Below are 54789 nucleotides of genomic sequence, written 5' to 3' on the forward strand. Positions count from 1 at the left end.
AACCAGTATTATCAACGGCTCAGAAGTGTCTAGATTATCCGTGGCGATTCAGTTCATGATTCCCTCCAGTCGACAAAAAGTAAGATAGTGAAGTAACAATAAAATGCTACGAGATTCGTAGCTTTATGGCTAGATCCTTAGCTACGAATTTCGTAGTTTTGCGATCTGCCTTGGATCTCCAATGAAAGCTTATGTAACAGGCGCTTATTGGAAACTGAGATTTTCTCGCTACGTTTCTCGTAGTATCGGAAAGCCGTAAAAGCTACGACTATCGTAGCCATGAACGAATCCACTACTTATCAGAAGATTTTTTGCGAGCGGCTCAAGTTTGCGCGTCTGGCAAAGGGCTTATCACAGAAGAAGCTCGGCATTTTGGCCGGGATAGATGAATTCGTCGCCAGCGCGCGAATCAATCGCTATGAGCAGGGCGTTCATCAAGCAAGTATCGACGTCGTTCATCAACTAGCGAAAGCCCTGGACGTGCCGCCTGCCTATTTCTATACCGACGATGAGGATCTGGCGCTGCTGCTGTTTAAGTGGAACCGAATCGGTTCTGATGGCAGAAAGGCTTTAGTGGAGTCGGTTAGATCGCTGGATTAAGTATTTGATTGTTTTTCGATCCCGTCAGGTTGGCGACACCAAAGCACATCAAAACAGCTTCCCCACCACCTTAATAAAGAAAAACACATCGCTGAAACTGCTTATCCCTCTGAACAAACGGCCAAACGAAACATCCGCTTTAAAGCGGGCTTTCACGCCTGACTTATCCTGCACGCGGTTACGATACAGCCCCAAAAAATGTCGGGCCTCAACCAGCGCGTGCCGATACAAAAACACCCTTATTTTGTTGTTCTGCTCCAGTTCCGCCAGCCGAACGATCTCCGCAATCACCTCAACGTAGCTCACCGCCCGGACGTCGTAGTAATCCGGCCGGTGCGTGATAGAGGCGGTGTTGCTGACATAGATATAATCCTTAACGTCCACTATGCAGAACCGGCCGTTGCTCGCCGCGAGGTGAACCGTCCACAGAATGTCTTTATGGCTTTTGCCGGCCTGGAAACGCAGCAAATGCTGTCTGATGTAGGATGACCTGACCATCTGCAGCCACAGGTAATGCGGCCATTCGCGATGGAGAACGCAGTGTCTGATCCACTCATGCCCCGACAGCGTTTCCCCACAGGGCTGCTTCCGGTGAATCGCCTTTCGACGATGCTCAGCGCCAGAATGCCAGCCGTTAAAGATCGCCACGTCGGCCTGCGCTGCGGTTGCTGCCTGCCATCGCTTTTCAATGAACCCGTCGGCGATATCATCATCGGCATCAAGGAAAATCACCCATTCACCCTGATGAATGGCTAAAGCCGCATTGCGGGCAGCGTAGACGCCCTGATTAGGCTGCCCGATGAGGAGCAGCCGCTCATCCTGGATTTGGCGAATAACGCCCGCGGTATCATCGGTGGAACCGTCATCGACAACGATAAGTTCAACAGAGACGCGGGTTTCGCAGAGGAGTTTATTGACCAGGCTACCAATGGTCGCAGCGGCGTTGAAGGCAGGGATAATGACGCTAACGTCGATGTGATTCTTCATATCGGGCTACGATTTCCCTTCATGGTTATCTGTGCGGCGTCCGCTGGGGATAATGCGTTTTTCCCTGATTTCCCGGTCATTCTCAAATAAGCACTCGTCGCAGAATTCTTTATCGAGGGCGAACCACCGCTCAAGGACGCTTCTTTTTTTATTGCATCGTGCACATCTCTTCATCTTTCTGCGCCTTTATGACCTCGAGATTTGGATTATCTGGAAAATGGACGCAGCAAGCCCCGGCTGGATAACCAACCGTAATCAAAGGCTTTTTTTTGCGAGCGTTGAAGGATAAGGATAACCAGCCAGGGCATACGAAAGATAATTGATTTTATAGATCGTTTTATCGAAATCGATCGACTATACCGATCAAAATTGGCGTGATGACGTAACAGGCCGTCGAGGGCTTGCCTCACCCGAAGGAGGGGCGGCGTTTGGCGGAATGGCATGGCCTGGAATATACGTCTGGAGATGAGGCGGGAATATTGCTCAGAGGGATAAGCACCGCACGTTGTCTTACCACCAACGGGCTTTATGGTTTCTATTGCCTAAAATCAGAAATTTCTTTGAAGATATCTTTCCTTTATTTGGTTGCGTAGGTGTACGATTAATGATCAATACCTATGTAAACTAAAGGGTTACTGATGGCGCTACAGGGAAAGTTAATTTTAAACGGTGCTGATTACGTACCGCTTACCTTTGCTGGGATAGGTGTGTTCATGGCGTTCTCTGGCAATGGAGTTTATAAGAACAAGGGCGCGTGTGGGATGATAATCAATGACGGCCCACTCCCACCTGGGAAGTATTACATCGTAGACAGGCCAGCCGGAAGCAAGTTAAACCAGGTCCGAGCTTGGGGCATTGACTTAGTTAAAAGCACCTTCATATATCATGTCGATCATTCAGAATGGTTCGCCCTGTTCCGGGCTGACGGGATGATTGACGACACCACATTCTACAAGGGTATTTCCAGAGGTAGTTTTAGACTCCATCCAGGACAAGTCTCAGACGGTTGCATAACCCTTGCCCACCAATCAGACTTCAACAGACTGCGCGACGCTCTATTAAGGACGAAGAAAGAGAAAGTACCGGGCAAAAATTTAGACTCATACGGCACGATTGAGGTAATAGCGAATGGCTCGAACACTTGCCCGTAGGTTAGCAAAGGTTGTCTACTTCCTGTTGATTCTGCTGGTCATTGGGCGTTCCTTGGGCGATCCGTATTTATGGGTTAATCATGACTTTGGCTATTGGGTTGTACACCTATTTTATGGTGACAACGACGCAGGAGTCGAGAATATAGAAGATGTGTTTTTCTATATCGCCTTCCTTACCGAGATCGCGGCAGCAACAGCAATTTATCTCATCACTATGAAGTTGATACGAAAAATAAGGAGCAAGTAAAATGCCAATCCCCCCGTATATGTGGCTTAAAGACGATGGCGGAGCAGACATAAAGGGATCTGTTGACGTTCAGGATCGTGACGGCAGCATTGAGATCATCGGACTGAGCCACGGAATGAACCTACCTGTAGACAATGCCAACGGTAAAATTACTGGTACACGTCAACATTCATCAATGATGATTGAAAAGGAAGTTGATAGTTCTACCCCGTATCTTTATAAGGCTGCTGCAACTGGTCAGACACTGAAGAGTGCAGAGATCCGTTTCTACCACATCAACGACGCAGGCCAGGAGGTCGCTTATTACTCTGTGCTAATGGAGAACGTGAAGATCACAGGTGTTAACTGTGGTGTTCCTAACTGCAAACTTGCTGCCAATGACAAAATGAACCATATGGAATCAGTAGCGATGCAGTACGAGAAAATCACCTGGAAGATTCACGACGGGAATATTCAGTACACAGATGCATGGAACGAGCGACCAACCGCATAACAAGGCCTGTTAGGGGGAACGTTACGGTTCATCTTGATTCCGATTCCGGCATTTGAAGCCGGGGAATTAAGACCGGATAACGCGAGAGGGGGCGTAGTGTCCTTTTTTACTTTTCGTTATCCCTCCTCATCGCATCCCGTACAATTTCCTCGCAAGCATGAGCGGGGGAATTTGATGCACAAAGGGGTATACAACAACGGAAAACATCGGGGCGGCTCGGATATTTGGCGATCTCCGTTGCCACTATTCAGGTGGCCGAATTCAGTAAACTCCTTCACTTTGCCGCAGGTTACCGGGTCGCCTTCTTTCGCGATCGGTTTACCGAAAGCAACACCCAGAGCGGAGCCGACAACTATTCTGCCTCCGCATGTTGTCCTGTCTCCCTGACAAAGCACTATTCCTTTCGCCATAAATCCCTCTACTTGTTACAAAAACAACCGCATCGGTCATTTTACAAGCAATAACCTTATGCGCAACAAGCATCAGACTTAAGCGAAATTTACTTTTTATTCTAAAAAAGAATATGGCAAGGTCGGCCGACCGCCGGATATTAAAAAAGTATTAATACTATGAATGTATATAACCACTAACAATATTCACGACAGCCCGGATACTCCCTGAACCGTGCTGAAGCTAAATCTTTTCTAATAATAAGAAACCAAAACGCAAAATATTATTTACAAATTCACTTCATTCTTTAAATCATATTCCACCAGCTGCCAGTTCACTGGCTTACCGGCATGGTACGGCATATTCTCTCCTTTTTTCACATTCACGATTAAGGTTACGGCGGGGTTCGCCACCTGCCAGTAGCCGCTCTGGGGGCAGAGATGGCCGCTGACGCGTTCTGTACCTAACGGCTTACGGCTCATTTCGCTTTGTGAGGTTTGTAATAAGGTTGTGGTAAACATGTAATTGCTGCTATCGATTTTCATACGCTTAGTTTCCAATTCGCACATGCTTAGATATTCAGCGACACATAATTACGGTGACTTAACACTGGGAATAATTATTTACATGGTGAATGAATTATATTGCATTCATAGAATAATTTAGCCAGAATAGCCGCCCTTACTGGCTAAAGAATATACAATATGCTGTCTCGTCTGCTCAACTGTCTGATTATCCTCACGGTATTATTCGGGGCCAGCGCCTATGCGGTTAACTGCCAGCGCGCGGCCACTCCGTTAGAAAACACCATCTGTAATAATGACAATCTGCACTGGCTCGACAGTACATTGACCATTATCTATCGCTCGATGCTGGTAAAGGACGATTCGGCAAAGGTGCACCAACAGTATGAAACCTGGGAGAAATCTCTCGATAGATGCACCTCGGATGCCTGCATCGAACGCGCTTATTACGAAGGCATCAGCCTGCTGTCGGACGTCGCGCCGGATTTTAAATGGGAAGGCAACTGGTGGAACATGAGCGCGCCGAACATGAGCGGCGGCACGCTCCAGCTCAGCCGCAGCGCGGAGTGGTCGGTCAACACCGATATCCGCGTGTGGGCGGGCCTCAACCACGACGAATATACCGCCGAGGCGCGCAAGGTGTACGGCATGGCGCTGGTCGATAAAATCGGCGACACCAGTAACTGCAAGCTGCTGCTCATCCCTCGCCGCAGCGGTGCGCTACAAATCTTCAGCAATGCCGACTGGGGTTGCCGTCTGTCGATGCCGGGCGGCGGATTTATCGACGGCCGATATCTGCGTGCGGAAAGCGACCCACGCCCGAAAGCCACGCTGCTGACGCTGGGTATTCTGCGCGATGAGAAGATGGATAAGCGCTTCCGCGAGCTGGTTGGCAAGGAGTATCAGGCCTTTGTGGATACCGCCAACGTCTATATTTATCAGGACGATCTCGACAACATCGGTGCCAGCGTCATCGGGATGTGGGTGCGTGGCGCGGCTAACAGCAAGAATGCGATCGTGATGTACACCGATACGGCCATCTGGGCCGCGCGTATTGATACGGACAAAAACGGCAAACCGCAGCTGCACTACTACAGCACCGGGGGCAATGACGTGCGCAGCATGCCGCGTACGCTGATCAGCTGGCGGCTACGCTTCTTCGATCGTTAAGATTTTTGCTTGGAATTGCCGGGTGTCGCTCTGCTTACCCGGCTTACGGGCTGATGGATTTTTTGTCGGGTGGTATTCTGCTTACCCGATTTACAAGTAGATATGTGTTGTAGGCCGGGTAAGGCGAAGCCGCCACCCGGCATAACCCGGCGAACATGCGCTGCCGGGCATTATCCCTTCTTAAGCTAACGTTCCCACCACGTTCAAATCCGCATCATCCGGCACTTCATTGTAAGAGAGCACGTGCAGGCCGCGCGCAAACAGGCGACCATAGCGGGAAATCACCGGGCGCAGCTGCGGGGCGACCAGCAGCAGCGGCGGCAGGTTTTTCGCCTTCATCTGCTCGTAAATCATCGGCATGGTCTGCTGCAGCTGAGTCAGAATGTTCGGGTCCACCGGGAAGCTGTCCAGTGCCACTTTGCTCGCCTGCTGCGACTGGTTCAGCGCGCTCAGCAGCATATTCTCCAGCGCGTTATCCATCGTATAAACCGACAACTGCTTCCGGTCGCCGTTGATGTTGTGCATGATTGCCCGGCGCAGCGCGTAGCGCACGTCTGAGGTCAGCAGCATCGGATCTTTGGTGACGGTCGCGCTCTCCAGCAGCGTGGAGGCAATTGTCACAATATCCTTCAACGATACCTGCTCAAGCAGCAGCTGACGATAAATACGCAGCAGCTGACTGAAGTTCAGGGCCGCGCCCAGGTCTTCGGCAAGCTTAGGCGACTGCTGCGCCAGACGTGCATGCAGATGCGTGATGTCGTCATAGTTGAACAGGTCCGGCAGGTTCTCGCGCGCCACTTTATTGACGTGGGTTGCCACCACGCTGGCGCAATCTACCACCTGGTAACCAAGGTTCAGCGCTTTTGCTTTCTGATCCGGGTCAATCCACACGATCGCCATCCCGTAGGCCGGATCGGTATCCAGAATGCCGTCGATCTCGCCGTACAGCTCCGTGCCCGGAATTGCCATCAGCTTGTCGGCCTGCACTTCGCCAAGCGAGGCGCGAATGCCGTTGATGTGGATAGCGTACTGCGCGGGCTTCAGGCGGAAGTTCTCGCGGATGCGGATCTCCGGCAGCAATACGCCGCAGTGTTCCGATATTACCTGACGCACGCCGCGCACACGCTGGGAAAGCGGGCTGCCTTTGGCCTCATCCACCAGGCCTACCAGCTTGTAGCCGAGGTTCAGGCCAATCGGCTCCACCAGCGGAATGTTATCCCAGGTGATGGTCGGCGTGCTGTCCACCGCCAGCACCTCCTGGATCGCCTCCATGTCCGTCTCTTCCTGCGGCGGCTGCACCACTTTGCTCTGTCGCCAGGCGGCAAACAGCAGCAGGCCGGTAAAGCTCAGGAACGCGATGTGCGGCATGCCCGGCACCACGGCGAGGATAAACATCACGAAGGCGGCGGTGTAGAGCACCTTAGGCTTCGACAGCAGCTGCGTTTTGATCTCATCGCTGACGTCGTTGCCTTCGCTGACGCGGGTGACGATGATTGCCGCGGCGGTTGCCAGCAGCAGGGAAGGGATCTGTGCGACCAGGCCGTCACCGATGGTCAGCAGAACGTACTGGCGGAACGCATGGCTGGCATCGAGATCGTATTTAAAGATCCCGATGCAGATCCCGCCGATGACGTTGATGATAAGCACCATGATCCCGGCGACGGCATCACCACGAACGAACTTCGAGGCCCCGTCCATCGCACCGTAGAAGTCGGCCTCTTTGCCCACTTCCATACGCCGCGTGCGTGCCTGCTGCTGGTTGATGAGCCCGGCGTTCATGTCGGCGTCAATCGCCATCTGTTTACCCGGTAGGGCGTCGAGGGTAAAGCGGGCGGAGACTTCAGAAATACGCTCTGCCCCTTTGGTGACCACCACGAAGTTGATGATCATCAGGATGATAAACACCACGAAGCCGACGACGAAATCGCCGCCGATCACCACCTGGCCAAACGCTTCAATGACCTTACCGGCAGCCCCTTCACCTTCATGACCATGCAGCAATACCACACGGGTAGAGGCGACGTTCAGGGTCAGACGCATCAGGGTGGTGATGAGCAGCAGCGTCGGGAAGATGGCAAAGTCCAGCGGACGCTGCATGTTCACCGCCACCAGCAGCACGATGACCGCCAGAACAATGTTGAAGGTGAAAAGAATATCCAGCATCAGCGGCGACAACGGCAGGATAACCATCGCCAGCACGCACAAAAGCAGGATCGGTACGCCGATCTGCCCCTTGCGCAGCACGCCGAGTGCGTTGTGCAATTTACTGTTCGCCATGGGCGTTTAATACCTCTTGCGGAATGTTGATGTGCCTGTTCAGGCGGGGTTTTTGTTCGAGGGTGCCGCTGCGCCACGATTTAAGCTGCATTACGTAGGTCAGCACGTGGGCGATGGAGCGAAACAGCGGCGCCGGAATCTGTTGATTAACGCGGGTGGTGTAATACACGGCGCGAGCCAGAGGCGGAAACTCCACGACCTCAACCTTATGCTTCTGCGCCACTTCCCTGATCCACAGCGCGACATCGTCGACGCCTTTTGCCACGATGTACGGCGCTTCGGCGCGTTTAGGGTCGTATTTGAGCGCCACCGCGTAGTGGGTCGGGTTGGTGATAATCACGTCCGCTTCCGGCACGGTGCGGGTGATCTGCCCCATCGCCATCATGCGCTGGAGCTGGCGAATACGGCCTTTGATCTGCGGGTTACCGTCGTTGTTCTTGTGCTCTTCCTTCACTTCCTGCTTGGTCATGCGCATTTTTTTGGTGAACATGAATTTGCTGAGCGGCACGTCAAGCAGGGCGAAAATCACGATAACGGCAACGAAATAGCCGACAACGTGACGGAAAATAGCAAATCCCTGATTAATGGCCTGGACGAGATAAAGCCGTTGCAGGTGCAGCAGCCCGTTCATCGCATCGTGCACCATTACCCACAAAACGGCGAGGATAATCCCGCACTTGAGCAGCATCTTGCCAACGTCAACGTAGTGGCTGGAGGAGAAGATACGTTTGACGCCCGCAATCGGGCTCAGCTTCTTAAAATCGGGCTTGAGCTTATTGGGGGTAAAAATCCAGCCGCCGGGCACCAGGCTTGCAACAATGCAGGCCAGCGGGATCGGGATAAGCGTGGCGGCCATGCGCAAAATCACCCACGCGTTGAGCAGCAAAAAGCGGTTCAGCACGGTCGGGTCATCGAGCTGGCCTGCCATCACGCCCACGGCAGTAAAGGCTTCGCCAATAAGCTGGCGGTAGTAGGGCAGAAAGCCGCCGATAGTGAAGAACGAAGCGACCAGGCCCACCGCCATAGTGAGATCTTTGGAGCGGGGAATATCGCCCTTATCCCGCGCTTTGCGCAGTTTCCCCGCTGTGGGTTTTTCGCTTTTATCGCCGCTGCTTGCCGACATCAGTGCACCCTTACGGCGTCAAACTTCGCCAGAATCTCGTTGGTGAGATTGAGATAGTGATCGGGAATGCTGGTCATCAGCATTGAAATACAGAGCAGGCCAAACAGCATGCTGATTGGAAAGCCGAGCGAGAACAGGTTCAGCGTCGGCGACACGCGGTTCAGCAGACCAAAGCCGCCCTGCACAATCAGCATCACGAAGGTGGTTGGCAGAGCGATAAGCGTTGCCGAAGACATGATCCAGCCCAGGCTCTGCACAATCAGCAGCAGCGTCGGCTGGTTCAGCGCCTGGCCGATGGGCCAGTACGTGAAGCCCTTAAACAGGATGGTCACCAGCAGCAGATGCCCGTCCATAATGAAAAACAGTAGCGCGCAGAAGATGTAGATAATCTGCGAAATCACCGTGGTGGAGCTGCCGTTCACCGGGTCGTTCATCATCGCCATGCCGAGGCCCATGTTCATTGACAAAATATGCCCGGCGGTCTGTAGCGTGACGAACACCAGCTGTAGCGCCATGCCGAACAGAAAGCCCCACAGCAGCTGTTCGCCAATCAGCAGTATTGAGCGCATGGAGAGCAGCCCTTCCAGTACCGGCAAATTCGGCAGCATTGGCGTAATAATGACCGAGAGCGCCAGCGCGGTAGCGATTTTGATGCGGCGGGAAAACGCGCGGTTGTCCAGCACGGGCGCAAACTGCAAAAAGGCCATAATGCGGAAGAAGGGCAGAATCAGCGCCATCAGCGGCGTCAGCAGCGCCTGAATATCCAGTCCCATCGTGATTAACCGACCAGCGCCGCCGCCTGATGGAAGATCTGCACCGTGAAGTCCACCAGTTGGGTTAGCATCCATTTCCCGGCGAAAATCAGCACGCCGAGCGTCACCACCAGACGCGGCAGGAAGCTCAGCGTCTGTTCGTTAATCTGCGTGGTGGCCTGGAAAATACTCACGCACAGGCCGACTATCAGGCTTGGGATAATGGCGACGGCGGAGATCAGCAGCACCAGGTGAATCCCGGTGGCCATGATATCCCCGGCGGTATCCATGTTCATCATGGCTAAAGCCCCTGCACGCTGGCGGTGAGGGTGCCGACAATCAGCGTCCAGCCGTCGCACAGCACGAACAGCATCAGCTTAAACGGCAGCGAGACGATAAGCGGGGAGAGCATCATCATCCCCATTGCCATCAGCACGCTGGCGACAATCAGGTCGATCACGAGGAACGGGATGTAGATCATAAAGCCAATCTGGAAGGCGGTTTTCAGCTCGCTCAGCAGATACGCAGGCGTGACCACCGTCAGGTCCTGCTCGCGCGCGTCGCCCTGTACGCCCGCGATGTTCATCATCTGCTCCATCGCTTTATTGTTGGTCTGCGCCAGCATGTACTTTTTCAGCGGCGTTTCGGCCTTCGCCAGCGCCTGCTTGAGGGTGATTTCATCGTTCTGGAAGGGCACCACCGCATCGCTGTAAATCGTCGTCCATACCGGGCGCATCACCAGCAGCGTCAGCGCCAGCGCGATGCCGGTGAGAATTTTGTTCGGTGGGCTCTGCTGCAGGCCCAGGGCCTGGCGTAAAATCGCCAGCACGATGATAAAGCGGGTAAAGCAGGTCATCATCAGCACCATGATCGGCAGCAGGCCGAGCAGGGTCATCAGGATCAGGATTTCAATTTTAACGTTGTAATCCTGCCCGCTGGCGGTTGCCGCGGTGCTGAACAGCGTCACGTCGCCGTTTGCCGCCAGCAGGGATGGCGAAAACGTCAGGCCGAGAAGGGCAAGCGCCAGCAGCACTCGCCGTGAAAGCAGGCGTTTCATCGCGTGAGTTCGCCCAGCTCTTTCGCATTGAATTCGATAATGCGCAGGCCGTACTTGTCGTTGAGTACCACCACTTCCGCCTTGCCGAACAGAATGCCGTTGACCTTGATGTCCAGCGGTTCACCGGCCATTTTGTCCAGCTCCACCACCGAATCGCTGTTCACCGACATCAGGTCGGCAAGCGAAATATCAACCGACGCCACTTCCAGCGTCAGGGTGACGGGAATACGGCTGAACAGCGCCATTTTGCGCAGATCGGTCATGGCCGTTTCGCGAATTTCCGGCTGCAAATCCATGCGGATATTGCCTTCCACCGTCTCTTCCTGGGGCATATCGCCGAGGTTTAAATCGTCCAGATCGAAGTTCTGGCCCAGTTCGTATTGCACATCACTCATAGGTCTTCTCGGTGGTTTTGTCGTGGATATCGCACAGGAACAGTCTGCCGCGATCTTCAGCGATAGCGGCCTCAAAAATCTGTTCTTTGCCGATAAAAACGGGTAAAGGGTCGTTGATGGTTACCGGGATAATATCGCCGGGCTTAATGTCAGTGAGCTGGGCCACCGTCAGGTTAAGGTTCACCATACGTCCGTTCAGCTTCAGCGGCAGACTGTCGAACAGACGTTCAATCTGCGCTGGGCTTAACGAGGTGCTTTTGCCCGCGCCGTCTTTGCCGTGGTTTGGTGTGCGCAGGGTGGCGAGCATCTGATCGACATGATGATGATCGAGCAGGATAGTGAACGTGCCGAAGTCGTAGCCTTCGAGGGTAAAGGTCACGCACCACGCCCACCGGCTGATGACCGCAGAATAGTCATTCTTAATCTCGAGGTTTTCGCCAAATGTCTCTTTATTAATAATCAGCCAGGTCAGCTCCTGGCCGAGCTTATTCTTCAGGCGCTCTTCTGTTTTCGTGACCGGCTGCTTGTCATTGAGTTCTATCTGACTACTGTCTTTGCTCAGGCCATAATAATCATGAAGAATATTGAGCAGTAAAATCCGATCGATAACAAAAGCAATGTTGCCGTAGCGGGTGGAGAAGATCAGCGGATTTTTATAATTCTGATCGATGGCAAAGGTCATGGATTTCAGCGCAGCATTGACCCGCAGTTTTTTCAGGAAATAAATGCTCAGGCGCGCGTCAAGAATGTCAAAGCTGTCATTCATAAGCTTTGGCAGTCGATGCCAGGGGCGGCCAAGTTGGCTGGTCTCGAGTTTAACGAGTTCCGGCAACGTGTCGCGCTGATGGATTCTGATTCGCTGTGGAGCAGGATTCATGATTATTCCGGGTTACCAAATAGTGCCGACTACTCACCGCCCAAATCAGGTTGGGGGGTGAAGAAAAAATTTTTCTGGATGCATTTGAGTTTTCGAATTTTTCGTCGCTTTGGTTTAAAGCGCGCTCACTTCTCTTTATCAGGGGAAGAACTCAGCTAACATTGTCAGGATGAGGATTAGACAGTTTCCCTTCTTTTATTGCAAGGCTTGTTGAGTTATTAATTCATTATTTTATGGCTTTTGTCTCAATTAATAACTCATGCAACATATTGTATTTTAATGGTTAATGTATTAATACCCATTAAAAACAAGACAATTCTTATATCTTCCGTATACTGCGCTCATGGTTACCGGAAGGCCCCCTCAATTTTCTTATTTAATATAAATATGAAATACAGATATGGCGCATTTGAAAACGTCATATATGTTGTCTGATGGCTATGATGTCCAGGTAATGTCACCCGTGAAAGCGCCCATGCTTTTATTGTTGTTCTTTTTGTTGGTACCCCACTATGAGCATTATTATTGATCGTGAAGTCGGTAACGATAACGGATTTGTCGCCGTCGCGCCTGCCAGCGTAAATATTTTGTCATTAGCGCGTCGGGTCGCCAGATATAATGTCTCGGTGCTTATCACCGGTGAGACAGGAACAGGAAAAGAGTGCGTTGCAAAATACATTCATGAGAATGCCTGTGGCGATAATTCTCCTTATGTAGGAGTGAACTGTGCGGCTATTCCGGAAAGCATGCTGGAAGCCATTTTATTCGGTTATGAAAAAGGCGCATTCACCGGTGCGGTAGCCAGCGTAGCCGGAAAATTTGAACAGGCAAACGGCGGGACATTATTGCTTGATGAAATCGGAGATATGCCGCTGGCGCTGCAGGCGAAATTATTACGCGTTTTGCAGGAGCAGGAAGTTGAACGTCTGGGCAGCCATAAGCGCATCCCGCTGGATATTCGCTTGATTGCTTCTACTAATAAAGATTTGCAGGTTGAAATTGCCGAAGGGCGCTTTCGCCAGGATCTGTTTTACCGCATCTCTGTCGTGCCAATTCACATCACCCCGCTGCGCGAACGCCGTCAGGACATTCTGCCACTGACCCAGCGCTTTATGGCCAAATACCGGGCATTTCACAAGGGTAACATTCAGCTCAGCGACGACGCTCGCCGGGCGCTGCTCTCCTGGGAGTGGCCTGGCAACGTGCGTGAGCTGGAAAACGTTATTCAGCGTGGGATGATCCTGTGCAACGGCGAAGAGATCAGCGCGGCTGACTTTGGGCTGAGCGAATGCGTATCCGAGCCCACAGCGCAGCAACCTGGCATCATGCCGGCCTACCGCGAGCAGGAAAATGTTGCAAGCCAGGCCATCCAGGACGTGAAGCTTCATGGGCGGCTGGCGCAGTATCAGTACATCATCGATTTGCTCAAACGCCACAAGGGCAACAAATCTAAAACGGCAGCGTTTCTCGGCATTACGCCGCGGGCGCTGCGCTACCGTCTCGCCTCAATGCGTGATGAAGGCATCGATCTCGAATGTTTTTCATGATGCCCGGGAAGGAATAATCCATGGATAAAATTAGCGCCGCAGGCGCCCAGGCAACCCAGCAGGCGCTGCTCGCCAGAATGCAGCAGACCGCGGCGGCGGCCTCCTTCGACGCTGGTCAGGCTATCGCCCCGGCCAACGGTACTTTTGCCACGCTGTCACCCGTCTCTTTTTCACAGGTGCTCAACGGCACCATTGATAACGTGGACGCGCTACAGCACAGCGCAGGCGCTCGTCAGAAAGCGATTGATATGGGTCAGAGCGACGATTTAGCCGGTGCAATGATCGAAAGTCAGAAAGCCAGCGTGGCCTTCTCGGCCATGATGCAGGTGCGTAACAAGCTCACCTCTGCGCTGGACGAAGTGATGAACATCCCGCTCTAAGGTTCCCGTCGTGTTAAATAACATCAAACAACGCCTTCCAGCCCTCACGCTGCCCGCCGGTCTGCGCAAAATGCCTGTGCTCGCCGCAATCGGCGGCGTGGTGCTGGCGGTGGCTATTGTCCTCTCCCTATGGAACCACAACCAGGGCTACGTCGCGCTGTACGGCGCTCAGGAGCAGATCCCTGTCGCTCAGGTGGTGGAAGTGCTGGGTGCGGAAAATATTCCCTATCGTATCGATCCGAACAACGGCCAGATTCTGGTCACCGACGGCAAGCTCTCCCAGGCCCGTATGGCGCTGGCGGCGAAAGGCATCAGCGCCATCTCCCCGGACGGTTATGAGCTGATGGACAAAGAAGAGATGCTTGGCAGCAGCCAGTTCATCCAGAACGTGCGCTACAAGCGCAGCCTGGAAGGGGAGCTGGCGAAAAGCATTATGGCCCTGGATCCGGTCGAAAACGCCCGTGTTCATCTGGGTTTGAGCGAGTCCAGCTCCTTTGTGATGACCAACAAGCCCAACAGCAGCGCCTCGGTGATGGTGCAGCTGCGCTATGGCCGCAAGCTCGACGAGCAGCAGGTGGCCTCGATTGTGCAGCTGGTAGCAGGCAGCGTGCCGGGTATGACCGCCAGCAGCGTTCGCGTGGTCGATCAGGCCGGGAATTTACTTTCTGACGAACTGATAGGTGCGGATGGCAGCTTTGCCGGGAAGCGCGCGGGCAACGACGTGGTCCAGCGTATCCGGGAAGAAACCCGCAAGAACATCGCCGACCTGCTGACACCGCTGGTGGGTGCAGGTAACTTCCGCGTGAGCGTGGCGCCGAGCGTCGATCTCAGCAGCGTGGAAGAGACGCAGGAGCGCCTTGGCAAAGATCCACGCATCAGCGATGAACAGCTGAGCCAGGAAAACTCAACCAACGAAATGGCCTTTGGCATTCCGGGGTCCCTGAGCAACCGTCCGGTCAATCAGCCACCGGCACCCGCAAATGCGGCGAATGCAACGGCGGCACAGGCGAATCAAACCGCTGCGACTACCAGCGATCCGCGTTCGCTCTCAAGCCGCAGCAGCGAGCAGCGCAAATATGCCTTCGATCGCGACATTCGCCATATCCGCCATCCGGGCTACAAGCTCGAGAAGATGAGCGTGGCGGTGGCGCTGAACCAACAGGCCCCGATGCTTGAAAAAATCACGCCGGAGCAGCTGGCGTCCATCACGCGACTGGTGGAGAGCGCGGCGGGTATTGAAAAAGATCGCGGCGATGCGCTGACCCTCGACGTACTGGCCTTTACTTCGCCGAAAACCGACGGCATGCCGGAGCTACAGTGGTGGCAGGATCCGTCGATGCAGTACTGGGGGCAGAACGGCGGCATTGGTCTGCTGGCGCTGCTGACCCTGCTGTTTGGCGTACGTCCGCTGGTGCAGCGTATTGGGCGCCGCGGCGAGCGCGTGATTGAGAGCGATGCCGGGGACGTTGAACCGGTACTGCTGGAACAGGAGCCGACGGAGGAAGTATCGCTGGAAACAAACCTGGCGAAGGCGTCCCTCATCAACGACGACAACTTACCGCCGCTGGCTTCCGGTCTGGAAACCAAGGTGGAATATCTCCAGGTGCTCGCGCAGAACGAAACCGAGCGCGTGGCCGAAGTGCTGAAACAATGGATCAACAGTAATGAGCGAAGCAATAGCAAACCGGAGCAGTAAGCCTGCCGGTTCAGGCACCAGCCGCCTGGAGCAGGCGGCCATTCTGCTGCTGAGCGTCGGCGAAGACGCAGCCGCCAGCGTCATGCAGAAACTGAACCGCGAAGAGGTGTTACTGCTGAGTGAAACCATGGCGCGCCTGCACGGTGTAAAGGTCAATCAGGCCCGCCAGGCGATGAACAACTTTTTCTCGGACTACCGGGAGCAGAGCGGCATCAACGGTGCTTCCCGTAGCTGGCTGCGTAACATCCTGGAGAAAGCGCTGGGCGGCGAAATTGCCCGCAGCGTGATCAACGGCATTTACGGCGACGAGATCCGCTATCGCATGGCGCGCCTGCAGTGGGTGGATATCCCCCAACTGGCGGCGCTGATCGAGCAGGAACACTTACAGCTCCAGGCGGTATTTCTGGCCTTCCTGCCACCGGACGTCGCCGCCAACGTGCTGAGCGTGCTGCCGGCAGAGCGCCAGGATGAAATCGTCTACCGCATCGCCCGGCTGGACGACATCAACCGCGATGTGATCGATGAGCTGGATCGGCTTATCGATCGCGGCGTGGCGGTGCTCTCCGAGCATGGCTCGAAGGTGCCGGGCATCAAGCACGCGGCCAACATCGTCAACCGTATTCCGAGCAACCAGCAGCAGTTGCTGGATCAGCTGCGCGATCGCGATGAGCGCGTGGTTGAGGAGCTGAAGGATGAGATGTACGAGTTCTACATCCTCAGCCGCCAGACGCCGCAGACCCTGCAGCGCCTGATGGAAGAGATCCCGATCGAAGAGTGGGCGGTGGCGCTCAAGGGTACCGAGCCGGTGCTGCGCCAGGCGATTTTCAACGTCATGCCGAAACGCCAGGTCACGCTGCTGCAAAGCACCACCGCGCGTCTCGGGCCGGTGCCGGTCAGCCGCATTGAGCAGGTGCGCAAAGACATCATGCAGACCGTACGCCAGCTGGCCGAAGAGGCCGAAATTCAGGTGCAGCTGTTCGCTGAACAGACGGTGGAATAACCATGTTTAAGAAACGCAGTCTGCCGCTGGATGCGCTGACGCCGCGCCGCCAGGCGGTGGTAAAACCCCGCCTGCATAAGTTCCCGCCGCTGCGCAAGCGCTGGCAACCCGGCGATGCGCAGCCGCTGGATGAATCGCTGCACACCCTCGATTCGGCGCAGATGCAGCAGCAGCTGAAAGAAGGCTTCCAGGAAGGGCTCAATCGCGGGTTCGCCCAGGGCATGGAAGAAGGCAAAGAGGATGGCTATCAGGAAGGCGCGCGTCTGGGCTTTGAGGACGGCATGCGCAAAGGCATGAGCGAAGGTAAACAGCTCGCCCGCCAGCAGTTCCTTGAGGCCGCCGAACCCTTCGACCGCATCACCGACGAACTACGTCAGTATCTCGACGGCTACGAACAGCGCCGCCGTGAAGAGCTGCTTCAGCTGGTGGAGAAAGTGACCCGCCAGGTGATCCGCTGCGAATTAACGCTTCATCCCACCCAGCTGCTGACGCTGGTGGAAGAGGCGTTGAGCAGCCTGCCACAGCCGCCGGAACAGGTTCGCGTACAGCTTAACGCCGAAGAGTTCCGCCGCATAAGCGAAGCTGAACCGGAGAAAGCGCAGCAGTGGGGGCTAATGGCCGACCCGGCGCTGGCCCCGGGCGAGTGTCGTGTGATAACCGAGTCCACTGAAATGGACATCGGCTGCCAGCACCGTCTCGACCAGTGCGTCAGCGTACTGAAAGAGACGCTGCTGCCGGAAGGACAGCATGAGCTCGCTTGATTTCGAACAGGCGCTGCGCTCAATCGAACAGATTGATCTGGCCCGCGTGGCCGGGCGGCTGGTGCGCGTTAACGGTATCCTGCTCGAATGCGTCGGCTGTCGTCTGGCGGTCGGGCAAATGTGCCAGGTGGAAAGCGCCGATGGCTCGCTGATGGACGCCCAGGTGGTCGGGTTCGATCGCGAAATGACCATGCTGATGCCCTTCAAGCACCCGTCCGGGCTGATTGCCGGGGCGCGCGTCTTCCCTGCCGTGAAAAACGAAAGCGTGATGATTGGCGACCGCTGGCTGGGGCGCGTGGTAAACGGGCTTGGCGAGCCGATTGACGATAAAGGCCGTCTCGGCGGTGACACGCCTTTGGCTACCCAACTGCCGCAGGTGCATCCGCTGCGCCGCCAGCCCGTTGAGGCCCCTCTCGACGTCGGCGTGCGTGCCATTAATGGCCTGCTGACCATCGGCAAGGGCCAGCGCGTCGGACTGATGGCGGGCAGCGGCGTCGGCAAAAGCGTGCTGCTCGGCATGATCACTCGTTATACCCAGGCCGAAGTGGTTGTAGTGGGCCTGATTGGCGAGCGCGGTCGTGAAGTCAAAGAATTTATTGATAACTCGCTGGGCGCGGAAGGGCAGGCGAAATCGGTGATTGTTGCGGCCCCGGCGGACGAGTCACCGCTGATGCGTATCAAGGCGACGGAGCTGTGCCACAGCATCGCCAGCTACTACCGCGACAAGGGCAAAGACGTTCTGCTGCTGGTGGATTCTCTCACCCGTTATGCGATGGCCCAGCGTGAAATTGCGCTCTCTTTGGGCGAGCCTCCGGCAACTAAGGGCTATCCACCGTCGGCGTTCAGCATGATCCCCCGCCTGGTGGAAAGCGCGGGCAATAGCGAAAGCCAGGGATCGATGACCGCCATTTATACCGTGCTGGCCGAAGGGGACGATCAGCAGGATCCGATCGTCGACTGCGCCCGTGCGGTGCTCGACGGCCATATCGTGCTCTCCCGCCATCTGGCAGAGGCCGGGCACTATCCGGCCATTGATATCGGGCAGTCCATCAGCCGCTGCATGAGCCAGGTGACTGCCCGCGAGCATCAGCTCGCCGCCCGAACCCTGAAGCAGCTTTACGCCGAATACCAGAGCATTAAGCCGCTGATCCCTCTTGGTGGCTACGTGGCCGGTGCCGATCCGCTGGCCGATAAAGCGGTACGGCTGGCACCCGCCATTACTCAGTTTTTACAACAGGAAGTGCAGGATGCCGCACTGCTCGGCGGAACCGTCGCCGATCTGCAAGCCCTGGCACAGGCAGGATAATCGCCATGAGCAAACTGATCTCCACCCTCGAACAGCTGCACCGGATGCGCACCCGCGCGGTTGACGATCTGAGCCTGAAGCTGGCCTCGCAAAAGCAGCTGTGTCAGCGCTTTGAGAAGAATATCGCTGCGCTGAGCAACCTTGCTAACGGCATGGAGATGCCTACGGACACCAGCGCTGCGCTGATGTTTAACCAGGCGAGCTACAAGCGAAACATTCAGCGGGTCATTGACTGGCAGAAGCAGGAGCAGGCGCTGGCCGATATTGAGGCCCGGACGATTCAGGGGCATTTGTTGACCGAAGCGAAGCGGGAAAAAAGTCTCGGTATGGTGCTCGACGACAAGCGCGCCGAACGCCAGCGCGACCGCGATCGTCGCGAGCAAAAAATGACCGATGCCGTTTCCGCCCAGTGCTGGCTGCGCCAGCAGATTTTACGCGCACGATAATCACCATGAGCACACCAAAAAATACCTTTCAGTCACGCCAGCAGGGGCTGATGTCATCCCTGATGCAGCGCCAGCAGGCTTCCCGCACGCTGCCGACGCCGTTTATCAGCGTGGTTTGTCCGACCTGGAACCGCCGCGAGTTTTTACCCTATCTGCTCTACATCTGGCAGTACCAGGACTACCCGGCAGACAAGCGCGAGCTGATTATTCTCGACGACTCGGCGCAGAGTAACGCCGATCTGGTGGCAATGCTGGTGGGTGAGGCGGGCAATGTGCGCTACGTTCACAGTGAGGAACGGCTGGCGCTGGGGAAAAAGCGTAATTTGCTCAATGAGATGGCGAAGGGCGAATATATCCTTAGTTTTGACGACGATGACTACTACCCGCCGGACAAGATTTCGTATCAGGTCAGCCAGATGCAGCTGCACAACGCGCGCTTCTCCGGCTGCGATCAGATTTACGTCTGGTACAGTCACTTGGACAAAATCTACCTCACTCATCCCTTTGGGGCGAACCATGCGCTGAACGGCACCTTCGGGCTGCATCGTAACCTGCTCAATAAGCATCGCTACGAAGACGAGGCGACGCTGGGCGAGGAAGGCGCCTTTCTCAAGCAGTTCTCGACGCCGGTACTTCAGGTCGATCCGAAAAAAGCGATCCTCTGCATTTCGCACAGCAGCAACACCTACGACAAAGACTTCATTATGGGCAGCTCCATTCCGGTGGATTTGCGGCTGGAAGATTTCGTTACCGACGACAACCTGCTGGCGCACTATCGCCGCTTAAGCCACGCGCCGCTGAACACGCAGGTGGCCTGGCAGGCGTTCGACAAAATCGCGCTGATTGCCGCTGATGAAGCGACGCTTGCCGAACGCGCTCAGGCGCTCCTGGCGTTTGGCGTTGCCGCGAATCAGCTGATGCCGGTGCTGTCGGTAAAAGGCGATACGCCGGAGCAGACGGAGCTACTGACCCACTGCGAGGTACTGGATGAAGCCAAAGCACAGGGCTTCGCCAATGTGCTGCTGCTCGATGCCGACGTGCAGTTTGTCAAAAAAGAGAACACCGTCAATCAGGTGAACAGGCTGCTCAATGGCCTGGGGCAGATTGACTGGCAGGTGTTACTGCTCGGTGCACGCCATGAACAGTTTGCGCTGACGCAGTCGCTGAAAGGCGTGGCGCGCATCTTTAACGCAGGCTGCGGCTGCGCCTATGCCGTGAACGCCAACTATTACGACACCCTGATGGACGCCTACCGCCAGGGCCTGGAACAGAACGTTTCCCTTGATCGGGTGTGGACGGTGCTGATGCCCCTTGGCCATTTATGGCTGGGCTTCAGCCCGAGCTTTGCTTTCCTGCAACACGCCCGGGATCCCCAGAGCGGAAAATCCCTCGATTGTACCCACTGGTTTTTCCGCAAACCCCTTTTACCCACGGATGCGTAAACGCCCGGAGAGAAACTTATGGAAATGATTGACCATTACCAACCCGACTACGTCGTCCGTTTTAACGCCGACGCCTGTACCTGCCCGGCCTGCCAGAAGGCACCGGAAGGCTGGCCGCACGTCAGCATCGCGCTGAAAAACCAGCAGCGCGAAAGCCTGTATATGGCCTGCGAATCCGCAGCCAAAGCCATCCTCCTCGATCCGGAAGCTTTTACGCTGCACGTTTCGCGTGCGGAGCCTCAGGGCGAACAGGTCCTGTCACCGTGGAATGAAATGCTCAACCAGCAGTGCATCAACCTGGCGGTGCACCCTGCGATGCGCCTGGAAGTGAGCCTTTACGCCATCGGCGTACTGCTCAGCAAAGCACAGCAGTACCACGACAAGGGCGAAACCGATCCGGCGCTGCTGCAGTCCATGGGCGAACAGCTGGCGATGCTTGCGGAGCAGGGCGCACTGGAGCAGCAGTTTAGCGAGCTGCCACCTATCCAGCCTAACTGTCTGAAGGCGCTCAAGGATATGGGGCAGATGCGCCTTAACCTGAATTTGCCAATGGTCGAGAAAATGGGCGTGATGCTGAAGCTCAGCGAGCTGGCGATTATGCCTGCATCGCGTCTGGAAGAGCGCCTGAATGAGCTGACGCTTGCTGAACAGCAGGTTACGCTGTTTATGGAGCAGCCACAGATCATGCGTAATTACCTGATCTATAAGCTCTACCACGACGTGTTCCCGGGCGTGGCGTGCGGCAACTATGGCGAAGCGTATCTGGCGCTTGCCACCGCTTTCTTCCGCATCCGCATGCTGTGTGCCGTGGGCGTGAATAACGAAGGCGTTCTGTCGACGGAAACTGCGCTGGTGCTGATAAGCGCGCTTAGCGCCTGGGAAATGCAGCATCCGGTGACGGCGGAGCAGGACACCACGTCCGATTACAGCCTGCTGTGCGGGCTGTCGCTGCTGTAAATTCACTCCATCTAAAAATACCGCCTTCAGGCGGTATTTTTATTGTCATTCCTAAACCACCTCTTGGGGAGGTGGTGATTGTTCCCGTTGGGCAATAGCCCGAAGAAAATCTATGCGGAAATGTTTCTCCTTACGCCTGGATGCTTCAGAGAGGCTGTGATGTTTTTGCCTGGTAATACGGACAGGAACAATTTAAGGAAGGGTGAATAAATGTTTTTGCCCCCTTTCAGGAGGCCGTGTCAAAGCTACCTGCTGTGCAGGTGGATTCTTTTCTCAGATTTATACGGACTTTTTGCATGATAGCTTTTCTTGTCGAAGGTATTTATTACGCCAATTTTTTTTCGCGTATTGTTAATGCGCTTTCTGAAAAAGAAAAAAAAGAGATTGTTTTTTATTCACGGGATCTGGATACCAGCCGCTTTCTGAAGGCCAGGCAACCTCAGTGCAGGAACGTTGTGCTGCCAGTCATGACTGGGGTTCCCAATCGTACCACCTTCAGCGCCTCGAAGCCGATGCTGGCTGACAGACTGGATCGGGCGATCACATCATGTTTTGAATATGTGATTGGTGGCAATAGCTACGATGCCTGCTGGCAGGTTATGGTCTCCTATTTTCTTTTTTTCAGCAGGGAGTTGGCGGCCGGCGGTGACGATAAAATGATCATGTGCAGTGGGTGTGGAATTGGGGCAAAGGCCGCCAGCCTTATTTGCGATATCAGCCAGATCCCGACGCAGTTCGTGGAGCTTTCAAATCTGCCGAATAAAATTTTTGTTGACCCGGCAGGAACGAATGCCCACTCACGGCTTGCCCATGACCCCTCGATTCTGGATGCTTATCCTGCCGTCGATGATGAAGTACACCAGGCCTGGATGACGGTTTACCAGGCTGAAAAAGCCCTTCCTCCTCCGCAGGCAAAAGGGAATATATTAGGGGCGAAAATCGAAGAACTATCGCAGGATCAGGTGCTAAAAGAAGAGCTGCCTTATCTGTTTTTACCATTACAGGTTTCTAATGATGCCCAACTGTGGCTGCATTCCGATTATAGAAACGCTGATGCGATTCAGTATGCGGTGGAGATGGCTGCGCAGTGCAATCTGCTGGCAGTCGTTAAAATCCACCCCGCCGAAGTATCAGTAGACGAACTGAATAAAATTCTACAGTTAAAGAAAATTTACGGGTTTAGAATAACGATGGAACCCACCACGGCGCTACTACAACGGGCTCAGGCGGTGGTAACGATTAACTCAACCGTTGGTCTGGAAGCGATGCTTTATGGCAAGCCTTTGTCGGTGCTTGGACGCAGCTACTATAAGCAATTTGATGCAGAACGACTGAAAAAGTATATCCACAGCTATTTATTCAGTGGCGTGGAATTTTTTGGCGATGGTCAAATTGACAGGAAAACGGCACTGGCTTTTTTGCTACACAATTAACGAGCACAGGCCTGTCAAAAACAGGCCCAGTGTCTGCCTTACGCCTGCTGGTACAGCCAGTTTTCCGGCTCGCCGATGTTCAGCAGATTGACCAGAATGTCCTGCTGCATGTGCATTAACGCGCCGTTGGCGTCGTTGCTGGCCTGGCAGGTGGCGGCCTGCTGCTGGAGATCGCGCCAGAGGGCACCGACCTTCGGCTTATGTTCGCCGGGCAGGCGGGCGATCAGCGACTGCATGCCCAAACTGCTGGCCTGGATGCCGAGCTCATCAAGCAGCTGATAGCGCTGCTGGCTGTTGTGGGTGAGCTGATGGTACAGCGCCATGATCTGCGCGTTGACCGCGTCCAGGGCGGCTGCATCGCGGGCGATGATATGCTGGCGCTGCTCGGCGAGCAGCGCGTTCAGCGCCTGATAGCGCTGGCGATCGACCGCCAGTCCCTGAATGACGGATTTCACCCGCAGGGCTTCGTTACTCATGTCTTACCTCTGAAAATACTTCTGCATCGCATCGGTCAGCGAATCGAGATTAATGGCGATTTTGCCGCTGCTGATGGCGTCTTTCATTTCGGCAACGCGAGCCATGTCGACGTCAGGCAGAGCAGCCAGCTGTGACTGCGCATCGCCCAGAACCGGATCGACGGCAGCGCTGCGTGTGATAGTCTGGCCTTCCTGCGCCACGGTGCGGGTCTGCTCCGTGCTGGAGGCTTTATTGATCGCGGCATTAAGGTTGTACTGTGTGGCGGTCACTTTCATCGCTTTCTCTCTTTTTCATTCTGGATGCGGATGCGGGTGAAGACTTCCTTGCGGAAAAAGGGTTTCCTTATCCCGTCATCAAGTCAAAGCGACCGCACAGGCAGCAGACTTAAACCGGTTCGCGTATTTTTATTGGCCTGATGCATACACCATCCGCACCACGCCGCTGTCGGTCACAATGGCGCTGACAATTCGCTCGCTGCTCTCATTTTTCACCTTAATCATTTCCCCTTTGCGCCCCTTTTTCATCGCCTCACCGACGGTCTGGGCCTGCACGCCGCCCTGCTCGGCAATCATCATCACCCGCTGACCGCGCTCTACCAGCACCGGTGAGTCAAGCTGATTCATGGCTATAGGCTGCAGTTCACGCACGCGGCGCTTCACGGTTAAGCCCATCACTTCATCAGGCTGGGTGACGTAGTTGCCGCGGGTATTGCTGATGTTGAGCTTTTTGATGGAGATGTCGTCGGGAGCGATCACATGCCCACGCTCCAGTCCCTGGCGGGCGACCACGATCGGCAGATAAATGTCCGGCTTGACGGTAACCGCCATATCCCAGCCCTGGCCCTCATCACAGCGCACGTCAAGGCGAATGCGGGAGAGCTCTACTCTGTCACCGCCCGGAAAGGAGACGGAAAGACTTTTGCCGCAGGTAGGCAACTGCGCGGCTTCGGCCGGAATAAACAGGTTCATTTTTGCCTGATAGTCAGGCCAGTGGCGGCGTTTGGCCTCATTGCGAATCACATCGGAGGCATAGAGCTGTACGGCGACGTAGATCTGCTTACGGGCATTTTGGGCCTGTACAGGGGCAGCAAAAGCGCCGAGCGACAGCAGGAGGAAGGCGAAACCGGAAAGGCGGAAAAACCCCTTCATCCCGTTGCGGAGTAAATCAACAAAAATACTATAAATCATGATATTAGAAACCTGGCACGATAATTGCTATGAGTAAGTGTTGGCATAGCATATTGACCGCCAGTTTCTGGCATCAGAGGAAACATATTGTGAGTATCACTTTTGACAAGGCATTGGGCGTACATCCGCAGGCTGTAGCACTTCGACTTTCCCGAGCAGAGCTGCTTTCAGCCAACCTGGCTAACGTCGATACCCCCAATTTCCAGGCTAAAGATATTGATTTTGCCGCTGAGATGCAACGCTCACAGTCGAGTTTTTCAACATCATCAGCGCCGCAAATGATGTATCGCGTGCCTTATCAGCCCTCTTCAGACGGCAACACCGTTGCCCTGAACGTGGAGCAGGCTGAATTCTCCAAAAACACGCAGGACTACCAGATGAGCCTCGCGTTTTTGAACATGAAGTTCACTGGCCTCAAGCAGGCCATTGAAGGTAAGTAAACCCATTCAGGTAACAACGGAATATGGCTTTTACCGATATTTATCGCGTTTCCGGGTCGGCGATGACCGCACAAACCGTGCGTCTGAACACCATCGCCAGCAACCTGGCCAATGCCGAAACCGCCGCGGCCAGCGAGGACGGCGTCTACAAAGCACGTCGTCCGGTATTTGCGGCGGTGTATGGCAATGACGAGCTGATGAACAACCGCGCGATGACCGGTGCCCGCGTGCAGGTGATGGACGTGGTGGAGAGCGGCAATGCGGTGCAGCGTTATGAGCCGCATAACCCGATGGCGAACACCGACGGCTATGTCTATTACCCGGACGTCAACGTGGTGGAAGAGATGGCCGACATGATGTCCGCGTCGCGCAGTTTCGAGACCAACGTGGATGTTCTTAACAGTGTGAAAAGTATGCAGCAGAGCCTGCTGCGTCTTGGAGAAGTGTAAGCATGAATGTTGATGGAACAACTGGCAGCAGCCAGCAAGACCCTTCATCCGGTAACAACATTGCCCCTAATGGTTCAGCTGCCGGGATGAACAACCTGTTTATGCAGCTGTTGGTGGCGCAGATCCAGAACCAGGATCCGCTCAATCCGACCGACGGTACCGAGTACGTGAGCCAGCTGGCGCAGCTGACTCAGGTGCAGTCGATGGAAACCATGTCGCAGCTGATGGCCAACAGCTCGGTGCTGATGGACAACCTGCAAACCCTGACCACCGGTAACCTGGTGGGGCAGCACGTGATGGTACAGACCGACAGTATCAACAGCGACGGCGAAACCGCGATTGAAGGTCGTCTGACCCTGGAGCACCCGGCGAGTACGGTGACGGTGATCGTCAAAGATTCCAGCGGAACCGAGCACAAAATTGAGCTGGCGAACCAGGACGCCGGGCAGGTGGACTTCACCATTGATCCGAAAGAGATGGGGCTTGCGGAAGGTAAATACACCCTGAGCGTGGTGACGGACACCGGTGAGGACGCGGTTCCCGTTGAGATTGGTGGCACCGTAACCAACGTGCGCATCCCGCTCGACGGCAGCCCGACGCAGCTCAACATCGCCGGTATTGGCGAAGTGGCTTACAACAACATCACTCAGTTTGGCGATTCGGCACAGAAGCGTAGCTGAGCCGGACACGGATTCGTTAACAGGACTTTTTTATGAGCTTTAGTATTGCAACCTCCGGCCTTAACGCCATCACCGAACAGCTGAATGCTATCTCGAACAACATCGCCAACTCCGGCACCGTAGGCTATAAGTCGGGCCGTGCAGAATTTGCTTCCCTTTATGCGGGCACTCAGGCGCTGGGCGTCGGCGTGACCGGCGTAACCGAAAGCATCACCAAAGGCGGTACGATTTCCTCATCGGCTAATGGCCTCGATCTGGCGATCAATGGCAACGGATTCTTTGTCGTGCGCGGTGGCGACGGCACCACCGCCTATACCCGCGCGGGCTATTTCGGCACCGACGCCAGCGGCAACCTGATTAACAACCTTGGCATGTACATGCAGGGTTATCCGGTCGATGCGAACGGCAAGCTGCAGGTGGGCTCAGTAAGCAACCTGACCATCAGCAGTGGCTCCATTCCGGCGAAGGCGACCGATTCCCTCGACTTCACCGCCAACCTCAACGCCAATGCAGAAGTCCCGGCTACCACGCCGTTCGACCCGAAAGACAGCACCAGCTTTAACGACACCTACACTACTCAGGTGTATGACTCGCTCGGTCGCGAACACACGGTGAACCAGTACTTCGTTAAAACCGGCGATAACAGCTGGGAAGTGCACTACTACATGGACGACACCGAAATCCCGAACAGCAGCCAGGCGATTGAGTTCACCGAACAGGGCGTGCTGAAAAGCCCGACCGGCATCACGACCCTGAGTGCCGCAGTTCCGGGTGCGGAAGATCTCTCCATCGATCTGAGCTACACAGGCACCACCCAGTACGGCTCTGACTTCTCCGTCAGCAAGAACAAAAGCAGCGGCTATGCCTCCGGTGAGCGTACCGGTCAGGCAATTGACGAAGACGGCAGCGTTTACGCCACCTTCTCTAACGGCGAGCGCCTGCTGCAGGGTCAACTGATCCTCGCCAACTTCGCCAACCCGAACGGCCTGGCCTCGCAGGACGGTACTACCTGGGCGCAGACCGCTAACTCTGGTGCGCCGCTGACGGGGGCGCCGGGTTCTGGTCTGCTGGGCTCCATCAAAGCCGGGGCGCTGGAACAGTCCAACGTGGACTTGACCTCCGAACTGGTGGGACTGATGAGCGCACAGCGTAACTATCAGGCCAACACTAAGGTCATCAGTACCAACGACAACATGATGAACGCACTCTTCCAGGCGGTGTAATGGATCGTTTGATTTTTACTGCCGTCAGTGGCGCATCACGCAGTCTGTCGCAGCAGCAGATCCACTCGAACAACCTGGCGAACGTCAATACTCAGGGCTTTCGCAGCGATCTGGATAACGCCATTTCGCAGCAGGTGAGCGGTGAAGGCTACGACTCGCGCTATCTGGTCGAACCGGTGCCCGGCGGTGTCGATATGACGCCGGGCGCGGTGCGGGAAACCGGGCGTAACCTGGACGTCGCCATCAAGGGCAACGGCCTGATCGCGCTGGCCAGTGGCAACCGTGAAGTTTATACCCGCAACGGGCAGATTGACGTCAGCCCCGATGGTGATCTGTCTATCGGCGGATTGCCGGTGGAAGGGGATAACGGCCCGATCGTGCTGCCGCCGTTCTCATCGGTGAGCATTGGCAATGACGGGATCATCACTATCGTACCGGAGGACGGCGATATTGCCGCACCGGTAGATGTGGATCGCATCAAGCTGGTGAACATCCCGACTGCGCAGCTCAGCAAAAACGCCGACGGGCTGCTGGTGACCAACGCCACGGTTAACCCGCGCGACGAAGACGTGACGCTGGCCTCGGGCCACCTCGAAATGGCGAACGTCTCGGCCATCAACGAAATGGTGTCGAGCATTGCGCTCAATCGCCAGTTCGAAGCGCAAATCAAAATGATGAAGGCGGCGGAAGATCTGGCAAATGCCGGCAACCGCCTGATTCGCGGCACCTGACTTAGAGAGAGCACAGTATGAATCCAGCATTATGGATCAGTAAAACCGGTCTGGCGGCGCAGGACGCCAAAATGACCGCGATCTCCAACAACCTGGCCAACGTCAACACCACCGGCTTTAAGCGCGATCGGGCGATGTTTGCCGATCTGTTCTATCAGAATCAGCGTACGCCGGGTGGCCAGCTCGATCAGAACAACGTCGCGCCAACCGGTATCCAGTACGGCACCGGGGTGAAGATTGTCGGCACGCAGAAAGAGTTTTCCGTCGGCAATATTCAGAACACCGGGCAGAACCTTGATGTCGCTATCACCGGTCAGGGCTTCTTCCAGGTTGAGACGCCGGACGGCGATATCGCCTACACCCGCGCCGGCAACTTCCAGAAGAACCCGGACGGCGTGCTGACCAACGCCCAGGGCCTGCCGCTGGTGCCGCAGATTGAGCTGCCCGCCAACACCAAGGATCTGCAGATTGCGAAAGACGGCACGATCACCGCGACCGTTGCCGGGGAAACCGATCCGGTGGAGCTCGGCCAGCTGACGCTGGTGAACTTTGTCAATCCGGCCGGGCTGGAAGCGATGGGCGGCAATCTCTATCGCGAAACCGCCGCCAGCGGCGAAGCGGTGGAAGGCGTGCCGGGAGAAGAAGCGTTCGGTCAGCTTGAGCAGGGCTCACTGGAAGGATCAAACGTCCAGGTGGTGGAAGAGATGGTGGACATGATCACCGTCCAGCGTGCGTACGAGATGAACGCCAAAATGGTTTCCGCCGCCGACGACATGTTGAAGTTTGTCACGCAGTCGATGTAGCGACGAGTGAAATAAAGTGAAAGAGAGATGAAAAAGCAGGTAGTTATCAGCTTACTGGCGCTGTGTCTGGCAGGGTGTGAAAGCCCGGCCTTGCTGGTGAAAAAGGACGATGCGGCCTACGCGCCGCCGGACGATATCGTTATGCCGCCTACTCAGGTGAGCGGCGGTGGCTTATACAACCCCGGCTACAACTGGTCGCTGATGCAGGACCGCCGGGCGTATCGCGTCGGCGATATCCTGACCGTAAAGCTCGACGAGTCCACCCAGGCCAGCAAGCAGGCGCGAACCAACTTCGGCAAGAAGAACGACGTCTCCATCGGCGTGCCTGAAGCCTTCGGCCATTCGGTCGATAAGCTCTCCGGCTCGATAGACGGCAACCGTAACTTCAACGGCAACGCCACTTCACAGCAGCAAAACAGCCTGCGTGGTTCCATTACCGTCGCGGTATTCAAAGTATTGCCGAATGGCGTGCTGGCGATCCGCGGGGAGAAATGGCTCACCCTCAATCAGGGTGATGAATATATGCGGGTGACGGGGCTGGTGCGTGCCGAAGACGTTGAGCGCGATAACTCCATCTCTTCGCAGCGCATCGCCAACGCCCGTATCTCCTACGCGGGACGCGGCGCGCTGAGCGATGCCAACTCCGCAGGCTGGCTGACCCGCTTCTTTAACCATCCGCTGTTCCCGATTTAATGGAGGCCATGATGCGTAAATTAATACTCCTGATGCTGCTCGTTTGCAGCGCCGGGGCCGGGGCTCAGCGCCTCGGCGACGTGGTGGACATCCAGGGCGTTCGCGGCAACCAGCTGGTGGGCTACAGCCTGGTGGTGGGGCTGGACGGTACAGGGGATAAAAACCAGGTCAAATTCACCAGCCAGTCGGTAACCAACATGCTGCGCCAGTTCGGCGTGCAGCTGCCGACCAAAATCGACCCGAAGGTGAAGAACGTGGCGGCGGTAGCCATCAGCGCAACGTTGCCGCCAGGCTACGCGCGTGGGCAGTCTATTGACGTCACCGTCTCGTCCATTGGTGACGCCAAAAGCCTGCGCGGCGGCACGTTACTGATGACGCAGCTGCGCGGGGCCGACGGCGAAGTCTATGCCCTGGCGCAGGGCAACGTGGTGGTCGGCGGCGTGAAGGCCGAAGGCAACAGCGGATCGAGCATTACGATCAACACGCCAACTGTCGGACGCGTGCCGAATGGCGGCTCCGTCGAGCGCGAGGTGGTCACCGACTTCCAGCAGGAGCCGATGGTGATGCTGAACCTCAAACGCCCGAGCTTCAAAACCGCCAACAGCGTGGCGGTGGCGCTGAACAATGCGTTCGGTAGCGGCACGGCAACGGCCCAGAGTGCGACCAACGTGGCGGTGCGAGCGCCGATGAGCGCGGGGGAACGTGTTGCGTTTATGTCGACGCTGGAAGATGTGCAGATTAACGCAGGCAAGCAGCCGCCACGTGTGGTGTTCAACGCCCGTACCGGTACCGTGGTGATCGGCGATGGCGTCGTGGTGCGTGCGGCTGCGGTATCCCACGGCAACCTGACCGTGACCATTCGTGAATCCTCGAACGTCAGCCAGCCAGGCGCCTTCAGCCAGGGCCGCACGGTGGTCACGCCTGACAGCGACGTGGATGTTAACCGCGGCAGTGGGCAAATGGTCACTATCCCGGCGGGTACCAGCCTGCGCAGCATTGTGAACACTATCAACAGCCTTGGCGCTGCACCTGATGACACCATGGCGATTTTGCAGGCGCTGCATGAAGCCGGTGCGCTGGATGCCGAACTGGTCGTGATTTAAGGACTGACAATGATTGATGCCATTAACCGCCAGACCCAGGTGCTGCCCGGCGACATAACCGGGCAGGTGAAGCCACAGAACCTTGAACAGGCCTCCGAGCAGTTTGAGGCCCTGTTTCTGCGTTCGATGCTCAAAGAGATGCGTAAGGCATCGGATGTTATCGGGGAAGACAACCCGTTTAACAGCAAGCAGCAGCGCATGATGCGTGATTTTTACGATGACAAACTCGCGGGCCAGCTGGCATCCCAGCGCAGCACCGGCATTGCGCAGATGATTGTCAGCCAGCTTTCGCCCCAGGCCGCTGCGCCGCTTAAGAATGAGGACGGGATGGCCGCTTTACATCAGCATCCCCGAGATCTGAAAACCCCCGTGGTGCCGGTACTGCGCCAGGGGCAGGAGAAGTAAGCCATGAGCATGATCAATATCGCCTGGAGCGGCGTGCAGGCCGCGCAGCTCGGCATGAATGTAACGTCAATGAACGTCGCCAACTATCTGACGCCAGGTTATAGCCGCCAGGGCATTGTCCAGAGCGCCATCGGCCCAATGGGTGAAGCGGGCATGACCGCTGGCAACGGCGTGCAGGTCGACTCGATTCGCCGCATTTCCGATCAGTATTTGACAGCCCAGGTCTGGCAGAGCAACACCAAAGCAAACTACTTTGCGATGGGCAACCAGTACGTCAGCGCCCTGGAAAAGGTGATCGGTACCGATTCAACCAGTCTCGGCAACGGTCTCGACGATTTTGTCGGGGCGCTGAGTGCGCTGACCCAAAAGCCGGATGACCGTGCCCTGCGCCAGCAGCTGCTGAACCAGGCAGGATCGCTTGCCCAGCGCTTTAACAGCATGAACGACTTCATTAGCAGCCAGAAGACGTCGGTTGGTACCCAGCGTAACGCCATTGTCGATCAGGTGAATACCCTGAGCGCGGGTATCGCCGACTACAACAAAAAAATTACTGAAATGGAGGCCACCGGCGGCAACACCAGCGTACTGCGCGATCAGCGCGACGAACTGGTGAAGCAGATGAGCACCATGGTGGACGTGAAGGTTTCGGAAGACAGCGCGGGCAACTTCACCGTGGCGATGACCAACGGCCAGCCGCTGGTGAGCGGTAAAACCGCCGGGCAGCTGACCGCCGCGCAGGACGGTAACGGTAACACCACGCTGACGCTCAAGTTCTCCAACAGCGAATATTCGATTAACCCGTCAACGGGCGGCCAGCTTGGCGCGCTGTATGACTATGAAACCACCACCCTGAAGCAGATGAAGGATGCGGTGCAGGGCATGGCCGAATCCGTCGCCACGCTGTTCAACGACCAGCTGGGCCAGGGCTACGATCTGAACGGTGAAAAGGGTAAACCTCTGTTCGTCTTCGATCCGAGCAATCCGGCAGGAATGCTGACCGTGACCGATCTCTCGCCGGAAGAGATTGCGCTCTCAAGCGATCCTGACGAAGTGGGCAACGGCGACAACCTGAAAGCCCTGATCGACCTGAAAAATCAGCCAACGGATATTCCGGGCCTTGGCAACATGAGCCTCAACGATGGCGCGGCGGCTATTGTCTCGACTATTGGTATCGCCAGCCGTAAAAGCCAGACCGAAACCGACGCTGCTACTGCCGTGTACGAGCAGGCGCAGAACCAGCGCGACAACCTGAGCGCCGTCAACCAGGACGAAGAGGCGATCAACCTGCAAGTTTATATGCAGGCGTATCAGTCAAACATGAAAGTGATTGCCGCCGGCAACCAGATCTTCAGCGATCTGCTGAGCATGATGTAAGGCCACGGAGAAACGAATAATGCGTATCAGCAGCCTTTATAATTCCAACGCGATGATCTCCCAACTGGGCGTGAACGGGACCCGCATTGGTAAACTGATGGAACAGCTTTCCACCTTAAAACGGGTGAACGTGCCGTCGGACGACCCGGTGGCCGCCAGCCGCCTGGTGCAGCTCAACCGCGAGCAGTCGGCGATTAAGCAATATCAGAGCAACATCTCCAGCCTGAGCGGATCGCTGGCCATTCAGGAAAGCCAGGTGACGGCGCTTGACGATCAGCTTGATGCGCTGAGCAGCAAGCTGCTGTCAGCCAACAACAGCACCCACAGCCAGGAGGATATGAAGGGCTACGGGGCGGAAATTTCCTCGATGATCGATTCGATGGTCGAGATCCTTAACGCCAAAAATGACAGCGGCGGCTATCTTTTCTCCGGTACCAAAACCGACACCCGTCCGGTGACGCAGGATGCGAACGGTAACTACGTCTTCAACGGCAACGATAAAACCCGTGAAACCGACGTGGCGAGCGGCGTGAGCATCAGCGAAACCACTCAGGTGGCCGGATCGTTTTCCACATCGGGTAACGACCTGGAGGTGCTGAATAAGCTGAAGGCGCTGAGCGAGAAAATGCAGGATCCGAACGCAAACTTCGCCGATTATCAGAGTGAGATCAGCGATGCGATCGGGATGGTGCAAAAGAGCAGCGACGGCGTAGCGTCGCTCTATACCGATCTCGGCGGCCGCCAGAACCGTCTGGAGCTGCTGAAGAACGCCCACGATGACATCAGCATGGCCAACGATCAGGTGGTGCGTGATTTGTCTGATACCGACTGGGCGACAGCCAGCAGCAACCTGCAGATGTATACCCAGTCCATCCAGATAACCAACAAGGCTTACAGTATGGTTAGCCAGCTCAACCTGTTCAGCCTGTTGTAATCATTATGCAAGTCGGTTTAAAAACTACCACGGCTCACACTCCCGCTACGCTCGCGCGTGGTGGGGTGGATGCCTCGCAAACCATTCAGCGTCCGGCTGCGGTTGCCACGCCGTCGGCGCGTAATGCTTTTCCGGAAGCCGCGCTGCTTTCCCGCCGTCCGCTGCGCTATAACGTGCAGCTTAACCAGCAGCTTACCGCCGTTCAGCAGGCCGATGACTATCTGGCGCAGACCGAAAACCGTCTGCTGCAGCTGCGTCAGGCGTTCAATCAGGGCGACGCCAGCCGTCAGTCCGGCGCGTTAAAAACACACCTCGAACGCCGCCAGCAGCTTTCCGGCGGTACTGTGGATCGGCACCTGACCTCTTCGGTACAGCAGAGTAACCGCGTCAACTTCACCCTGCCGGGCAGCGAAAAGCTGTTGCTTAATCCGGGCGGCGAAACGCTGGTCTTTGCTCTTGGTGGCAGAGAGCGCCAGCTTGCCGCTATTGTGCTGCCCGATGAAGCTACGCCGAGACAAACCTTAACGCAGCTGAACGTGGGTCTGGGGCGTCTCGGTATTCACGCTCGCCAGGCCGCAAGCGGGCAGCTGACGTTTCAGGTTGCCGAGTCGCAGTGGGATCGGGTCAGCCAGCAGCTCAGCGTGCGTGGCGAAGGACGGCACTTCCCGGCGGATTCCTTCACCTTGTTGGCGCCGCAGGCAGAAGTTGCCAGCAGCGATGAGATGCTGAACATAACGCAGCGTCGCGAATGGGACAGCCTGCCGAAAATGCAGAAAACGCTGAACCACATTACCGCGCAGCGCAGCCAGCTTCGCCAGCAGCAGCTCAGCGTGTCGTCGAGGATTGATGATATGGCGACGGTTTACAGCCCACAGCAGGCGCTGGAAACCTCCGAAGCGCTGGCCCGGCATTTGAGCACCAGCGCGCAGCAGTTCTCCACGCTTTCAACGGCGCTCGGTGCGCAGGCGAACGTCCGGGCGGGAACGGTGAAGAATTTGCTGGGGTAAGGGGGCATCGTATTAGCGTCAATGCCTGCCGGGTGACGGCTGCGTCTTATGCCGGTCCGGGGTTGCATTGGCTTTACCGCCCGGCAAGCGTAGCGCCGCCGGGCGGTAAAGCAAAAGACGTCGGTTCAGAATTACTTCTTCAGCGGGTAAAGAAATATCGATCCACTCTGCCCGACAACCAGCGGCTTCGAGCCGACTTCAATCGGTGCCATCCAGAAGCGAGTGTGCATCAGCAAATCCACTAAGCCATCAATCATGAGCCCCTTCTGCGGGGTGCTGTAGTAAATTGGCGTCAGAGAAAAATAGAGTTTGCCGTTCTGAGCAACGGTCTGCGTGAACTTCCCTTTAAACACGAAGCGGTTATCTTCCGGGCTGGTGATGGTCGAGAATACCGTGCCGTTGGTCGTGCGCATGCTGGAGTCGTAGATCTCTTTGCGCTGCGACATCAGGTCATAAAAGCCCAGCTGAAAATTGCCTTCTACGTCGGTTTTGACGTGCAGAGGGGGTGGATTAAACGTGCTCCACGCTCCCCAGCCTGCCGCCAGGACCAGCAGAATCAGAACGGCAATCAGCCGGTTAGCTGTCTTTGCATGTAGCCATTTCACCGAGCTTCCTCCGGGTTTCACGTAATATCAGGTTGTTGAGATTTTGCGCATCGATTCGCCAGTGATAAAGGGTCATCACCAGCTGTTTTTCATCGCAGCGACTGTGCAGCGAAAAGGTGTAGTTCAGCGTCTGGTTCTCGCTGAAAAAGTAGACATCCATCGTCACCGACTGTGATTTGAGCATCTGGTTCAGGGCGTAAAGTGTTCCCTTAAGCTTGCCGTAAAGCTGATCTTCTGCCTTGGTCGGGTTCACTTCATTGTCGAGGGCATACAGTCTGATGTTGCTGTAGACGTTGGCCTGGATCTCTTGTGCCGCCAGCGTGTTGCTCTGGTTGTGCAGTGCCAGTCTTGAGGCGAGGATCATGCTGAGGAAGAAAGAGAGTAACAGCAGCAGCGCCAGCACAATCCAGCGTTGGGCCCGGCTTATTCCTGGAGTCGATGCTAACGGCGCGGGCGCAGGGGGCGCATCATAAATCAGAGTCTCAGCGACTTCAGGGGCGTTCGGCTCGACGGGCTTCAGGCTCTCTGTCAATTCGGGAGCCGGGCTGGCGTCATCGGCTTCCGGTTCGCTGACCTCCGTTTCCTCTTTCTCGACGAAGCAGCAGTACTCTGCCTCCAGCAAATACCCTTTGCGTGGAATGGTTCTTATTATCTTTTGGGTTTTTCCATCGTCTTCTAAGGCCGCTCTGAGTGCATGAATGGCGTTCGGCAAACTGTTATTGCCAATCACCCGACGCTCCCATACCAGGTTAGTGAGCTCTTCTCGGGTGAAAATACGCCCGGCTTCCTGCATTAATATATGCAGAAGCTTCAGCTGATATTCACCCAGACGCTTACGTTCTCCAGTGACTAAATGGAGTATTGATCCTGAGGGAAGATCAATCAGCCAGTTATTAACGGAACCATAGCGCTTATTCATCGTTTGGCCATCACCATCCAGCAAAAAATATAAAACAACACTGCCGGGTTATTTTTCACCACCCAGCATGTGTTACCTTTTGGTTAACTCCATTTATTATTCACTCAAGAATAGCCGCTGCCTGCGGAGGAAAAGCCAATTCGTCTGGGTAGCTAGCAGTATTTGCCCGATTTTCAGGCAAAACAGGAAGACATTAATCTTCCTGATGTTACTGATACCCAGGAATATTCTTTTCCTATGGCTCTTTTTACGCGATAAAACTGTGACGCGCAACACCATTCTGAACAAAAGTGCTGGGGGGTTATTAACATTCCTGGTCATTTCACGCTCAAACGTTAAGGGCGATAAATAAATTATCTTAATGTTAAAATTTATCATTAGGTTGTGGTTGTTTTGTACTGCAGCCTTATCCATGCTGATGTGATGGGTATTGCCACAGGCCATTTGTGCAAAAATATAATGCACAGGGTTTAAGTTTTTCTTTTTCTGTGTCGCTTTTTATTCCTATTTGCTTGATTTTTTAGCTGATTAAAAGCGCGTAGATGTCATCTGATTTTGATTAGTCGGGCTAATCGGAATGCCTGACATAAAAGGAAATATTTTTATTTCGAAAAAATTTTTAGATCCCATTTAATTTCTCCTCAAGGCGTGTCGTTTTACTCTGGTACACGACACGAAACCTGACAGACAGGTTGCAAAGGAGATTAAACAAGATGGCACTTTCTATTTTCACCAGCGGTTCTTCCATGGCGTCCATTAACGCGCTGAACAAATCCAACAGCATGTTATCCACTGCGATGGAGCGCCTGGGCACCGGTAAACGCATCAACTCCGCAGCAGATGACGCAGCGGGCCTGCAGATTGCAAGCCGCCTGCAGGGTCAGAGCAACGGTATGGCTGTTGCACAGCGTAACATTTCTGATGCGACTGCTATGCTGCAGACTGCGGAAGGCGCGTTCGACGAAGTGAGCAACATCATGTACCGCATGAAAGACCTCGCAACGCAGGCAGCGAACGACACTAACACTGCAAAAGACCGCGAAGCGATCGGTTCTGAACTGGGCGAGCTGCAGAAAGAGCTGGACAACATCATGGGCAACACCTCTTACGGCGGTGAAAAACTGTTTGATAGCACTGACGGCAAACTCACCAAAGAGATGAACTTCCAGATCGGCTCCAGCGCCGATGAGAAAATGAGCGTTAACCTCTCCGGTGCACTGGCTGCGACCGCAAGCGGTATCACCAGTATCTCTGGTGCCCTGGCTGGTATCGATACGGCTTCTGGCGCACAGGCTCTGATGAAGACGCTGGAAACGAGCCTGGAAAGCGTGGGTTCCATGCGTTCAAGCCTGGGTGCCAACATCAACCGTCTGGGCCACACCGCGGCTAACCTGGCGAACATGAAGGACAACACCGAGCTGGCGCTGGGCAACATTCAGGATGCCGACTTCGCAAGCGAAGCGTCCAGCATGACCCGCAACCAGATGCTGGCACAAACCAGCATGTCCATGCTGAAGCAGTCCAACAGCATGTCCGGTATGGTGATGTCCCTGCTGGGCTAATCCTGAGCCGGATGTCCCATCACCCACGAAAACACCGCTGCATGGCGGTGTTTTTTTTTGCCCCTGATGCGTTTCCTCCTCGCGGAAAAACCGGAAGCGGTGATTCCTTCCTGTTTTTAACGCATTGAAAATTAAAAACTAAAAAGTTGGCATGACAATTGCTATACAGGATGTGTATTACCGATAGCACGCTTGCCAGGAGAAACTAACGATGTCTGACTTTTCCAGTATTGATCCTACACAGATGGCCACTCAGCTGGCCCAGTACGATATTCTGGCGATGCAAAATGCGCTGAAAAGCCAATCGACCACCCTGGCTGCGCAACGTACGGCGCTGTCGTCACTGCGCACCGCGTTGACCACCTTCCGTACGGCTATCACCGGAATGAACTCCTCCAGTAGCACGGTGCTGAAAAATACGGCCACTATGAATCAGGAGGGGATCGCCAACATCACCGCCAGCGCTTCGGCGCGCAAAGGCACCTACAGCCTGAACGTTAAGCAACTGGCAACGGCGGAGCAGACCGGCTATTCAGATCTGACGGACCAAAGCATCAAGGATGCCACTGGCACCATGACCATCACCGTCGATGGAAAATCCATTGATATCAACATGGACGACCTGGAGAGCCTGTCGGATTTTGCTGATGCGGTGAACAAATCGGAGTTTCCGGAAGGCAGCGACGGTGAAAAAACCGGTGTTACCGCCTCGTTGGTGCGTACCGACGGCAAAGTGACGTTAATGCTGAGCAGCGATCAGACCGGGGCAAAGAACAGCATTCAGCTGGATACCTCTGGCCTGACCAGCGACCAGACGATTTTTGATAATACCGATGAAATTTCCACCGCCCAGGATGCGAAATTCACCCTCGGTAATTCACAGAATGAACTCACCAGCAGCTCTAACACCCTGAGTAACCTGATCGACGGCGTCAGCATTCAGCTGACCGGTACCACCGAGACGAACAAGCCGCTGATCATCACCGTGGATACCGATACCACCGGCACCCAGGAGCAGGTTCAGGCGTTTATCGATGCCTATAACACTCTGAAAGATACCCTGAAGGGCCTGACATCCAGCGGCAGCGATGGCAAGGACCGCGGGGCGTTTGCCGGGGATGCCAGTATGTCCTCTCTCAGCAACGAGCTGAGCAACATGCTGCGCAACACCTTCGGCGATCAGAATATGACCAAATTCGGCATCACCGCGGATAAAGACGGCAAGCTGACCCTCGACAGCAACAAGCTCGACGAGCAACTGAAAAACGACCCGCAGTCCGTTACTGATTTCTTCAACGGTGACAAAGGATTGCTCAAGACGATGGATAAATCGCTGGATAAATACCTCAGCAGTACCTCAGGTCTGCTGAAGGGACGTGAAGACTCACTGGATCGCCAGCAGAAAGATATCGATACCAAAACGGAAAAAATGCAGAACCGTTATGACTCTTCCTACAACCGCTATCTCAAGCAGTTTACGCAGTTGCAGAAGGTGATGACACAAATGAACAACACCATGGGCATGTTTGGCTTAGCTTAAGGAACAACTCCGGTTATGTACGGCAATGAACAGGAAGGCTTCGGCCAGTATCAACAGTCCGATCTGGCTATCCAGGCCGCCGCGGCGAACCCGCATCAGCTGGTGCTGATGCTGTTCAACGGGCTGATGGATGAGCTGGTACGCGCCAAAAGCCATATCGCCGCTCGCCGCTATGAGCGCAAGGCTGAAAGCATCAATAAATGCATCGACATTCTCAATGCGCTGACCAGCGCGCTGGACTTCGATAAAGGCGGTGAGCTGGCAGTGAGCCTTGCAAACCTTTACGACTACTGCGTTTACCGCCTGTATGACGCCAGCCACAAGCTTTCCGTGGAGCAGATTGAAGAGGTGGAAGCGATCCTCGGCAATCTTCAGCAGGGCTGGGAAAAGATGGGTCAGGCGGCATGAGTCAGGCGAAAACCCTGTTGGCGCTGGGAGAAGCGCTGAAACAGGCGGCGGCGGAAGGGCGCTGGGCGGAAGTCGAGCGCGTGGATGTCAGCCTGGCGAAATTTCTGGCGTCGCTGAGTTCGGTGACGCCGGATGAGCCGTTGCGCCAGGCGCTGAATACCGTGAGCAAGCTGCACCAGCAGGTGAGGGACTGCGCTCAAGTGGAAAGCGACGTGCTGGCGCAGAAGATGGCGCTCTCACGCCGCAATCGTGAGGGCGCCAGCGCCTATGCGAGCTTTATGGACGCGGAGGATCTCGTCTAATGGATTTGCTCAATCTTACCGCCGGGCTGAACACCGCCTCAGGTACGCCGCTGCCAGCGGAGGCTACCGCTGCGCAGCCCCAGGGCAATGGTGAAACGGCTTCCGGTAACGCAGGGTTTGGCGATGCGTTGCTGAATGTCATCTCCACGCTACTGGCGCAGCAGGGGCAGACGCTTCCACGGCCGAACGTCAGCGCGGACGTGACGACGCTGGCAGACAAGGATGACGAGAAAGACGACGCGCAGGCGACGACGCTGCCGTTGAAGGACACCGCGCCACAGCAGCTGCTGGAAGCATTGTTGATGTCCAGCCAGATGCCTGTCAGAACGCCAGCGGAGCCGCTGGTCGCGATGGCAAACAGCGCCCCGACGCTGTCGCTTTCGCCGACCATGCCCACGATGAGTGGCACTGGTCTTGCGTCGACGCTGAATCCTTCACCGACGCCTGCGCCAGCCATCCCCGTTCATGGAGTAACGGGCGGGGAAACGGCCGTTCCGCTGCCGAAAGAGATGCAGCCGGTTGCACCGCAGATGCTTAACACGCTTGCGACCGTCGGCGTTGTCTCACCCGCAACAACCACCGTTTCAGCGACGCCAACGGTGGGGGCTTCTGATGCCGCCACTGGCGTCATGCAGCATGCGCCTGTTCATGTGGATACGGAAGACAGCCGCTGGTCACAGCAGCTGCAAAGCGCGCTTGGCGATCGACTGCAGATTCAGGTGAAAAATCAGATCCAGCACGCGACGATCCGTCTCGACCCACCGGATATGGGCAAGATTGATATCTCGCTGCAGGTCGACAATGGCCGGGTGCAGGTGCAGATCAACGCCAGCCACGCCGAGGTCTACCGGGCGTTGCAGCAGACCAGCAATGACCTGCGCCAGAGCCTGACCGAGCAAAACTTCGTGCAGGTTAACGTCCAGGTTTCCTCGCAGTCGGGCCAGCAGCAGAGTAAAGGCCACGCCTGGGCTGGGGAGCAGGAAGCCGCCATTCTGGCAGGCAATGAACTGCCGTCGGCAGAGCAGGATGCTCAACGATTTAACAACGATCCGGTCTTAATGACCGTTTAACAGACAGAACATCATGAACGCAAAAACAATGCTTTTTGGGGTGATTATCGCCCTGGTCACGGCGGTATGTGCTGCCGCGTTGACGGTTGCCGGAATGCACTATTTCCGCGCCGACGCTACTACGGGCGAAAACGCGATCTCTGGCTTTTTCACCTCCTCAGACTCGCACAAAGTTGAGTTTGTCGAGATCAAAAACGTGGTCATCACGCTGAAAGGAACCAGCGAAAATGAGCGCTACCTGCTGCTGGAAGTCAACCTCGCGACATCCGATCCGAAGAAAACCAAAAGCGTGGAGGATATGACGCCTGCTATTCGCGGCGCGACGGTCAGCCTGCTGTCGGAGATGGATTATCAGGCCGTACGTGAGATGAGCGTGGGCACGCTGCGCGACAAGCTCAAAGCGGCCTACATCGAGAAATTCGCCAGTCTGAAAATTCCCGTCCCGTTTGATGATGTGATCATCAGCAAGATGGTTTTCCAGTAAGACCGCCGTCGTGATGGAAATGATGGATTTTATCGCCAGTGAGGCGATGACCCCGGCAGACGAAGCTCGCTATCTGCAGGCGTACCTGCCGCTGGTGAACAAGGTTGTCCGCCAGTTGGCCTGGCAGGCCAGCAGCGTGATGGACAAAGAGGATATGGAGCAGATAGCCCTGATGGGGCTTCTGACGTCTCTGCGTCGCTATGGCCACCCCGATGAGCAGTTTGGCGCCTTTGCCGCTCAGCGCGTGCGGGGCGCGGTGCTCGATGAACTGCGCCAGCTCGACTGGCGCCCACGCCGCCTGCGACAGAAAACACACAAGCTGAACGATGCCATTCGCGAGCTGGCCCGCAAGCTCGGACGCACGCCAACGTTTGAGGATCTGAAGCAGCATCTTGCCATTACGGCGGAGGAGTACCAGGAGTATTTGCTGCTGGACTGCGCCAGAAGCCTGGAGAGTCTGGATGACCTTCTGGGGAACGATATTTATACCGGTGCGCTGGACAGCCGTCCTCTGGAGGACGAGATGATCGTCAGCCGGACGCTGCGCAGCGCGCTGGCAAGCCTTGACGAGCGTGAACAGTTAATTCTGACGCTCTATTACCAGCACGAGATGAGCCTGAAAGAGATAGCGCTGGTCCTCGACTTAACCGAGGCCCGCGTCTGTCAGCTCAACAAAAAAATCGCGCAGAAAATCCAGTCTTTTTTCGAGAAGTGAAAGCGTTATGCAAAAATTCTTCGGTATTTTTATCATCCTTGCCTGCGTTGTCGGCGGTTTTATTATGTCGGGAGGACGCGTTTCTTCCTTCTGGCAGCCGGGCGAAATCATCATCATCGTCGGCGCAGGTATTGGCGCAATGGTCCTGGCGAACCCACGTCCGGTACTGGCAGAAATGGGACGTCAGTTTCGCGGGATCCTGCGCAAGGACGAGCACACCAACGAGTACCAGCGTCAGCTGCTGATGCTGCTGTATGAGCTGCTGGAGCTGGTGCAGGACGGCGGCCTGAAGGTGCTGGATGAGCATATCGAATCTCCTGACAACAGCCCGCTGTTCCAGAAGTATCCGCTGCTGCTGGGCGACAAGCCGCTGATCACCTTTATTTCGGATAACTTCCGCCTGATGGCGATGGGCAAGATTAACGAGCACGAGCTTGAAGGTATCCTCGAGCAGGAGCTGGTGGCGATGGAAGAGAACCTGCTGCAGCCTTCGCGTTCGCTGCAGCGTACCGCAGAAGCGATGCCGGGCTTCGGCATCTGTGCGGCGGTACTGGGGATCATCATCACCATGCAGTCCATTGACGGTTCTATTGCGGTGATTGGCGTGAAGGTCGCGGCGGCGCTGGTCGGCACCTTCCTCGGCGTATTCTTCTGCTACTGCTTTATGGATCCGGTGGCGAACGCCATGGAACAGCGTACTAAAAAGCAGATTGCGGTACTGGAGTGCGTACGTACCGTGCTGGTTAACCACGTGGCGGGTAAACCGACGCTGCTGGCGGTGGACGCCGGACGCAAAATGCTGCCGATGGACACCAAACCGACGTTTGCCACCCTCGACGGCTGGGTGAATCAGATGACGGGTGACATCTGATGCGTAGCCGCAACAAAGAGCACACCACGATAATCAAACGCTCCGCGCGCAAGGGCCATGAGGCCATGCACGGCGGGGCGTGGAAGGTGGCGTTCGCTGACTTTACCCTCGCGATGATGGCGCTGTTTATGGTGCTGTGGATCATGGGGTCTGTGACGGAAGAAGAGCGCAAAGAGATTGTTTCCAACCTCAACGGCGACAGCCTGTTCGAAGGGCACTCGATTTCACCGATTACCCAGAAAGAAGCGGGCGGTAAAATGGCGACCCTGACGACCGGCGATGCCTTATCAAAAAGAAAGACCGCGGACAAAAGCCCTGCCGATCCGCAGAAGAACGTAGCACAGCAGGTGAAGCACTCCCAAAGCCTCGAAGACGTGAACACCCGATCGCAGCGGGAGATCGAGGACCTGGCGCGGATCATCATGAAGATCACTTCCGCCTATGACGCTCAGTCCAACCTCAAGCTGGAAATTGTACCTCAGGGCCTGCGCATTCTGATCACCGACGATCAGAAGCGCGAAATGTTCCAGCGCAGCAGCGCGATCCTGACGCCGTTCTTTAATCGTCTGCTGAGCGAGTTCGCCCCGGCGTTGAGCACCATTGATAATAAAATCATTATCACCGGCCACACCGATGCGACGCATTTCCGCGACCAGGATCTGTACAACAACTGGAACCTGTCCGGTGAACGTGCGATGCAGGCGCGTAGGGTGCTGACCCGTAACGGTCTGGATCAGAATCAGATCCTGCAGGTGAGCGGCATGGCCGATCAGATGCCGCTCGATCCGCAAAATCCGCTGAGCTCAGCGAACCGCCGCATTGAAATTATGGTGCTGACGCACTCCGCCAGTGAATCCCTGTACCAGTTCTTCGGTCAGCATGGCGAGAAAGTGATCAAGCCGCTGGCTGACAAATTGTCGAAAAATTAATACGCAGATTAACCCGTTGTGATGTCCATTTTTACCTCAGTCCGTTTTGTGCCTGCCCGCTTTGCCTCATGCGCCCAGGCACCTTTTTTTCTTCTTACCCTGGCGCTGCTCTTTCCTGGCGTCAGCGATGCCCGCCCGCAGGAGGTGAAGTCTTCGCTGACGCGAGAAACAAGCCTTGAGGCGGCGAAACGGATGAAAAACCGCGAGCGGCTGATGAGCAAAGTGCGCCAGCGTATCGCCACCGTGCCACTGACGCCCGAGCAAAAGCGCAACGAGGCTGAACAGAAGCGCCTCGACCGTGTTAAGAACCGCGAGATGCTGGCCATGCACGAGCGCTGGCAGCCTGGCCGCTTTGGCGGTTCAGATGCGCTGTGGATGCCGACGCCGGAAGAGCTGGGGCAGGAGAAGCTGTCGCCCAAAGCGGCGGCTTCGCTGCGGGTGGTGATTCAGAGGCTGAAAAACCAACTGGGCAAGCCTTACGTCTGGGGCGGACAGTCGCCGGGCGAAGGCTTCGACTGCAGCGGGCTGGTGTTCTACGCCTGGAATCATGTGCTGAGCCGCAAGCTGCCGCGCACTGCCAATGCCATGTATCAGGACAAGCATCTTAAATCCGTTCGCCAGGAAAAACTGCGACGCGGGGATCTGGTGTTCTTCGATATCAGCGAGCGTCCGGGGGCTGACCACGTTGGCGTCTATCTCGGCGACGGCCAGTTTATTGAAGCGCCGCGTACCGGCCTGAATATCCGCATCAGCCAGCTTTCCGACGATTTCTGGCAAAACCATTACCTCGGCGCGCGTCGCATTCTGACCGACGACGCGGTGCTGTAACCCTGAACCTTAGATTGAGTAATCTCCATGACCGCAACCCGTATGAAATTCGCCATCGATGATGGCTCCACCAACGTTAAAATCAGCTGGATTGAGAACGGCACCCTGAAAACCGTGGTGTCTCCGAACTCGTTCCGTAAAGACTGGAAGAGTGCAGCGCTGCTGCGTGGCCAGGCGGTGTACAACTACACCATCGGCACCACCAAATACACCTACGATGCCACCTCTGATAAAGCGCTTTCCACCACTCATATCGAGTACCAGTACGACGATCTGAACCTGCTGGCGGTACACCATGCGCTGCTGCAGACCGGCCTTACGCCGTGCGATGTTGAAGTGGTGGTGACGCTGCCCATCACCCAGTTCTACAAGCCGGATGACTGCCAGCGCAACGACGAACGTATCGAAGCCAAGCGCCGCAACCTGATGCGCGAGATCTCCCTCAACAAAGGTGAACTGTTCCGCATTGTTGACGTTCAGGTGATGCCGGAAAGCCTGCCTGCGGCGCTGTCGCACCTGCTGAACTCTAACGTCAATGAATTCACTAAATCGCTGGTGATTGACTGCGGCGGCACCACTCTCGATATGGGCGTGATTGTCGGTGAGTTTGATGATGTGTCAGCGATTTACGGCAACAACGAAATCGGCGTGGCGATGGTGACCGACGCGACCCGTAAGCTGCTGGCCGCCGCCGACAGCGACTCCAGCTATCTGGTGGCGAACGAGCTGATCAAGCGCCGTCACGATATGGATTTTGTTAAAAGCGTGATTAACGATGAATCACGTATTGCCGACATCCTTGAGCGCATCGAAACCAAAATTCAGGAACTGGGCGATCAGGTCGCGTATGAAGCGAAGAAATTCGCCAAAAACCCGAACCGCGTGTACGTGGTCGGCGGCGGTGCGCACCTGATTGAGGCCGCGCTGCGTCAGGCCTACGCAACGCTCGGCGATCGCGTGGTGACTATCGACAGCCCGCAAAGCGCGCTCTCCCGGGAAATTTGCCTCTATCACGCAGAGTCCGGCGTAGAGCAGGTTGCCGCACCGCAGATGATTGAGGTGGGTGAGGATGCGTAGCGGGCAGATGCGGCGGGTTAACCTGTCGCTTCATCTCTCTCCGGAGACCTCCCGCGCCGATCAGCGGGCGATGATGCAGCTGAAAACCTGGCACGAGGCGGTACAGCAGACCGGAAGCGGCGTGACCGAGGCCAATATGGAGATCCGCCGCTTTCATCGCCACGTTTATCTGGCGGGCCTGCAGCTGCATTTGCTGAAGCCTCAGCTGTGCAGCCGCATTGCGGAATCACTGGGACGCGAAGCGCTCACTCTGGAAAGCCTGTGCGCTGAGCTACAGCATGACGGTCTGCTGCCGGGTGAAGCACCAGAAACGACGACCGCCGCAGCAACGGACTTCAGCCAGCAGCAGCTGGAGCAGATGCGTACGCTGATGACGCAGATGTTACCGGCCCCTTCCCCGGCAGCGTCAGAGAGCGGTGCCAGCGAAGAAACCGCGATGTTACGCCGGGAAGTGGCGGAGCTGAAGACGCTGCTGGAGCAACAGCATCTGCTTTTACAGCAGCTGCGGGTGAGCGGGCGAAACGCCACCGCGCAGGATTCTCCGCGCAATGCTCAGGCGGAAGAGGTCGATCTCAGCGCCGTCGATGCCCCGACGCAGAAAATGAACAAGGTGCGCCAGAAAGGGATTTTCTGATGTTTCAGCGATGTTAACGACGCCCGATGGCGCTGCGCTTATCGGGCCTACAAACCTACAAAATCAATGGCTTCGTAGGCCCGGCAAGCTTGCGCCGCAGGGCATGTTACCAATGCCGAATTTTCACCTCGCACCGCTCCGGTACTGCACCGTCACCTCGTTCCTCAACATCGTCAGCGGTGGATAAAGCGCGCCGCGGACGGGGGAATAATACTCAAAACGATACGGACCGGCGGGCGGATACCCGGCGGGCAGAGCGAGGTCGCCGGTGAGGCCCGTCAGCGGCAGGCAGCGGCTGCTGCTGCAAATTTTGATGCTAAACCCGACCGGGGTGGGGCCGTCGGGGGTGATTTTCCATGCCAGCCTTGTGGCGACTGATCCGACCGGTAATGGCGATGGGGCCTGCACCATACGGCTTTTTAAGCTCTGCTGACCGCGGGTCAGCGTACCGCCAAAACTCTGGCTGGTCCATGAGCCGTCCGCCGCCCAAACCGCAGGGGAGGCGAACAGCAGGGCGAGCAGGGCGCGGCGCATCATGATTTGCTGCCTATCACCCACGTCATGCGCACGTTGCGCTGGGTGTTGATCTCCTGGCTCGACAGCACCGCCATCTGCGGGAAGATACGGCGCAGATAGCGCGACAGCATCAGACGCAGCGCCGGGTTCACCAGCAGCACCGGCGGCGCGCCGAGCCCTTCCTGGTGCATCAGTGCCTGTTCGGTCTGCTTCATCAGGTTCTCGGCGATACCCGGTTCAATGGCGCTGCCGCTCTGGGTCGCCTGCACCAGCAGCTGTTCAAGCGACAAATCCAGACCAATGACCTGAATATCCTCCTCACCCGGGAACCACTGCTGGGTGATGGCGCGGGCCAGACGTGCGCGCACGCGGGCGGTCAGCTCGTCGGGGTCTGCGTTGCTGGTGGCGAACTCCGCCAGCGTATCAATGATGGTGCGCATATCACGGATTGGCACGCGCTCTGACAGCAGGTTTTGCAGCACTTTGTGCAGCGTGGTCAGGCTGATAACCGCCGGGATCAGATCTTCCACCAGCTTCGGGGAATGTTTGGTGAGCTGATCCAGCAGCTGCTGCGCTTCGTGGCGACCAAACAGTTCATCGGTGTGGGTGGCAATCAGATGGTTCAGGTGCGTTGCCACCACCGAACTTGGATCCACCACCGTGTAGCCCAGGGTCTGCGCCAGTTCGCGATGCACTTCATCAATCCACAGCGCGGGCAGGCCAAAGGTTGGCTCTGCGCACGGCGTACCCGGCACTTCACCCTCGGCACAGCCGGGGTTGATCGCCATCCAGCGATCGGGCTGCAGCTCACCGTGGCCGATCTCCACGCCTTTGAGCAGGATCCGGTAGCGCGTCGGCGGCAGATCGAGATTGTCGCGAATGTGCACCGCCGGAGGCAGGAAGCCCATCTGCTGCGCGAATTTCTTACGGATGCCGCGCACGCGGGTCAGCAACTGCCCCTGCTGCTCCTGATCCACCATCGGGATCAGGCGATAGCCCACTTCGAGGCCAAGCGTGTCTTCCATCTGCACGTCAGACCAGGTGGCTTCGTTGACCTGCGCGGCTTCCGCTTCCGCCATCGCCGGGTCTTCAGAACCAGCACGAGATGAACCCGCCGTTTTCTTCTCCGCCTCTTTCCCTCGCAGCCACCAGGCAATCGCCAGCAGCGTGACGGTGAACAGCAGGAAGACAAAGTTAGGCATGCCGGGGATCAGGCCCAGAAGGCCAATCACGCCTGCTGACAGAACAATCACGCGAGGAGAGGTAAAGAGCTGGCTGACCATCTGCTCGCCCACGTCCTGTTCGTTGACCACGCGCGTCACCACCACGCCTGCGGCGGTGGAGATAACCAGCCCTGGGATCTGAGCCACCAGGCCGTCACCGATCGTCAGCAGGGTGTAGGTTTCACCCGCCATACCCGCCGACATATCGTGCTGCATCACGCCGATGATCAGCCCGCCAATGATGTTGATCGCCATGATCATCAGCCCGGCGATGGCATCGCCGCGCACGAACTTACTGGCACCGTCCATCGAACCGTAGAAATCGGCTTCCTGGGTGACCTCTTTACGGCGGCGTTTCGCTTCCTCTTCGCCGATAAGCCCGGCGTTCAGGTCGGCGTCGATGGCCATTTGTTTGCCCGGCATCCCGTCAAGGGTAAAGCGTGCGCCCACTTCGGCGATACGGCCCGCCCCCTTGGTGATCACCATAAAGTTGATGATGATAAGGATCACGAAGACGATGATACCGATGGCGAAGTTTCCGCCCACCAGGAAGTGGCCGAAGGCTTCAACCACCTGGCCTGCCGCCGCCGAGCCGGTATGCCCGTGCATCAGGATCACACGGGTGGAGGCGACGTTCAGCGCCAGGCGCAGCAGGGTGGAGAACAGCAGCACCGTCGGGAAGGCGGAAAACTCCAGCGTATTCTGGGTAAACATCGCGACCAGCAGGATCATGATCGACAGCACGATGTTAAACGTGAACAGCAGATCCAGGACAAAGGTCGGCAGCGGCAGGATCATCATCGCGAGGATGGTCATGATCAGTACCGGACCCGCCAGCACCTGCCACTGCGTCTCCTTCATGTTCGGTAATCGTAATTTGGTGGCGATATTGGCCATCACTCTCTACTCTCTTGTGCTTGTGCAAAATCCAGCGCCGCCGGCACCGGGAGGTTTTTCGGGGCCTGCGGGCGTAAGCCGTAGCCTTTACGCCAGCGGCGCAGGCCATAAACCCAGGCCAGGACTTCCGCTACGGCGTTATACAATTCGGTTGGTACGGGTGCCCCGGTTTCACAGTGGCGATACAGTGCACGCGCCAGCGGCGGAGCTTCCAGCATCGGCACGCGGTTTTCTTCGGCAAGCTCGCGAATGCGCAGGGCAATCAGGCCGGAGCCTTTCGCGACCACCGTTGGCGCGCCCATGCTGCCTTCCTGATATTTCAGGGCCACCGAGAAATGGGTCGGGTTGTTGACCACCACATCGGCGGTCGGTACGTCGCTCATCATCCGTTGCTGCGCCATCTGGCGCTGCATCTGCCGCACGCGGCCTTTGATCTGCGGGTCGCCTTCCTGATTCTTGAACTCGTCCTTCACTTCCTGACGGCTCATGCGCAGCTTCTTCAGGTTGCTCCAGATTTGATAAATCACGTCGAAGGCCACCATCGGGATCAGCGACAGGATGATCACCAGCATGCAGTTGATCAGCAGGCGGCTGATGTCGCTCAGCGCCATGCCGAGCGGCTCAAACATCAGGCCGATAAACGTGCTTTTATTCAGCAGTAAAAACAGCGTGCCGCCGATACCCGCCAGCAGCACTTTTAAAATTGCTTTCACCATCTCCGATACCATCTGGGCGGAGAACATACGCTTCATCCCGCTGAGCGGATTGAGCTTTTTGCCATTAAATTTGATGGCTTTGCCGCTCAGGTTCAGGCCACCAATCATCAGGGGGGCGCTGATGGCGGTGATAAACAGACCACCGACGAACGGCAAAATTGCCAGGAACGCCATGCCGATAAGCGATGAGGCGTGGTGCAACATCTGCTGCGGGTCGCTGACCAGCAGTCGGTCAAACGACAGGCCGTTGTGCAGCAGATGCAGCAATTTGGTGGTCAGGTAGTCGCCACCTGCGACGATCAGACCCCAGCCAACCAGCAGCATCGCAAGCGTGGTAAGTTCACGGGATCGCGGAACCTGCCCCTCCTCTCGCGCCTTCTGTTTTCGGTGCGGTGTGGGGTCTTCCGTTTTTTCGTTATCGCTTTCCTGAGACATGGTGTGCGCCTGGCTTCATCAGAAGCCGAGGGACTCCAGCAGGTCGTCGACCTGTTCCTGAGAAGCCACAATGCCTTCTACGGTGGTGTTGATCTGCGGGCCGTTTTTCAGATTTGGATCGGTCTCTTCCACGCCGATATCGCGCTCGCGCATGTTCTCCACCAGCACGCTGATAAGCTCTTTCTCGACGGTTTCAATCACCAGCATCAGGCTTTGCAGCACCTGGCCGGTCAGATCCTGAAAGTCCTGCGCCATCATGATTTCGGTGAGCTGGCGGTTGGTCTGCTGGGTGACGTCCGGCACCTGTTGCAGGTAAGCGCGGGTGGATTTCACCAGTTCGCGCGCGTCGTCCAGCGGCTGCGGATCGGCAAACCAGGCATCCCAGCGGCTGCTGAGTGCTGTGGCCCCTTCACTCAGGGCGTCCTGCAAAGGGCGTGCGGCTTCAACGCTGGTCAGGGCACGATCCGCCGCCTGGGACGTTTTGCCGACCACGTAGTTCAGGCGGTCGCGGGTATTCGGGAACGCGTCGGCCACTTCCATGATCGCTTGTTCGAGGCCGAGGTTGGCCATGCTGTTACGCAGCAGACGGGTCAGCTGTCCGATGCGTAAAAAGAGGTCTTTCGTGTTTTCCGCAGATTGCAGGTTGTTGTGCGTCGTCATGACCTTCACCCCAGTTTTTCGAATATTTTGCCGAGCTTCTCTTCGAGCGTTGCGGCGGTGAAAGGCTTAACGATGTAGCCATTGGCTCCGGCCTGTGCGGCGGCAATGATATTTTCGCGCTTGGCTTCAGCGGTCACCATCAGCACCGGCATTTTCGCCATATCCGGATCGAGGCGGATGGTTTTCAGCAGCTCCAGGCCGTCGATGTTCGGCATGTTCCAGTCGCTGACCACGAAATCAAATTCGTCCGCGCGCAGCTTGTTCAGCGCATCCTGGCCATCTTCCGCTTCTTCGATGTGCTTATAGCCCAGGTCCTGAAGCAGGTTACGTACGATGCGTCGCATGGTGGCGAAATCGTCTACCACCAGAAAACGCAAATTTTTATCCGACATGGGGTTTTTCTCCTGAGCGTCGTGAGTCGGTTTTGTCTCGTTTTTTATTACTGTTAAAACTGTCCAGCAGACGCTGGCTGATATCGTCCAGGTCTACCACCTGGTGCGCGGCGCCGAGCGCAATCGCCTCGCGTGGCATACCGAACACTACGCAGGTGGCCTCGCTTTGCGCCAGGGTGTACGCCCCGGCGTTACGCAGCTGTAAAAGCCCGCGTGCGCCGTCGCTGCCCATGCCGGTCAGAATGGCGGCGCTGGCGTGTCGGCCCGCCTGCTGGGCCACCGAGTCAAACAGCACATCCACCGACGGGCGGTGGCGGTTCACCGGCGGGGCATCGCTGAGTTTGACGATGTAACCCTTACCGTGACGGACGAGGTGCATATGCCGATCGCCAGGGGCGATAAGCGCCGTCCCCGGTTCGACCGGTTCGCCGTCCTGACCTTCCCTCACGGCGATGTCACACAGCGAATCGAGACGCTGGGCGAACGAGCGGGTAAAGCCCGATGGCATATGCTGAGCAATCACAATCCCCGGGCAGCTCAATGGCAGCGGCATCAGTACCCGGCGCAGCGCTTCGGTGCCGCCAGTGGAGGCACCGATCGCAATAATGCTCTCCTGACGGACGTGAACCCCACGCAGCGGTGGCCTCTGCGGTATCGCCGCGTGGCGGCGGTTGAGCGAGGCGTTGGCGGCGGCGCGAATTTTCTCCGCCACCAGTACACTCCAGTTATCCAGGTCACCCGCCACCTGCTGGTCGGGCTTCGGCAGAAAATCCACAGCGCCCTGTTCCAGCGCCATTAGTGTGGCCTTCGAGCCGCGGGTGGTCATCGACGAAATCATCACCACTGGCATCGGGCGCAGGCGCATCAGGCGAGCGAGAAATTCCAGCCCGTCCATTCGCGGCATATCGATATCCAGCGTCAGCACGTCCGGATTCAGCTTTTTAATCAGCTCACGGGCGATCAGCGGGTCGGGCGCGGTGCCGACCATTTCCATTTCAGGCTGTTGGTTGATGACCGCACTGAGCAAGTTGCGCATCAGCGCCGAGTCATCGACCGCCAGCACCCGTATCCGTTTCAACGCGCGCTCTCCGTCAGTTCATACACCGACTGCCCGCGCAGGCGCAGCGGCAGATGCGAGTGGCTGAAGTGCTCCGAATGGCCGACAAACAGCAGGCCACCCGGCTTCAGCAGGCGGGCAAAACGCTCCAGCAGACGAACCTGGGTCGGCGCATCGAAATAGATCATCACGTTGCGACAAAAAATCGCGTCGAACGGCCCCGGTACCGACCAGTTCGCGTCCAGCAGGTTAAGCTGCTGGTAGTGAATGCTTGCCAGCAGTTCGCGTTTGACCTTCACCAGCTCGCTGTTTTCGCCGGAACCGCGCAGAAAATAGTGACGCTTTTGTACCAGCGTCAGCGACTGCAAATCGCTCAGGCGATAGACGCCCGCTTCGGCTTTGGTCAGTACATCAGTATCAATGTCCGACGCCCAGACCCGCGGCCCGGCCACGCTGGTGCCCAGGCACTCATCGAGCGTCATGGCGATGGAGCAAGGCTCCTCGCCTGTTGACGCCGCCGTACACCACACCCGATAGCCCGAGGCGCGCTGACGGGCGTGCTCTGCGAGCACCGGAAAGTGGTACGACTCGCGGAAAAACGAGGTCAGGTTGGTGGTCAGTGCATTGATAAACGTCTGCCACTCCGGGTGCTCGGGTTGGGATTCGAGGATCCCGATGTAGTCGCTGAAGCTGTTCAGCGCCAGATCTCGCACCCGGCGCGAAAGGCGATTAAAAATCATCTCCCGCTTCTGGGCGTTAACCACAATCCCCGCCCGTCGATAAATTAATTTTGCGGTCCGCTGTAATTCGCTGTCTGTCAGGATCAAGTTATTGCGCGATATACGCGCAGAGGTGACGTTAATTTCACTCATAGAATAACGTGGCACCTTATACCGGAGTATTCATGATTTCCTGATAAGCGCTCAGCATTTTATTGCGCGCTTGCATTCCGAAGCTGAAGGAAATAGACGATTTCTGCATAGAGAGCATCACGTCATTCAGACCAATATCGCTGCTGCCGGACATCCACTGCTGAGTGGTATTTTTGGCGTCGAGCTGAGTTTTATTTATTTCGTTAATGGTGTTAAATAAAACGTCAGAAAACGACGGCGTCTTTCCCGCCGCTGCCGGAGCGCTACGCGAGACGCCGGAAAGCTGCTGGGCCTGGGATTGGATCTGATCGAGAACCCCACGCATTAATGTTGCTGACATTATTCACATCCTGCATTAATAAGGAAAAAACTGCATTTCGTTGCACATCTTTTAAACGCCGACAGCTTACCATGTGGGTAAATACGGGAGAAAATGCGATAAGCGGACAGAACTTTGAGCTTATTTATCCTTAAAAAAATTGGCTTCCGGTCGATAATGCCCACCTGAAAATTTCCCATAAATTTCTACTCATCGATATCGGCTCTCGGTAATACGTGAGTCGACACGCGTATTACTGTGCGTGCTATTTCTTACAGGATGACGGCATGAGTGCCACATTAAATGGTTTAACGAATAATCCGACAGAGCGAATGAAATCCGCGATGTCATGGCTACGCGGCAGCCCCAAGCTGCTGCTGGTCATTTGCGCGGCGGCAGCACTCTCGGTGCTGATTGCGCTGATGTTCTGGGCGAAAGAGCCATCTTACCGGGTGCTGTTCAGCAATATCACCGATGAAGACGGCGGGGCGATTGTCGCGCAGCTGACGCAGATGAACGTGCCGTACCGCATTGACACGCCGGGAGGCGTGATTATGGTGCCTGAATCGCAGGTGCATGAGGCACGGATGAAGCTGGCCCAGCAGGGGCTGCCGAAGGGCGGCTCGGTGGGCTTTGAGCTGCTGGACCAGGAGAAGTTTGGTATCAGCCAGTTCAGCGAACAGGTGAACTTCCAGCGTGCGCTGGAGGGGGAGCTGTCGCGCACCATCGAAAATCTGGGGCCGATTCAGAGCGCCCGCGTGCATCTGGCGGTGCCGAAACCGTCGATGTTTGTTCGTGAGCAGAAGCTGCCGACCGCCTCGGTGACCGTCAATCTGATTCAGGGCCGTACTCTGGATGAAGGCCAGGTGGTGGCTATCACCCATCTGATCTCCAGCGCGGTCACCGGACTGCCCGCGGAGAACGTCACTATCGTCGATCAGCGCGGCAATCTGCTGACCCAGAGCGGCGTGCGCGGGCTGCAAACCTCGCAGTTGAAATACACCAGCGAACTTGAAAGCGATTACCAGCAGCGCATTCAGCGCATTCTTGCGCCGCTGGTGGGCGACAGCAATATCCGCGCCCAGGTCACCGCGCAGGTCGATTTCACCCAGCAGGAGCAGACCCAGGAGCAGTATCAGCCGAATTCTGACCCGCAGAAAATGGCGATCCGCAGCCGTCAGGCCAGCCTGTCAGAGCAGGGCAACGGCCGTAACGTCGGTGGGGTGCCGGGTGCGCTGAGC

At 56.3% G+C, this 54789-nt stretch carries 64 protein-coding genes (1 of these 64 only partly in view); 41 read left to right on the top strand and 23 right to left on the bottom strand.

The window, feature by feature from the left end:
• Nucleotides 1-279 precede the first annotated feature (279 nt).
• Complete coding sequence (locus tag AB1287_RS00005; protein ID WP_435616511.1) at nt 280-600, top strand: helix-turn-helix domain-containing protein; 321 nt, start codon at nt 280-282, stop codon at nt 598-600.
• Nucleotides 601-648: 48 nt separating this feature from the next.
• On the opposite strand, the gene AB1287_RS00010 is transcribed toward AB1287_RS00005, so the two are convergent.
• The gene (locus AB1287_RS00010; protein ID WP_435616512.1) at nt 649-1587 is read right to left on the bottom strand and encodes a glycosyltransferase; all 939 of its coding nucleotides are present in this window, start codon (nt 1585-1587) and stop codon (nt 649-651) included.
• 638 nt (nt 1588-2225) lie between these two features.
• Here AB1287_RS00010 and AB1287_RS00015 point away from each other — a divergent pair.
• Genes AB1287_RS00015 through AB1287_RS00025 form a run of 3 tightly spaced genes read left to right on the top strand, consistent with a single transcriptional unit; the run spans nt 2226 to nt 3478 of the window.
• Entirely contained in the window at nt 2226-2738 is a 513-nt protein-coding gene (locus tag AB1287_RS00015; RefSeq protein WP_435616513.1) for a DUF2778 domain-containing protein, read from the top strand.
• On the top strand, nt 2716-2985 hold the full coding sequence (locus AB1287_RS00020) for a hypothetical protein (RefSeq protein WP_435616514.1): 270 nt from the start codon (nt 2716-2718) through the stop codon (nt 2983-2985). The genes AB1287_RS00015 and AB1287_RS00020 overlap by 23 nt, the downstream gene beginning before the upstream one ends.
• Nucleotide 2986: 1 nt before the next feature.
• Nucleotides 2987-3478 carry an Hcp family type VI secretion system effector gene (locus AB1287_RS00025; RefSeq protein ID WP_435616515.1) on the top strand — a complete coding sequence of 164 codons (492 nt, stop codon included), beginning with the start codon at nt 2987-2989 and terminating at the stop codon, nt 3476-3478.
• A 116-nt stretch (nt 3479-3594) separates the two neighbouring features.
• On the opposite strand, the gene AB1287_RS00030 is transcribed toward AB1287_RS00025, so the two are convergent.
• The gene (locus tag AB1287_RS00030) at nt 3595-3888 is read right to left on the bottom strand and encodes a PAAR domain-containing protein (RefSeq protein WP_435616516.1); all 294 of its coding nucleotides are present in this window, start codon (nt 3886-3888) and stop codon (nt 3595-3597) included.
• Between the two features lie 267 nt (nt 3889-4155).
• Nucleotides 4156-4413, bottom strand: coding sequence for a hypothetical protein (locus tag AB1287_RS00035; protein ID WP_435616517.1), 258 nt, complete (start codon nt 4411-4413; stop codon nt 4156-4158).
• 159 nt (nt 4414-4572) lie between these two features.
• On the opposite strand from AB1287_RS00035, the gene AB1287_RS00040 reads away from it, so the two are divergent.
• Nucleotides 4573-5562, top strand: coding sequence for a lysozyme inhibitor LprI family protein (locus tag AB1287_RS00040; RefSeq protein ID WP_435616518.1), 990 nt, complete (start codon nt 4573-4575; stop codon nt 5560-5562).
• Between the two features lie 180 nt (nt 5563-5742).
• Here AB1287_RS00040 and AB1287_RS00045 read toward each other — a convergent pair whose 3' ends face one another.
• The 7 genes from AB1287_RS00045 to AB1287_RS00075 are packed head-to-tail and all read right to left on the bottom strand — an operon-like array spanning nt 5743 to nt 11932.
• Nucleotides 5743-7839 (bottom strand): flagellar biosynthesis protein FlhA, encoded by a 2097-nt coding sequence (locus AB1287_RS00045; protein WP_435616519.1) that lies wholly within the window; start codon nt 7837-7839, stop codon nt 5743-5745.
• Nucleotides 7826-8962 carry a flagellar biosynthesis protein FlhB gene (flhB, locus tag AB1287_RS00050; RefSeq protein ID WP_435616520.1) on the bottom strand — a complete coding sequence of 379 codons (1137 nt, stop codon included), beginning with the start codon at nt 8960-8962 and terminating at the stop codon, nt 7826-7828. The genes AB1287_RS00045 and flhB (AB1287_RS00050) overlap by 14 nt, the downstream gene beginning before the upstream one ends.
• On the bottom strand, nt 8962-9735 hold the full coding sequence (gene fliR, locus AB1287_RS00055) for a flagellar biosynthetic protein FliR (protein ID WP_435616521.1): 774 nt from the start codon (nt 9733-9735) through the stop codon (nt 8962-8964). The genes flhB (AB1287_RS00050) and fliR overlap by 1 nt, the downstream gene beginning before the upstream one ends.
• A 5-nt stretch (nt 9736-9740) precedes the next feature.
• On the bottom strand, nt 9741-10013 hold the full coding sequence (gene fliQ / locus AB1287_RS00060) for a flagellar biosynthesis protein FliQ (protein WP_435616522.1): 273 nt from the start codon (nt 10011-10013) through the stop codon (nt 9741-9743).
• 2 nt (nt 10014-10015) lie between these two features.
• Complete coding sequence (gene fliP, locus AB1287_RS00065; RefSeq protein ID WP_435616523.1) at nt 10016-10771, bottom strand: flagellar type III secretion system pore protein FliP; 756 nt, start codon at nt 10769-10771, stop codon at nt 10016-10018.
• Nucleotides 10768-11166 (bottom strand): flagellar motor switch protein FliN, encoded by a 399-nt coding sequence (gene fliN / locus AB1287_RS00070; RefSeq protein WP_436799807.1) that lies wholly within the window; start codon nt 11164-11166, stop codon nt 10768-10770. The genes fliP and fliN overlap by 4 nt, the downstream gene beginning before the upstream one ends.
• Nucleotides 11159-11932 (bottom strand): FliM/FliN family flagellar motor switch protein, encoded by a 774-nt coding sequence (locus AB1287_RS00075; protein ID WP_435616524.1) that lies wholly within the window; start codon nt 11930-11932, stop codon nt 11159-11161. Before AB1287_RS00075 ends, fliN begins: the two co-directional genes overlap by 8 nt.
• A 33-nt stretch (nt 11933-11965) precedes the next feature.
• Between AB1287_RS00075 and AB1287_RS00080 the strand changes: the two genes are divergently transcribed.
• The 11 genes from AB1287_RS00080 (at nt 11966) to AB1287_RS00130 (ending at nt 23011) form a co-directional block, all read left to right on the top strand.
• Nucleotides 11966-12202, top strand: a complete 237-nt coding sequence (locus AB1287_RS00080) for a hypothetical protein (protein ID WP_435616525.1) — start codon at nt 11966-11968, stop codon at nt 12200-12202.
• Between the two features lie 353 nt (nt 12203-12555).
• A complete protein-coding gene (locus AB1287_RS00085; protein ID WP_435616526.1) occupies nt 12556-13590 on the top strand; it encodes a sigma-54 interaction domain-containing protein in 1035 nt (344 codons plus the stop codon).
• A 20-nt stretch (nt 13591-13610) separates the two neighbouring features.
• The gene (locus AB1287_RS00090) at nt 13611-13970 is read left to right on the top strand and encodes a flagellar hook-basal body complex protein FliE (RefSeq protein ID WP_435616527.1); all 360 of its coding nucleotides are present in this window, start codon (nt 13611-13613) and stop codon (nt 13968-13970) included.
• 10 nt (nt 13971-13980) lie between these two features.
• Nucleotides 13981-15666 carry a flagellar basal-body MS-ring/collar protein FliF gene (gene fliF, locus AB1287_RS00095; protein WP_435616528.1) on the top strand — a complete coding sequence of 562 codons (1686 nt, stop codon included), beginning with the start codon at nt 13981-13983 and terminating at the stop codon, nt 15664-15666.
• Nucleotides 15635-16666 carry a flagellar motor switch protein FliG gene (locus AB1287_RS00100; RefSeq protein WP_435616529.1) on the top strand — a complete coding sequence of 344 codons (1032 nt, stop codon included), beginning with the start codon at nt 15635-15637 and terminating at the stop codon, nt 16664-16666. Before fliF (AB1287_RS00095) ends, AB1287_RS00100 begins: the two co-directional genes overlap by 32 nt.
• 2 nt (nt 16667-16668) lie before the next feature.
• Nucleotides 16669-17427 (top strand): flagellar assembly protein FliH, encoded by a 759-nt coding sequence (fliH, locus tag AB1287_RS00105; protein ID WP_435616530.1) that lies wholly within the window; start codon nt 16669-16671, stop codon nt 17425-17427.
• The gene (gene fliI / locus AB1287_RS00110; protein WP_435616531.1) at nt 17414-18733 is read left to right on the top strand and encodes a flagellar protein export ATPase FliI; all 1320 of its coding nucleotides are present in this window, start codon (nt 17414-17416) and stop codon (nt 18731-18733) included. The genes fliH and fliI overlap by 14 nt, the downstream gene beginning before the upstream one ends.
• 5 nt (nt 18734-18738) lie before the next feature.
• The gene (gene fliJ, locus AB1287_RS00115) at nt 18739-19179 is read left to right on the top strand and encodes a flagellar export protein FliJ (RefSeq protein WP_435616532.1); all 441 of its coding nucleotides are present in this window, start codon (nt 18739-18741) and stop codon (nt 19177-19179) included.
• A gap of 5 nt (nt 19180-19184) precedes the next feature.
• Nucleotides 19185-20621, top strand: coding sequence for a glycosyltransferase family 2 protein (locus tag AB1287_RS00120; RefSeq protein ID WP_435616533.1), 1437 nt, complete (start codon nt 19185-19187; stop codon nt 20619-20621).
• Nucleotides 20622-20639: 18 nt separating this feature from the next.
• The gene (locus tag AB1287_RS00125; protein WP_435616534.1) at nt 20640-21578 is read left to right on the top strand and encodes a hypothetical protein; all 939 of its coding nucleotides are present in this window, start codon (nt 20640-20642) and stop codon (nt 21576-21578) included.
• Nucleotides 21579-21874: 296 nt separating this feature from the next.
• Entirely contained in the window at nt 21875-23011 is a 1137-nt protein-coding gene (locus AB1287_RS00130; RefSeq protein ID WP_435616535.1) for a capsular polysaccharide export protein, LipB/KpsS family, read from the top strand.
• Between the two features lie 38 nt (nt 23012-23049).
• On the opposite strand, the gene AB1287_RS00135 is transcribed toward AB1287_RS00130, so the two are convergent.
• From AB1287_RS00135 to flgA, 3 genes are all read right to left on the bottom strand, one after another.
• On the bottom strand, nt 23050-23487 hold the full coding sequence (locus AB1287_RS00135; protein WP_435616536.1) for a flagellar protein FlgN: 438 nt from the start codon (nt 23485-23487) through the stop codon (nt 23050-23052).
• Between the two features lie 3 nt (nt 23488-23490).
• The gene (flgM, locus tag AB1287_RS00140) at nt 23491-23763 is read right to left on the bottom strand and encodes a flagellar biosynthesis anti-sigma factor FlgM (protein ID WP_435616537.1); all 273 of its coding nucleotides are present in this window, start codon (nt 23761-23763) and stop codon (nt 23491-23493) included.
• A 129-nt stretch (nt 23764-23892) separates the two neighbouring features.
• Complete coding sequence (flgA, locus tag AB1287_RS00145; protein ID WP_435616538.1) at nt 23893-24675, bottom strand: flagellar basal body P-ring formation chaperone FlgA; 783 nt, start codon at nt 24673-24675, stop codon at nt 23893-23895.
• An 89-nt stretch (nt 24676-24764) separates the two neighbouring features.
• Between flgA and flgB the strand changes: the two genes are divergently transcribed.
• Genes flgB through AB1287_RS00205 form a run of 12 tightly spaced genes read left to right on the top strand, consistent with a single transcriptional unit; the run spans nt 24765 to nt 34517 of the window.
• The gene (gene flgB / locus AB1287_RS00150) at nt 24765-25115 is read left to right on the top strand and encodes a flagellar basal body rod protein FlgB (protein ID WP_435616539.1); all 351 of its coding nucleotides are present in this window, start codon (nt 24765-24767) and stop codon (nt 25113-25115) included.
• Nucleotides 25116-25138: 23 nt separating this feature from the next.
• Nucleotides 25139-25564: a flagellar basal body rod protein FlgC gene (gene flgC / locus AB1287_RS00155; RefSeq protein ID WP_435616540.1), complete on the top strand. Its 426-nt coding sequence runs from the start codon at nt 25139-25141 to the stop codon at nt 25562-25564.
• 2 nt (nt 25565-25566) lie between these two features.
• A complete protein-coding gene (gene flgD / locus AB1287_RS00160; RefSeq protein WP_435616541.1) occupies nt 25567-26244 on the top strand; it encodes a flagellar hook assembly protein FlgD in 678 nt (225 codons plus the stop codon).
• 32 nt (nt 26245-26276) lie between these two features.
• Nucleotides 26277-27467, top strand: coding sequence for a flagellar hook protein FlgE (flgE, locus tag AB1287_RS00165; protein ID WP_435616542.1), 1191 nt, complete (start codon nt 26277-26279; stop codon nt 27465-27467).
• Nucleotides 27467-28198: a flagellar basal body rod protein FlgF gene (gene flgF, locus AB1287_RS00170; RefSeq protein ID WP_435616543.1), complete on the top strand. Its 732-nt coding sequence runs from the start codon at nt 27467-27469 to the stop codon at nt 28196-28198. The genes flgE and flgF overlap by 1 nt, the downstream gene beginning before the upstream one ends.
• A gap of 17 nt (nt 28199-28215) precedes the next feature.
• Nucleotides 28216-29001: a flagellar basal-body rod protein FlgG gene (gene flgG / locus AB1287_RS00175; RefSeq protein WP_435616544.1), complete on the top strand. Its 786-nt coding sequence runs from the start codon at nt 28216-28218 to the stop codon at nt 28999-29001.
• A 27-nt stretch (nt 29002-29028) separates the two neighbouring features.
• Entirely contained in the window at nt 29029-29694 is a 666-nt protein-coding gene (gene flgH, locus AB1287_RS00180) for a flagellar basal body L-ring protein FlgH (protein ID WP_435616545.1), read from the top strand.
• Nucleotides 29694-30797 (top strand): flagellar basal body P-ring protein FlgI, encoded by a 1104-nt coding sequence (locus AB1287_RS00185; RefSeq protein WP_436799808.1) that lies wholly within the window; start codon nt 29694-29696, stop codon nt 30795-30797. The genes flgH and AB1287_RS00185 overlap by 1 nt, the downstream gene beginning before the upstream one ends.
• Nucleotides 30798-30806: 9 nt before the next feature.
• Nucleotides 30807-31202: a rod-binding protein gene (locus tag AB1287_RS00190; RefSeq protein WP_435616547.1), complete on the top strand. Its 396-nt coding sequence runs from the start codon at nt 30807-30809 to the stop codon at nt 31200-31202.
• A 3-nt stretch (nt 31203-31205) separates the two neighbouring features.
• The gene (flgK, locus tag AB1287_RS00195; protein WP_435616548.1) at nt 31206-32576 is read left to right on the top strand and encodes a flagellar hook-associated protein FlgK; all 1371 of its coding nucleotides are present in this window, start codon (nt 31206-31208) and stop codon (nt 32574-32576) included.
• A gap of 19 nt (nt 32577-32595) precedes the next feature.
• Nucleotides 32596-33510 (top strand): flagellar hook-associated protein FlgL, encoded by a 915-nt coding sequence (gene flgL / locus AB1287_RS00200; RefSeq protein ID WP_435616549.1) that lies wholly within the window; start codon nt 32596-32598, stop codon nt 33508-33510.
• Nucleotides 33511-33515: 5 nt separating this feature from the next.
• Nucleotides 33516-34517 carry a hypothetical protein gene (locus AB1287_RS00205; protein ID WP_435616550.1) on the top strand — a complete coding sequence of 334 codons (1002 nt, stop codon included), beginning with the start codon at nt 33516-33518 and terminating at the stop codon, nt 34515-34517.
• A gap of 131 nt (nt 34518-34648) precedes the next feature.
• Here the strand turns inward: AB1287_RS00205 and AB1287_RS00210 are convergent, their stop codons facing one another.
• On the bottom strand, nt 34649-35122 hold the full coding sequence (locus AB1287_RS00210) for a hypothetical protein (protein ID WP_435616551.1): 474 nt from the start codon (nt 35120-35122) through the stop codon (nt 34649-34651).
• Nucleotides 35094-36041, bottom strand: a complete 948-nt coding sequence (locus AB1287_RS00215; RefSeq protein WP_435616552.1) for a transcriptional regulator — start codon at nt 36039-36041, stop codon at nt 35094-35096. Before AB1287_RS00215 ends, AB1287_RS00210 begins: the two co-directional genes overlap by 29 nt.
• Before the next feature lie 713 nt (nt 36042-36754).
• Between AB1287_RS00215 and AB1287_RS00220 the strand changes: the two genes are divergently transcribed.
• The 12 genes from AB1287_RS00220 to AB1287_RS00275 all read left to right on the top strand — a co-directional run bounded on the left by AB1287_RS00220 (nt 36755) and on the right by AB1287_RS00275 (nt 46461).
• Complete coding sequence (locus AB1287_RS00220) at nt 36755-37603, top strand: flagellin (protein WP_435616553.1); 849 nt, start codon at nt 36755-36757, stop codon at nt 37601-37603.
• A 211-nt stretch (nt 37604-37814) separates the two neighbouring features.
• Nucleotides 37815-39143, top strand: a complete 1329-nt coding sequence (gene fliD / locus AB1287_RS00225; protein WP_435616554.1) for a flagellar filament capping protein FliD — start codon at nt 37815-37817, stop codon at nt 39141-39143.
• 15 nt (nt 39144-39158) lie between these two features.
• Nucleotides 39159-39551 (top strand): flagellar export chaperone FliS, encoded by a 393-nt coding sequence (fliS, locus tag AB1287_RS00230; RefSeq protein WP_435616555.1) that lies wholly within the window; start codon nt 39159-39161, stop codon nt 39549-39551.
• Entirely contained in the window at nt 39548-39853 is a 306-nt protein-coding gene (locus tag AB1287_RS00235; RefSeq protein WP_435616556.1) for a hypothetical protein, read from the top strand. Before fliS ends, AB1287_RS00235 begins: the two co-directional genes overlap by 4 nt.
• Complete coding sequence (locus tag AB1287_RS00240; protein ID WP_435616557.1) at nt 39853-40923, top strand: flagellar hook-length control protein FliK; 1071 nt, start codon at nt 39853-39855, stop codon at nt 40921-40923. The genes AB1287_RS00235 and AB1287_RS00240 overlap by 1 nt, the downstream gene beginning before the upstream one ends.
• 13 nt (nt 40924-40936) lie before the next feature.
• Nucleotides 40937-41407 (top strand): flagellar basal body-associated protein FliL, encoded by a 471-nt coding sequence (locus tag AB1287_RS00245; RefSeq protein ID WP_435616558.1) that lies wholly within the window; start codon nt 40937-40939, stop codon nt 41405-41407.
• A gap of 19 nt (nt 41408-41426) precedes the next feature.
• A complete protein-coding gene (locus AB1287_RS00250) occupies nt 41427-42122 on the top strand; it encodes a FliA/WhiG family RNA polymerase sigma factor (protein WP_435616664.1) in 696 nt (231 codons plus the stop codon).
• A gap of 7 nt (nt 42123-42129) precedes the next feature.
• Nucleotides 42130-42993 carry a flagellar motor stator protein MotA gene (gene motA, locus AB1287_RS00255; protein ID WP_435616559.1) on the top strand — a complete coding sequence of 288 codons (864 nt, stop codon included), beginning with the start codon at nt 42130-42132 and terminating at the stop codon, nt 42991-42993.
• On the top strand, nt 42993-43922 hold the full coding sequence (lafU, locus tag AB1287_RS00260) for a putative lateral flagellar export/assembly protein LafU (RefSeq protein WP_435616560.1): 930 nt from the start codon (nt 42993-42995) through the stop codon (nt 43920-43922). The genes motA and lafU overlap by 1 nt, the downstream gene beginning before the upstream one ends.
• Nucleotides 43923-43943: 21 nt before the next feature.
• Entirely contained in the window at nt 43944-44750 is an 807-nt protein-coding gene (locus AB1287_RS00265; protein WP_435616561.1) for a C40 family peptidase, read from the top strand.
• Nucleotides 44751-44792: 42 nt separating this feature from the next.
• Nucleotides 44793-45827 carry a plasmid segregation protein ParM domain-containing protein gene (gene parM / locus AB1287_RS00270; protein ID WP_435616665.1) on the top strand — a complete coding sequence of 345 codons (1035 nt, stop codon included), beginning with the start codon at nt 44793-44795 and terminating at the stop codon, nt 45825-45827.
• The gene (locus AB1287_RS00275) at nt 45820-46461 is read left to right on the top strand and encodes a hypothetical protein (protein WP_435616562.1); all 642 of its coding nucleotides are present in this window, start codon (nt 45820-45822) and stop codon (nt 46459-46461) included. Before parM ends, AB1287_RS00275 begins: the two co-directional genes overlap by 8 nt.
• A 123-nt stretch (nt 46462-46584) precedes the next feature.
• On the opposite strand, the gene AB1287_RS00280 is transcribed toward AB1287_RS00275, so the two are convergent.
• The 8 genes from AB1287_RS00280 to fliE are packed head-to-tail and all read right to left on the bottom strand — an operon-like array spanning nt 46585 to nt 53569.
• Complete coding sequence (locus tag AB1287_RS00280; protein ID WP_435616563.1) at nt 46585-46998, bottom strand: flagellar protein FlhE; 414 nt, start codon at nt 46996-46998, stop codon at nt 46585-46587.
• Complete coding sequence (flhA, locus tag AB1287_RS00285) at nt 46995-49097, bottom strand: flagellar biosynthesis protein FlhA (RefSeq protein ID WP_435616564.1); 2103 nt, start codon at nt 49095-49097, stop codon at nt 46995-46997. The genes AB1287_RS00280 and flhA overlap by 4 nt, the downstream gene beginning before the upstream one ends.
• Nucleotides 49097-50248 (bottom strand): flagellar biosynthesis protein FlhB, encoded by a 1152-nt coding sequence (flhB, locus tag AB1287_RS00290; protein ID WP_435616565.1) that lies wholly within the window; start codon nt 50246-50248, stop codon nt 49097-49099. The genes flhA and flhB (AB1287_RS00290) overlap by 1 nt, the downstream gene beginning before the upstream one ends.
• An 18-nt stretch (nt 50249-50266) precedes the next feature.
• On the bottom strand, nt 50267-50908 hold the full coding sequence (gene cheZ / locus AB1287_RS00295; RefSeq protein ID WP_435616566.1) for a protein phosphatase CheZ: 642 nt from the start codon (nt 50906-50908) through the stop codon (nt 50267-50269).
• Nucleotides 50909-50913: 5 nt separating this feature from the next.
• Nucleotides 50914-51300, bottom strand: a complete 387-nt coding sequence (cheY, locus tag AB1287_RS00300) for a chemotaxis response regulator CheY (protein WP_435616567.1) — start codon at nt 51298-51300, stop codon at nt 50914-50916.
• Nucleotides 51290-52378: a chemotaxis response regulator protein-glutamate methylesterase gene (locus AB1287_RS00305; RefSeq protein WP_435616568.1), complete on the bottom strand. Its 1089-nt coding sequence runs from the start codon at nt 52376-52378 to the stop codon at nt 51290-51292. Before AB1287_RS00305 ends, cheY begins: the two co-directional genes overlap by 11 nt.
• On the bottom strand, nt 52375-53229 hold the full coding sequence (locus tag AB1287_RS00310) for a CheR family methyltransferase (protein ID WP_435616569.1): 855 nt from the start codon (nt 53227-53229) through the stop codon (nt 52375-52377). Before AB1287_RS00310 ends, AB1287_RS00305 begins: the two co-directional genes overlap by 4 nt.
• A 16-nt stretch (nt 53230-53245) precedes the next feature.
• Entirely contained in the window at nt 53246-53569 is a 324-nt protein-coding gene (gene fliE, locus AB1287_RS00315) for a flagellar hook-basal body complex protein FliE (RefSeq protein WP_435616570.1), read from the bottom strand.
• A gap of 266 nt (nt 53570-53835) precedes the next feature.
• Between fliE and fliF (AB1287_RS00320) the strand changes: the two genes are divergently transcribed.
• Nucleotides 53836-54789 carry the 5' portion of a flagellar basal-body MS-ring/collar protein FliF gene (gene fliF / locus AB1287_RS00320; protein WP_435616571.1) on the top strand. It continues 756 nt past the right edge of the window, so only the first 954 of its 1710 coding nucleotides appear in the window; the start codon lies at nt 53836-53838; its stop codon lies off the right edge, out of view.

This window comes from Scandinavium sp. UTDF21-P1B (assembly GCF_040750395.1).
Lineage (GTDB): Bacteria > Pseudomonadota > Gammaproteobacteria > Enterobacterales > Enterobacteriaceae > Scandinavium.

Bases quoted from the DNA above. Each gene is read 5' to 3' on its own strand.
- motA (WP_435616559.1), top strand. From the start codon at position 42,130: ATGCAAAAATTCTTCGGTATTTTTATCATCCTTGCCTGCGTTGTCGGC.
- fliD (WP_435616554.1), top strand. From the start codon at position 37,815: ATGTCTGACTTTTCCAGTATTGATCCTACACAGATGGCCACTCAGCTG.
- AB1287_RS00010 (WP_435616512.1), bottom strand. From the start codon at position 1,587: ATGAAGAATCACATCGACGTTAGCGTCATTATCCCTGCCTTCAACGCC.
- flgC (WP_435616540.1), top strand. From the start codon at position 25,139: ATGGCTTTTACCGATATTTATCGCGTTTCCGGGTCGGCGATGACCGCA.
- AB1287_RS00240 (WP_435616557.1), top strand. From the start codon at position 39,853: ATGGATTTGCTCAATCTTACCGCCGGGCTGAACACCGCCTCAGGTACG.
- fliQ (WP_435616522.1), bottom strand. From the start codon at position 10,013: ATGATGAACATGGATACCGCCGGGGATATCATGGCCACCGGGATTCAC.
- AB1287_RS00025 (WP_435616515.1), top strand. From the start codon at position 2,987: ATGCCAATCCCCCCGTATATGTGGCTTAAAGACGATGGCGGAGCAGAC.
- flgG (WP_435616544.1), top strand. From the start codon at position 28,216: ATGAATCCAGCATTATGGATCAGTAAAACCGGTCTGGCGGCGCAGGAC.
- AB1287_RS00085 (WP_435616526.1), top strand. From the start codon at position 12,556: ATGAGCATTATTATTGATCGTGAAGTCGGTAACGATAACGGATTTGTC.
- AB1287_RS00275 (WP_435616562.1), top strand. From the start codon at position 45,820: ATGCGTAGCGGGCAGATGCGGCGGGTTAACCTGTCGCTTCATCTCTCT.
- AB1287_RS00245 (WP_435616558.1), top strand. From the start codon at position 40,937: ATGAACGCAAAAACAATGCTTTTTGGGGTGATTATCGCCCTGGTCACG.
- AB1287_RS00100 (WP_435616529.1), top strand. From the start codon at position 15,635: ATGAGCGAAGCAATAGCAAACCGGAGCAGTAAGCCTGCCGGTTCAGGC.
- AB1287_RS00045 (WP_435616519.1), bottom strand. From the start codon at position 7,839: ATGGCGAACAGTAAATTGCACAACGCACTCGGCGTGCTGCGCAAGGGG.
- fliR (WP_435616521.1), bottom strand. From the start codon at position 9,735: ATGGGACTGGATATTCAGGCGCTGCTGACGCCGCTGATGGCGCTGATT.
- AB1287_RS00280 (WP_435616563.1), bottom strand. From the start codon at position 46,998: ATGATGCGCCGCGCCCTGCTCGCCCTGCTGTTCGCCTCCCCTGCGGTT.
- AB1287_RS00020 (WP_435616514.1), top strand. From the start codon at position 2,716: ATGGCTCGAACACTTGCCCGTAGGTTAGCAAAGGTTGTCTACTTCCTG.
- flhB (WP_435616565.1), bottom strand. From the start codon at position 50,248: ATGTCTCAGGAAAGCGATAACGAAAAAACGGAAGACCCCACACCGCAC.
- fliJ (WP_435616532.1), top strand. From the start codon at position 18,739: ATGAGCAAACTGATCTCCACCCTCGAACAGCTGCACCGGATGCGCACC.
- parM (WP_435616665.1), top strand. From the start codon at position 44,793: ATGAAATTCGCCATCGATGATGGCTCCACCAACGTTAAAATCAGCTGG.
- AB1287_RS00090 (WP_435616527.1), top strand. From the start codon at position 13,611: ATGGATAAAATTAGCGCCGCAGGCGCCCAGGCAACCCAGCAGGCGCTG.
- AB1287_RS00035 (WP_435616517.1), bottom strand. From the start codon at position 4,413: ATGAAAATCGATAGCAGCAATTACATGTTTACCACAACCTTATTACAA.
- fliS (WP_435616555.1), top strand. From the start codon at position 39,159: ATGTACGGCAATGAACAGGAAGGCTTCGGCCAGTATCAACAGTCCGAT.
- AB1287_RS00015 (WP_435616513.1), top strand. From the start codon at position 2,226: ATGGCGCTACAGGGAAAGTTAATTTTAAACGGTGCTGATTACGTACCG.
- flgH (WP_435616545.1), top strand. From the start codon at position 29,029: ATGAAAAAGCAGGTAGTTATCAGCTTACTGGCGCTGTGTCTGGCAGGG.
- flgK (WP_435616548.1), top strand. From the start codon at position 31,206: ATGAGCATGATCAATATCGCCTGGAGCGGCGTGCAGGCCGCGCAGCTC.
- cheZ (WP_435616566.1), bottom strand. From the start codon at position 50,908: ATGACGACGCACAACAACCTGCAATCTGCGGAAAACACGAAAGACCTC.
- flgE (WP_435616542.1), top strand. From the start codon at position 26,277: ATGAGCTTTAGTATTGCAACCTCCGGCCTTAACGCCATCACCGAACAG.
- AB1287_RS00205 (WP_435616550.1), top strand. From the start codon at position 33,516: ATGCAAGTCGGTTTAAAAACTACCACGGCTCACACTCCCGCTACGCTC.
- AB1287_RS00265 (WP_435616561.1), top strand. From the start codon at position 43,944: ATGTCCATTTTTACCTCAGTCCGTTTTGTGCCTGCCCGCTTTGCCTCA.
- AB1287_RS00030 (WP_435616516.1), bottom strand. From the start codon at position 3,888: ATGGCGAAAGGAATAGTGCTTTGTCAGGGAGACAGGACAACATGCGGA.
- AB1287_RS00185 (WP_436799808.1), top strand. From the start codon at position 29,694: ATGGAGGCCATGATGCGTAAATTAATACTCCTGATGCTGCTCGTTTGC.
- AB1287_RS00130 (WP_435616535.1), top strand. From the start codon at position 21,875: ATGATAGCTTTTCTTGTCGAAGGTATTTATTACGCCAATTTTTTTTCG.
- lafU (WP_435616560.1), top strand. From the start codon at position 42,993: ATGCGTAGCCGCAACAAAGAGCACACCACGATAATCAAACGCTCCGCG.
- AB1287_RS00235 (WP_435616556.1), top strand. From the start codon at position 39,548: ATGAGTCAGGCGAAAACCCTGTTGGCGCTGGGAGAAGCGCTGAAACAG.
- flgF (WP_435616543.1), top strand. From the start codon at position 27,467: ATGGATCGTTTGATTTTTACTGCCGTCAGTGGCGCATCACGCAGTCTG.
- flgA (WP_435616538.1), bottom strand. From the start codon at position 24,675: ATGATTTATAGTATTTTTGTTGATTTACTCCGCAACGGGATGAAGGGG.
- fliN (WP_436799807.1), bottom strand. From the start codon at position 11,166: ATGAGTGATGTGCAATACGAACTGGGCCAGAACTTCGATCTGGACGAT.
- AB1287_RS00135 (WP_435616536.1), bottom strand. From the start codon at position 23,487: ATGAGTAACGAAGCCCTGCGGGTGAAATCCGTCATTCAGGGACTGGCG.
- AB1287_RS00125 (WP_435616534.1), top strand. From the start codon at position 20,640: ATGGAAATGATTGACCATTACCAACCCGACTACGTCGTCCGTTTTAAC.
- flhA (WP_435616564.1), bottom strand. From the start codon at position 49,097: ATGGCCAATATCGCCACCAAATTACGATTACCGAACATGAAGGAGACG.
- fliH (WP_435616530.1), top strand. From the start codon at position 16,669: ATGTTTAAGAAACGCAGTCTGCCGCTGGATGCGCTGACGCCGCGCCGC.
- AB1287_RS00075 (WP_435616524.1), bottom strand. From the start codon at position 11,932: ATGAATGACAGCTTTGACATTCTTGACGCGCGCCTGAGCATTTATTTC.
- AB1287_RS00310 (WP_435616569.1), bottom strand. From the start codon at position 53,229: ATGAGTGAAATTAACGTCACCTCTGCGCGTATATCGCGCAATAACTTG.
- AB1287_RS00005 (WP_435616511.1), top strand. From the start codon at position 280: ATGAACGAATCCACTACTTATCAGAAGATTTTTTGCGAGCGGCTCAAG.
- fliE (WP_435616570.1), bottom strand. From the start codon at position 53,569: ATGTCAGCAACATTAATGCGTGGGGTTCTCGATCAGATCCAATCCCAG.
- AB1287_RS00220 (WP_435616553.1), top strand. From the start codon at position 36,755: ATGGCACTTTCTATTTTCACCAGCGGTTCTTCCATGGCGTCCATTAAC.
- cheY (WP_435616567.1), bottom strand. From the start codon at position 51,300: ATGTCGGATAAAAATTTGCGTTTTCTGGTGGTAGACGATTTCGCCACC.
- flgD (WP_435616541.1), top strand. From the start codon at position 25,567: ATGAATGTTGATGGAACAACTGGCAGCAGCCAGCAAGACCCTTCATCC.
- fliP (WP_435616523.1), bottom strand. From the start codon at position 10,771: ATGAAACGCCTGCTTTCACGGCGAGTGCTGCTGGCGCTTGCCCTTCTC.
- AB1287_RS00215 (WP_435616552.1), bottom strand. From the start codon at position 36,041: ATGAATAAGCGCTATGGTTCCGTTAATAACTGGCTGATTGATCTTCCC.
- fliI (WP_435616531.1), top strand. From the start codon at position 17,414: ATGAGCTCGCTTGATTTCGAACAGGCGCTGCGCTCAATCGAACAGATT.
- flgM (WP_435616537.1), bottom strand. From the start codon at position 23,763: ATGAAAGTGACCGCCACACAGTACAACCTTAATGCCGCGATCAATAAA.
- flgL (WP_435616549.1), top strand. From the start codon at position 32,596: ATGCGTATCAGCAGCCTTTATAATTCCAACGCGATGATCTCCCAACTG.
- AB1287_RS00250 (WP_435616664.1), top strand. From the start codon at position 41,427: ATGATGGATTTTATCGCCAGTGAGGCGATGACCCCGGCAGACGAAGCT.
- AB1287_RS00120 (WP_435616533.1), top strand. From the start codon at position 19,185: ATGAGCACACCAAAAAATACCTTTCAGTCACGCCAGCAGGGGCTGATG.
- AB1287_RS00190 (WP_435616547.1), top strand. From the start codon at position 30,807: ATGATTGATGCCATTAACCGCCAGACCCAGGTGCTGCCCGGCGACATA.
- flhB (WP_435616520.1), bottom strand. From the start codon at position 8,962: ATGTCGGCAAGCAGCGGCGATAAAAGCGAAAAACCCACAGCGGGGAAA.
- AB1287_RS00040 (WP_435616518.1), top strand. From the start codon at position 4,573: ATGCTGTCTCGTCTGCTCAACTGTCTGATTATCCTCACGGTATTATTC.